The following is a 57,671-nucleotide window of genomic DNA, read 5'->3' on the forward strand; positions in this document are numbered from 1 at the left end:
GCCCTGACGCCCTGACGCCCTGACGCCCTGACGCCCTGACGCCCTGACGCCCTGACGCCTCAGCGAGGATCGTGCGGGTTGAGGTGGCGAGCCGAAACCCCTGGCCGCGTGCGAAAGCAGGTGGGGCCGAGGGTGCGGGGAGGTGAGGCAGGCCCGCGCGAGCCTGCGCGTGCGCGGGAGCGGCGTGCGCGGGAGCGGCCTGCGCGGGCGCGGGCGGCGTGGGGCTGGGCGGCGCGGGAGCGGCCTGCGCGGGGGTGGGCGGGGCCAGGCCCCGGGGTTAGGGGTGGAGGAGGGTGGTTAGGTGGGGGAGGATTTGGGGGGTGTGGCGGAGGGCGTCGTGGGCGTGGTCGGGGGTGAGCCAGGGGGTTAGGTGGGGGATCTGGGAGGCGGTGGTGAGGGACATGTCGCGGTCTACGTACATGTCGTGGGTGTAGATGGCGGCGGCTATCGGGACCTTGTTGTGGGAGAGGGCGGTGGGGTCGTAGAGCGGGGGCCAGTCGGCGTAGGTGGCGAGGGAGTGGGCGGCGGCGTGGAGAGGGGTCAGGGAGGAGTCTTCTTCAAAGAGGAAGGGGTAGATCATCTCGCCGGTGAAGCGGAAGGGGGCCGAGCCGTCGAACTCGGGGAACTCGGCGCGGACGCGTTCGGCCGCCCAGTTCGTCGCGGCGCCCTGGGCGTAGATCGCCTCGTGCAGGACGGCGTAGAGGGGGTGTTCAGCGAAGGAGATCTTGGCCTCGAGGCGGCGGAGGAACACCTCGGACAGCAGTGACGGCCCCGCGAACGCCTCCTCGAGGAGGTAGTGGAGGTCGTCGAACTCCGAGGACGCGCCGAAGCCGAGCCCGGCGGTCTGGAAGCGTCGGACGGTCAACCTGTCGCCCGACGGAAGCCGGACGTCCTCCTTGCGCAGGATCTCCGCGACCCGGTACGCGGTCTCCTCGTCCTCCGGATAGCGCGCGAAGAACTTCTCGTTATGGGCGAGGACCCGGGGATACGCGGCACGGTAGACGTCGTCGGCCGTCGCGGTCAGGGAGGGCAGGCCGCCCGTGATGTAGACCTCACTGAGCCCCTCCGGCGCGAACGAAAGGTACGTGACCGCACAGAACCCACCGAAGCTCTGCCCGAGGACGCCCCAAGGCAGCCCCCCGGTAAGCCGGACGCGCAGCAGCTCCGCGTCCTTGACGATCGAGTCCGCCCGGAAGTGCCGCAGCCGCGCCGCCGGGTCGGGGTGGTCGGCGAGGGTCTGCCGGGTGAGCGGGGTGCTGCGTCCGGTGCCGCGCTGGTCGAGCAGCACGACCCTGTGGTCCTTCGCGGCGTTCTCGACCCAGGCGGGCAGTCCGCGCGGCGCGCGGTGGCCGGGCCCGCCCTGGAGGTACAGGAGCCAGGGCAGCCCGTCGTGTTCGCGGTCCTCGGCGACGATCTCGCGGGCGAAGAGCGTGATCCGCTCGCCCCGGGGGTCCGCGTGGTCCAGCGGCGCCTCGAAGACGTGGTCCGTGAATACATGTCCGGAGTGTCGGTGGGTCACCCACCGGTCCTGCTCGCTCATCGCCCCTGAGTACCTGTCCCTTTTATGTATATTTTGCAGGTTAGTGGAGGAAGGGCAGGTCATGCAGCTCGAGCTCAGGCACCTGCGCACCCTGTGCGCGATCGCCGACGCCGGGAGCCTCAGCCGCGCCGCCGCTTCCGTGGGGGTCTCACAGCCCGCGCTGACGGCGCAGCTGCACCGGATCGAGGAGTCGCTGGGCGGGCAGCTCTTCCAGCGCGGCAGGTTCGGGGTACTGCCCACCCCTTTCGGGCAGTTCGTCCTGACGCGCGCCAGATCGGTGCTGCTGACCGTCGAGGAGCTGATCACCGGGGCGTCGTCGCCGGAGAACCGGGCGACCCTGCGCATCGGCGGCTACGCGACGCCGCTGCTGTCCGGGCTGGTGAACCGGCTGTTCGCCGAGCCCGACGCGTCGATCACCGTGCACACCGAGTACTCGCCGCGCCTGCTGCTCGACCTCCTGGCCGCCAAACGCCTCGACGCCGCCGCGATCGTCGACTACCCGGGGTACGAGCCGCCGACGCCGTCGTCGGTCGAGGTGCGCCCGATCGCGGTCGAGCCGATCCACGCCCTGGTCCCCGCCGCGCACCGGCTCGCGGACGCCGCCGAGATCGCCCTCGACGACCTCGCGGACGAGGACTGGGTCCTCACCCCCTCCGACGGCGTCGGCTGGCACGAGTACGTCTACACGGCCTGCGAGGAGCACGGGTTCACCCCGCGCGTCCGGCACATGATGACCGAGCAGCCCATGACGCGCTCGCTCGTCGCCGACCACGGCGCGGTCACCCTCTGCCAGGCGACGGCGCTGGAGACGCCCGGCGTGGCGATCAGGCCGCTCAAGGGCACCCCGCTGCGCCTCCGGCATGTCGTGGCCTGGCGGACCGACGGTCCGATAGCGCACCGTTCTGGCGAGTTCGTGGCGATGGCCGTCGCCGCGCACGAGGACGCCTCACGCCGGGTCTGAAGTCCCAGACGCCCCGGGACGGCGCTCACTGTCCGTCGGACGCCCGATAAGCGAAGCTTCTCCCTGGAAGGGGAGTGAACCGATCATGAACATCGGACAGGGCCTTGCCGTGCTGCTCTGCGCGGTCGTCGCCACCGGGTGCGCCGTGGCCGTCGAGCCCAGGGGCACCAAGACGGATCCGCCGCCCACGCGTCAGTCCACGAAGAGCCAGACGACGTCCGGCACGGCGGGGTCGCCGTCGCAGGCGGCCGAGCGCACCGTGGTGCTGCCGGACAAGGCGGGCGGCCTGAACCGGGTGCAGGGCCAGGGCCAGATATCGGACGTCCCAGTCGACCCAGGACAGATGGGGCAGGGGATGAACCTCGTCGTCGCCGAGTTCGTCACGCCCGGCGGGTCGGTGGACGAGGCGGTGCTGGTCGTCGCCGTCGACCACGTGCCCGAGGACACCTCGAAGCGGCGCGAGCACCTGTGGCGCGGCCTCATCGACCGCGTCGGCTACACCGAGGGCGTCAGCGCCGAGCCCTTCCCGCCCGGCCCCCTGGGCGGCTCCCTCGAGTGCTTCCTCGCCTCCCTGGCCGAAACCGGCCAGGTGATCTGCGGCTGGGCCGACGCCGGCACCGCGGGCGTGGCCCTCTTCCCCAACAGCGACCTCCCGACGGCCGCGCGCACGTTCGCCGCCATGCGCGCGGACATCGAGCGGTGATCAGGACACGGCTTGGTTGGCGTTGACGACCCCGGAGCCGAAGAAGCCGTTCGCGTTACGCGTGCCCTCGCACGTCTGCGTGGAGGTCTCCTTGGCCTCGCCGCCGAGGTCCCACGTGTAGGTGTAGGTGGCGGGGTCGGGGCAGGCGCGCGGTACGGCGGTGCCGAGGAGCCGCCGTTCGACCTCGTCGGGGTCGAGCGTGAGGCCGCCGTGCACCGGGTCCTCCTGCCCGTACCTGCTGACGATCAGGGCGGCGACGCCCGCGGCGTGCGGCGCGGCCATGGAGGTGCCCTGGAGGGAGGCGTAGTACGCGTCGCCTTCCTTCACCACATACGGGACGGCCGGGGTGCCGTCGGCGCGGATCGTGCCCCCGGCCCGTCCCACCTGCTCGGGGTAGGCAGCCCAGATGCCGATCTCGTCGTCCGGCCTGCCGTCGACGTTGTCGACCTTGTCGCCGCCGGGGGCCGCGACCTTGATGTAGCCGAGCCCGAAGCTCGAGTAGTACGCCTTGCGCCCGCTGACCCCGGTCGCCGACACCGGGATGACGTGCTGCCCCTCCGACGGCTGCGACACGCACGACGGCGGCACCTGGCGCTTGCGCGGCTGCTGGCCGGGCAGGGTCGCGAAGTTCGGGCTCGTCGTGTCGGTGATCACCTTGGTGTAGTCCGACTTGTCGTTGCCGGCCGCCGCGATGAGCGTCACGCCCTTGCCGTGCGCGTAACGCAACGCCCGGTTGACGGCCCGGATAACGGTCCGCTGCTGCGCGCGTTCCTCCGCCGACGCCGTCGGGTCGTTCGCGCAGTTCCACGCCCAAGGGTCGAGGTAGTACGACATGTTGACGACGTCGATCCCGTTGTCGGCCGCGTAGACGAGCGCGTCGAGGGTCGGTTTGAGGAAGAACTGTCCGGAGTCCTGCCCGGTCCGCAGGTTGACGATGGTGACGTTCGGGGCGACGCCGGTGATGCCGATCCCGTCGTCCGGGGCGGCGATCGTGGACGCGATGTGGGTTCCGTGTTCGTTCTCGTCGATGTCGGCGGGGTCGGTGCACGCCTTGTCGGGCTCGCTGGCGCAGGGCCCGTCGATCTCGACGCCGTTGGCGTCCTCGGGGATGTCGACCGTGAAGTTCCGGCTGAGCGTCCTGTCGAAGTTGGGCGCGATGTCCGGGTGCGACGCGTCGACGCCGGTGTCCATCACCCCGACGAGCACGCGTTTGTCGCCCTTCGTCACGGCATGTGCGGCTTCGGTCTGGATCTGCCGCATGTCCCACTGCCGTTCGGCGACGGGCTTGCCGGGCCCGGTCGAACCCGTCGCGGTGGGCGCGGGGGTGGCCGCCGCGCGGGCGGACAGGTCGCTCGCGTCGTTCCTCGGCAGCGCCGCGACCGGCCGGTTCGGCGCGACGCCCGCGAGCGCCTCGGCCCGCAGCACGGAAGTGACGAACCCGGTCTCAGCGGTACGAACCGTGGCATACCCGAGCGTCGTGTTCTCTTCAAGAACGATGCCTCCGGCCGCCCGTACGGCGGCCCGTGCTGTGCCCGGCGAGGTGTCCTCGGCGTACAGGACGAGGAACTCACGCTCCCCGGAGATCGCAGGTCCGGCCCCCGCGGGCTGGACGGTCAGGCAGGCGGTGACGGCGGCCACCGCGGTCGTGGCGGTGAGCACGCGCCGCATCGCACCTCCCGGGAAATCGAGCCTCTTCCCGAGACGCTACAGATCAACGTCTCCGCGGGGCTTCCCACGCGGGTATCGGACGGGTCAGCCGGTCCGCAGCTCCATCATCATCGCCTCAACAGCCAGCAAAGGGTTGACGTTGGAGGCGAGCCTTTCCCGGCACTCCATGATCGCGTCGAGTCTGCGCAGCGTGCCTTCCGGCCGCGTCCTACGGGCCTGTTCGGTGAGCTCGTGCGCGCGGTCGCCGTTGACGAGCGGTACGGACGCGCCGAACTGCACGGCGAGCACGTCGCGGTAGAAGGACGCGAGGTCGAGCAGGGCGCGGTCGAGCACGTCGCGTTTCAGCCGGGTGGCCCGCGACTTCTGCCGGTCCTCAAGCTCCTTCAGCGCCCCCGCCGTGCCGCGCGGCATCCGTCCCTTGGCCGACTCGCCGAGCGCCTGACGCATCGCGGACGTCTCGGACTCGTTCAGCTCCTCGGTGAGCGCCTTGGCCTCGGCCTCGGCGGTCTTCACCAGCGACTCGGCCGCCATCACCGCGGGGCCCACGGCGCTGAGCCTTGCGGGCACGGCGAGCACGTCGCCGCGACGGCCGCGCGCCGAGGGGTCGGCGGCGAGCTGCCGCGCGCGGGCGATGTCGCCCTGGGCTGCCTGTGCGCACAGCGCGGCCAGCTCGGGGTCGATCCCGTCGCGCTGGACGAGGAGCGCGGTGACCGCCTCGGCCGACGGGGTGCGCAGCGTCACAAGACGGCAGCGGGAACGGATCGTCATCACCAGGTCGTCGGGCGAGGGCGCGCACAGCAGCCACACGGTCTTGGGCGGGGGTTCCTCGATCGCCTTGAGCAGCGCGTTCGCGGCGGCCTCGGTGGCGCGGTCGGCGTCCTCAAAAAGGACGATCTGCCAGCGTCCGCCGCTCGGCCGCGCCGCCGCCCGCAGGACGAGCTCGCGGGTCTCGCGCACCGAGTACGACAGCCCCTGCGGCCTGACGACCTCAAGATCGGCGTGCGTCCCGGCGAGCACCTGGTGGCACGCCGCGCAATATCCGCAGCCCGCGGGGGTCTCGGTGCACTGGAGCGCCGCCGCGAACGCGGTCGCCGCGGCCTCGCGGCCCGAGCCGGGCGGGCCGGTGAACAGCCACGCGTGGGTCATGCCGCCCGAGCCGTCGCGCGCGGCCTCCACCGCCGATCTGAGCTGCGCGACGACCTCACCCTGGCCCACGAGATCGTCGAACACCGTCATGCCGCCAGGCTATTGCACCCGGTGCACCTCACAGGTCCCTGATCGCGGGGAAGGTCGAGGTGACGTCCTCGGCCGAGGCGGGCACGGGGTCGGGCAGGATCGAGCGGACCTTGTCCTGGATCAGCCGGGTGATCGCGTCCTGGTCCTGGGAGGCGTCCACGACCAGGTAGCGGTCGGGGTCGGCGTCGGCGAGGGCGCGGAAACCGCGCCTGACCCGATTGTGGAAGTCCTCGGGCTCGGACTCGATCCGGTCGGCGGGCGAGGCGAAGCGGTTCAGCCCGACCGACGGCGGCACGTCGAGCAGCACCGTCAGATCCGGGACGAGCCCGCCGGTCGCCCACGCGTTGACCTCGCGGATCTCCTCGACGGCCTGCTCCCGCCCGTAAGCCTGGTAGGCGAGGGACGAGTCCACGTACCTGTCGGTGATCACGACCGAGCCGTGCTCGAGCGCCGGCCTGATCACCGCGTCGACGTGCTGGGCCCGGTCGGCCGCGTACAGCAGGGACTCGGCGCGGTCGGACAGCGCGGTCGTCTCGCGGTCGAGCAGGATCGCGCGCAGCCGCATCCCGACCTTGGTCGCGCCCGGCTCGCGGGTGTTGACGACATCGAACCCGTTGTCGCGCAGCCAGATCGCCAGCAGCCGCGACTGGGTGGTCTTGCCCGCGCCCTCGCCGCCCTCGAAGGCGATGAACAGGCCGCGTTCCTTCTTCTTCACGCCCGGGACGGGCGGTACGTAGGCCACGCCCTGAAGCGCACCATAGAGGTCGGCCTTCAGGGGGATGCCGCGCCGGTCGTCGGTGAGGCGGAACGCGCCGAGCCCTGCGAGCAGCGTCACGACCGCGCCGATGAGCAGCACCTCCGCGGTCCCCTGGATGCGGTAAGACAGGTCGCCGAGGGCGAGGACGTGCTGGCCGAGCGCTCCCGACGCGGCGGGGGCGAGCACCGCGCTGATGGTGAGCACGACGCGCACAAGTGAGCGCAGGTAAGACGATGTCCTGTCGCGCAGGTCGTCGCGGACCTCCTGGCCGATGACGGCCTCCGCGGTCGCGCCCGCGACGCCCGCGCCGAACCCGACGACGCCGGACAGCACGAACACCGCGACGAGCTCCTGGATGAGCGCCGCGGGGACCAGCACAAGGGCGGTCGCCAGCACGGCGAGCCCGAACAGGCGGCGGCGGCTCAGGTCGCGCAGGATGCGCGGGCCGAGCAGCATCCCGGAGGCGAGCCCGAGGAAGACCGCCGCGAACAGCATCCCGTAACCGGCGTCGCCCGCGCCGAGCGCAGCGGCCGACGGACGCAGCACGCCGATCAGCAGGCCGCCCGCCAGGGACACCCCGAACAACCCGATGACGAGTCCCCGGACGAGCTCGCTGCCTCCGGCGTACTTCCAGCCGTCAAGGACACGTCCCGGAAGGGAGGGCACGGAGACGGGGTGCCTTGTCGGACCCGTCTTCAGGGTGAACACCACGACCGCGCCCACGAGGAAGACCCCTGCGGAGACGTACAGCGCGAGATCCGGGCCCGGTAGGAACAGCCCGGCCAGCAGCGACGTGACGGCGAACACCACGCCCGCCAAAGGCGCCGACCCGTACACCGTCCATACCGCGACGCTCTTGGCACGCGGATACAGCTTCGGAGGGACGAGCGCGGGCACCGTCGCGTCCTCGGCGGGCCTGCGCAGCAGCGAAGCCAACTCGGTGAGGAACGCCGCCGCGAACAGCCACTCAAGACGGCCGACCAGGGGGACCGACAGCAGCAGCCCGAACCTGACGACGTCCGCGCCGAGCATGACCGCGCGCCGGTCGAGCCGGTCGGCGAGCGCCCCCGCGACGGGGCCGAACACCAGGACCGGCAGCAGCTTCGCCGCCAGGACGCCGCCGACCGCGTACGCCTGCGCGGCGTAGGAGCCGGTGAGCGCGTGCGCCGCCGCGGTCAGCGCGAGGAGGCTCAGCCAGTCCCCCAGGCTGGACAGCGAGACCGCGATCCACAGCCGACGGAACGGCTTGATCGACAAGACGCCTGGTTTGTTCATGCCAGGCAGGGTATCTGCGCGGCTGTCCCTATGCCTGCGACTTGGCGCGCGAGGTCGTCGTCTTCGGCTTCGCGGCGGCCTTGGGCTTGGCGGCGGCGCTGGTCTTGGCCGCGGGCCGCTTGCGGGCCGGTTTCGGCCCCGCCGCCGCGACCTTCTCCCGCCGTTCCGCGAGCAGTTCCGCGGCGCGTTCGATGGTGATCGCCTCGACCTCGTCGCCCTTGCGCAGCGACGCGTTGGTCTCGCCGTCGGTGACATACGGGCCGAAGCGGCCTTCCTTCACCGTCACCGGCTTTCCGGACACCGGGTCGTTGCCGAGTTCGCGCAGCGGCGGCGCGGCGGCGCGGCGGCCACGCTGCTTCGGCTGCGCGTACAGCGCCTTGGCCTCCTCGATCGTCACCGTGAAGATCTGGTCCTCACTGGCGAGCGACCTGGAGTCGGTGCCCTTCTTCAGATACGGGCCGAAACGCCCGTTCTGCGCGGTGACCTGCTCGCCGTCTAGCTCGCCGACGACGCGCGGCAGCGACATCAGCTGGAGCGCCTGCTCGAGGGTGACCGTGTCGAGCGACATGTCCTTGAACAGGGAGCCCGTGCGCGGCTTGGGCGCGCCGGCCTTCTTGCGGCCCGACGCCGTCGTCGTCAGCTCCTCGGGCAGGATCTCCGTCACATACGGGCCGAACCTGCCGGACTTCGCGACGACCTCGAACCCCGTCTCCGGGTCGCGGCCGAGCGACCTGTCGCCGCTGGGCTGCGCGAACAGCTCGTCGGCCTTGGCCTTGTCGAGCTCGTCCGGCGCGAGGTCCTCGGGGATGTTGACGCGGACGCCGTCACGGTCGAGGTAGGGACCGTAACGCCCGACGCGGATCATCGTGCCCGGATCGTCCTTCACCGGGAAGGACGAGATCTCCTTGGCGTCGATGTCGCCCAGATCGCTGACCAGGTCCTTCAGGCCGTTCTCACCGTGGTAGAACCTGCGCAACCACGGCACCCGCTCGGCCTCGCCGCGCGCGATCGCGTCGAGCGACTCCTCCATCTGCGCGGTGAAGTCGTAGTCGACGAGGTTGCCGAAGTGCTTCTCCAGCAGCTGCACCACGGCGAACGCGAGGAACGCCGGGACCAGCGCGGTGCCCTTCTTGAACACGTACCCGCGGTCGAGGATCGTGCCGATGATCGAGGAATACGTCGACGGACGGCCGATCTCGCGGTCTTCCAGCTCCTTGATCAGGGACGCCTCGGTGTACCTCGCGGGCGCGCGCGTCGTGTGGCCCTCGGCGAGCAGGGCGCGCGGGTCGAGGACGTCGCCCTCGGCGAGGACGGGAAGGCGCGACTCCTGGTCGTCGGTGCCGGACTCGGGGTCGTCGGCGCCCTCGACGTACGCCTTGAGGAAGCCGTGGAACGTGATCGTGCGGCCGGACGCGCCGAACTCGGCGGCCTCGCCCGTCGCGGACTCGCCAAGGATGCGCACCGAGACCGACTGGCCCGCGGCGTCCTTCATCTGCGACGCGATCGTGCGCTTCCAGATCAGCTCGTACAGCCGGAACTGGTCGCCCGTCAGGCCCGTCTCGGCCGGGGTGGCGAAGGTCTCGCCCGCCGGGCGGATCGCCTCGTGCGCCTCCTGCGCGTTCTTCACCTTCGCGGTGTACACGCGCGGCTTGTCCGGCACGTACTGCGCGCCGTACAGGGCGCTCGCCTGGGAGCGCGCCGCGGCGATCGCCGTCTGCGACAGCGTGATGCTGTCGGTACGCATGTAGGTGATGTAGCCGTTCTCATACAGCCGCTGCGCGATCTGCATCGCGTACTTGGGCGAGAAGCCGAGCTTGCGGCTCGCCTCCTGCTGCATCGTCGTCGTGCGGAACGGCGCGTAAGGCTTGCGCGTGTACGGCTTCTGCTCGACCGACGTCACCTTGAACGGACGGCCCTCAAGGCGGGACGCCAGCGCGCGCGCGAACTCCTCGTCAAGCTGGCGCGCGTTGCCCTTCACCTTGCCGAGCGAAGTGAAGTCACGGCCCTGCGCGACGCGTGTGCCGTCAATGGACACGAGCTTGGCTGTGAAGTGGTTCGGCTCGTCTTCCTTACCGGTGCCGAGATCGGCGGAGATGTCCCAGTAGTCGGCCGGGACGAACGCGATCCGCTCGCGCTCACGCTCCACCACGAGCCGCGTCGCGACGGACTGGACACGGCCCGCCGAAAGCTTCGGCATGACCTTCTTCCACAGGACCGGGCTGACCTCGTAACCGTAGAGACGGTCAAGGATGCGGCGGGTCTCCTGCGCGTCCACGAGCTGGAGGTTCAGCTCACGGGTGTTGGCCGCGGCCGCCCTGATCGCGTCGGGCGTGATCTCGTTGAAGACCATCCGGTGCACCGGCACCTTCGGCTTCAGGACCTCGCGCAGATGCCACGCGATCGCCTCGCCCTCGCGGTCCTCGTCCGTGGCCAGGAACAGCTCGTCGGCCTCGCTGAGCAGCTTCTTCAGCTTCGCGACCTGCTGCTTCTTGTCGGCGTTCACGATGTAGACCGGCTCGAACTCGTGGTCGACGTTCACGCCGAGCCGCCCCCAGGGCTCGGTCTTGTACTTCGCCGGCACCTGGGCCGCGTCCGCGGGGAGATCGCGGATGTGACCGATGCTGGACTCGACCACGTAGCCATTGCCGAGGTAGCCCGCGATCTTCTTCGCCTTCGCGGGCGACTCGACGATCACCAGACGGGTGATTCCCGACCTGCTGCCGTTACTGGCTGGCACAGCTCTCCGACCTATCCGTGTCGCTTCAAACGCTTCGTTTCCGACTTGCCGTCGCACATGACGCCTTCACCCCGACGGTACCCCCGGCGGCGCCCCGTCCCTGCCGTGCGGGGTTCCCGCCCACCACGCGACGATAAACCCTCGACAGGATGACACGCCTCAACGTCATGAGAGACCAGGCTCTTCCCGAAGGGTTCATCTCGCCGCTTCCGTCTGGCATCCTTTGAGGGATGGTGGAGTACACCTATCTCATTCTGAATCTGCCGCGAGGGACCTCACGGGAGGCGGCCCGGCAGGTCATGACCGAGCACGCGGAATACGGCGGCTGGGAACTCCACACCGTACGCGTCCACCGCGACGGGCGGCGGCGGATCCAGCTGCGCAAGAAGATCATCCGGGCGCGCAGCACGCTGCACCAGCCGGCCTGAGCGTTCCGTTGGAGAAGGTCAAGAACCTTCCCGGGTTCGGTATGTGGGCTGCGGGCGACGCCTGTGGGTTCCGGCGTCTGTGGGGTCCGTCTCAGCGGGGCGGGTTCACCGGGACGAGATCGCGGGCGGTGCCGGGGATGGGCAGCGCGCCGCCGATCGGGGACATGACCCAGACCTGGCGGTCGCGCGGGTCCGTCGGCGGGGTGGGCGAGGGCGGGGTCCAGCCGCTGTGCCTGCCGTAGAGCGGCGGGCGGGCGGGGGTCTTCCAGGGTTCGTGGATGGACTGCGGGGTGGCCGTCTGCGGGGTGGTCGAGCGCTGGGTGCTCGCCTGCGGGGTCCTTGACGGCGGGGTCGGGGTGGGCTTGTCGGGTTCTGCGGTGTGATTTGTCCTGTTTGTTGGGGTCTTCTGGCAGGTGGCGGTGGCGGTGCCGAGAACGGCTATCGCGTTTCCACAGATTGAGATGCCCTGTTCTGGGGGTGTTTGCGAGCAGGTCGCGACGGCTGTGCCGAGGATCGCTATCGCGTTGCCGCAGATGCTCACGGGGGCGGGGGTCGTGGGGCAGGTGGCGGATGCGGTGCCCAGGAGGGCTATCGCGTTGCCGCAGACCAGGGCTGTGGGTTTCTGGATGGGTTCGGGGTGGGGAGTCGGGTCCGGGGTGGGGATCGGGGTGGGTAGGCAGTGGGCGGCGCGGCAGTCGGAGTGCGGTGGCGCGATGGGGGGCTGCGGCTCGGCCTGCTCTTCGACGGACTCGCCGTGGGCGGACTCGGGTGCGGGATCTTCGTGCGTGTGGTCGTCAAATGCCGACCTGCGGACCACGCAGAAGCCGTCGCAGGGCTCGGGCGCGTTGGGCGCCGCCGCGTCCGGGGGCGAATCCTCGGCGCCGCCCTGGCCCGTACCCGGGTCCGGGGCGGCGGCCGAGGCTCCGGGGGACCCGTCCCGCCCGGGGGACTGGGCGAAGACGGCCGACGGGTGCTGGAGGACGCCGATGATCAGCGCGCTGACGGCCAGCAGGGCACGGCTGACGCGCCGGTTCCGCGTACGCATGGGGCTCCCGTTGTTTCGCGGACCGGACGGTCGCGGAGGTCGCAGAGGGGTTCGGCGCGGCCCGCGCGCCGGGCCGCCCCCGCCGTCCGGACACGCGGGCGCACGCCCGCAGGGAAGGGAAAGCCCTCTCCCCTACGGACGGTAACGCTAGCACCACACACTGCCCAACGAGAGCCATGGAAAACACAAAGGTTATGCGTTGTCCAGGAAACGGTCGAGAACACGGACGCCGAACTGCAGCCCGTCGACGGGAACGCGCTCGTCGATCCCGTGGAACATACCGGAAAAGTCCAGATCTGCCGGGAGTTTCAGGGGGGCGAATCCATAGCAGCGCATTCCGAGCGTCGCGAACGACTTGGCGTCGGTGCCCGCGCTCAGGCAGTACGGCACGGGGATCGCCCCCGGGTCCGCCCACGTCAGCGCCTCCTCCATCGCCCCGACGAGATCGCCCTCATATTCCGTTTCGACGGCGATGTCGTAATGCACGAATTCGCGCTCGACCTTGTCGCCGAGCAGCGCGTCGACGGTCTCGAAGAACTCCTTCTCATAACCGGGAAGGAACCTTCCGTCGATCTGCGCCTCGGCGTGCTGCGGAATGACGTTCGTCTTGTACCCCGCGTCGAGCCGCGTCGGGTTGAGCGTGCTGCGCAGCGTCGCGCCGATCATCCGCGCCAGCGACCCCAGGTGCGGCAGCGACGCCTCGGGGTCCTTCGGGTCGAACTCCACCCCGTACGCCTCGCACGCCGCCTCGAGGAACCGGCGCACCGTCGGCGTCAGCTGGAGGGGGAACTGGTGCTGCCCGATCCGCGCGACGGCCTTGGCCAGCTCCGTCACGGCGTTGTCGTCGTGGATCATCGACCCGTGCCCTGCCGTCCCGACGGCCTTCAGCCGCATCCAGGCAAGGCCCTTCTCGGCCGTCTCGATCAGGTACAGCCGCCGATCCCCCGGCACCGAAAGGCTGAACCCGCCGACCTCACCGACCGCCTCGGTGCAGCCCTCGAACAGCTGCGGGTGGTTGTCGACCAGATAGTGCGCCCCGTACTTCCCCCCGGCCTCCTCATCGGCCAGGAACGCGAGCACGATGTCCCGCTTGGGCCGCCGGCCCGTCCGCGCCCTGTCCAGCACCGACGCGAGGATCATCGCGTCCATGTCCTTCATGTCGACGGCCCCGCGCCCCCACACGCACCCGTCGGCGATCTCCCCGGAGAACGGGTGATGCGTCCAGTCCGACGCCTGAGCCGGCACCACATCCAGATGCCCATGAAGCAGCAGCGCGTCCCGACTCGGCTCAGTCCCCTCGATCCGCGCCACAACACTCGTCCGCCTCGCGGCCGACTCCAGCACCGTCGTCTTGATCCCCACCCCCTCGAGCTTCTCCGCGACGTACTCCGCCGCCTTCCGCTCCCCCGGCCCGTCCACATCCCCCGTGTTCGACGTGTCGATCCGAATAAGCTCCCGGCAAATCTCCACAACCTCGTCATCCATCCCCAACCCCTCTCTCCCGGCGTTCCCTCCCCCCATCCTCCCAGCCCACCCCCACCCCCGCCTCCCCCAAACGCACCCCCCACCCACCCCCTCCCCCCGGCCCTCTCCCCAAGATCAAGCACCGCGAAGATCCGAATCGCGCCCACCCCGCCCCAGTGGTACAGTTCTATCCGCCGCCGCGCTTCACCAGCGCGGAGACACTCGTCCGGGTGGCGGAATGGCAGACGCGCTAGCTTGAGGTGCTAGTGCCCTTTACGGGGCGTGGGGGTTCAAGTCCCCCCTCGGACACCAACTTTCCATATACGTGGAGGCTAGGAACCAACCTGGCCTCTACAATGTGTTTCCAGGGCCGGATAAGTCACCTTCATCCCCAGATCCCATTAGCGATCCGCTTCGCCCTCGGGATGGTCGCCCAGCACTGGGCAAGTTTCCAGTCACAAACGGCACGCCACTCACCGTCATCCGTTCCCGGAGTTTCCCAGCAGATCGTTGCTCGCAACCCTCAGCGCTCCGGCTACGTCCGGCACCCGCAACGGCCCAAACAACGCGAACAGCCCGTCCTCCGTCCCGCTTCTTGTGTTCTGGGACCGGTCGGATCCGGTCCCATGCCCTGTCTCAGGTGGACAGAGGCCGCCTGAGGACCTCAATTCGTCCCACCACCTGACGGTCGTCGCACATGACACCGACGCGGCAACCGAACGCATCGTGAACTACCTCGCGGGCTCCTACTCCGCGCCGGTCAGCATCCTGTTCTTCCGCTACTTCGAAGACGACGGGCGCCGCTGCCTCGCGCGAAGCTGGCTGGTCAGCGAGACCAAGGCCGCCCGGCCCGCCGCCAAGCGACACGGCACGCGGGAAGAATGGAACGGGCAGGACTGGTACGTCTCCTTCGGCGAGGAGTCCGAGCCTCTGAACGGCAGCTACCGCCATGCGAACGGGGCACCGGAGTACGCGGTCCCCGTCAGATGGACCCGCGCCCTTCCTCGGGAGAAGGCGATCCGCGCCCCTGGACTCTTCGCCAACCAGAACAGCGCCTGCAGGCTCAGGAACTCCTTCACTATCGAGACCCTCACCAAAGAATTCGAACTCGACGCCTGAAACGCTCGGCGGCGTACCAGTCGCGACCGGTCATCCAAGTGAGCACGAGGACGGGGCGGTCCTGGGCGAGTTGGGCGGCGGGTGCGGTGTTGCGGGTCAGAGGTTGATGACGATGGCTTTGGTCTCGGTGTAGGCGTCGATGACGTCGGTTCCGTGTTCCCGGCCGATGCCGGACTGCTTGAATCCGCCGAAGGGCAGCGGCCCGCTGCTCATCTGGTTGACGGTGTTGACCCATACGGTTCCGGCCTGGAGGCGGTCGGCCATGGTGTGGGCGCGGCTGAGGTCCGTGGTGAACACCGTGGCGGCCAGGCCGTAGACGGTGTCGTTGGCGATGCGCACCGCCTCCTCGACGTCCTGGAACGGCAGCAGTACGGCGACAGGACCGAAGATCTCTTCCTGGGCGATGCGCGATGTGTTGTCCAGGCCGGTGACCAGCGTGGGCCCGACGAACAGGTCGTCGGACTCCTCGTGGGTGTCACCGATGATGTTCCCGCCGGACTGACGGGCGAGGTCGATGTAGCCGGTGACCTTCGCGTAGTGGCCGCGGGACGCCAGGGGGCCCATGAGCACCTCAGCGTCGAAGGGATCACCCATGGGGATTGTGGCCATCTTCTCGCGGAGCAGGCGGGTGAACTCCTCGCGTACGGACTCCTGCACCAGGACGCGTGTGCCGGCCACGCACCCCTGACCGCTGCCTGCGCAGAAGCCCATCGCGGCGGCCGTCGCGGCCGCGTCAAGATCGGCGTCTTCGAAGACGATGAACGGCGACTTGCCGCCCAGCTCAAGGGTGACGCGCTTGAGGTCACGGGCAGAGGTTTCCAGGACGTGCTTGCCCACGGTGGTCGACCCGGTGAAGCTGATCTTGTTGACGTCCGAGTGGGTGATCAGGGCCTCGCCGGTGCTGTGACCGGGGCCGGTAACGACGTTGAGGACGCCGTCGGGCAGGTCGGTGTGCTCGGAGACGAGCTCCGCCATGCGCAGCAGACTGAGCGAAGTCTGCTCCGAGGGCTTCGCGACGACGGTGTTCCCGGTGGCCAGCGCAGGGGCGATCTTGTAGCCCATCTGCAGGAGGGGACCGTTCCAACCGGCGATCGCGACGACCACGCCCAGCGGAGAACGCTTGGTGTACTGCAACTGCCCGGGAGCAGAGGGCGCTGTGGCGCCGTAGATCCGGGTCGGCCAGCCCGCGTAGTGGCGGTAGACCTCGACGGTGTGGTCGACCATCCAGCGCGTCAGCGCCAATGGCCCGCCCATCTCCAGGGAGTCCAAGATCGCGAGCTCGTCGGCGTTCGCCTCGATGACCTCAGCAATTTGGTAGAGCACGCGGCTGCGCTCTTCGGGGCCGATGGCCCCCCATCCCGGATCTTCGAAGGCGCGGCGTGCCGCCGCCACGGCCGCGTCAACGTCGTCCTGCCCGGCGACGGCGACCGTGGTGAGGTCGGTACCGGTCATCGGATCGACGGTGGCCATGGTCCCGCCGTCGGCGGCGGGCCGTTCGCTGCCGTCGATGAAAAGGCCGTGCGGACGAGTCGCGAACGCGGGGGAAGGCCGGGCAGGGGCGGAAGGGCTGTTCATAGCGAAGGAACCTCTTTCGGTGATGAGACCGCGTCGTACGCGGTGTGCCCGTCACGGGCTGAAGCAGAACGTCTACGCATGAGGCCGCCGCATCCACACCCAACAGTGTCCGCTTTATCCATAGGCAGGCTATATCCATCTGACAGTCACTGCCAACTTGGTGTTAACTGCCTAGTTGGCGGCTCCTGCTTGTGCCGGTAATCCGTGAACGCCTGCTCGCCCACGGCAGCGGGGCAAGCCACGTCGACCACTCCATGGCGTGGGTTAGGGATCGAAGACGGTGAGGAGCCACACCACCACGGAGAGCACGATGAGCCCGTCAATCCAACGCGCCGCCGCGCTGCCCTTCCGGCTGCCGGCCGGACAGCCCACCTCGGGCGCCAGGCGACCCCGCGTCGGATGCCCCCGATGACACGGGCCACCTGTACGAATCCTCGGGCGGGCCGGATTCGGCGCAGCCGCGCGCTACTAGGTCGTTGGCGAGCCTGACCGTGACGGGCTTGGGCACGGGCAACCGTCGCTGAGCCGCGGCTGGATCATCGGCGGGTCTGCGCCTGGACGAGCGCGCCGAGGTGCTGCGGCTTCAGCCCCGCCTCGGCGACGACCGCCTCGTGGGCGCCGACCCACGCCATGAGGAACCCCATCCGCCGTCGCAGATCCTTGGGCGGGACGAACCGGACCGGGAACGGTGTGGTGCCGGGTTTGGGCGATGGTGGTGGTGATCGTTGGGGAATATGATCACGGGGAGGCTGGAGGTTGGAGGGGTTTTGGGTGGGGTGGGGGTGCTTTTGGGGACGGATCCGGGGTGGGTGGGGGGGTATCGGCTTGAGGGGCGGGTTGGGGTTGGGGGGCAGGGGACTGTTTATCTGGGGCGGGATGGGGGTGGGCGGAGGGTCGCGGTCAAGGTGCTGCATGGGCATCTGGTCGTGCAGGAGGTGGCTCGGGCGCGGTTTCTGGACGAGGTGGAGCTTGCGAAGCGGGTCGCGCCGTTCTGTTCGGCGCAGGTGATCGAGACCGGGGTGCTGGAGGGGCGGCCTTATATCGTCAGCGAGTTCGTTGACGGGCCGTCGCTTCAGGCGTCGGTGCGTGAGTCGGGGGTGCGGGGCGGGGCCGCGCTTGAGCGGCTGGCGCTCAACACGGTGACGGCGCTCGCGGCGATCCACAACGCGGGGGTGGTCCACCGCGACTTCAAGCCGGGGAACGTGATACTCGGGCCTGATGGTCCGGTGGTGATCGACTTCGGGATCGCCCGGGCCCTGGACGTCAGTCAGTCGCTGACCGGGAGCCAGACCGTCGGCACGCCGGGGTACACGGCGCCCGAGAGCTTCCGGGGCGACGGGGCTGGGCCGCCCGCCGACCTGTTCGCGTGGGGCGCGACCATCGCCTACGCCGCCACGGGGAGGCCGGCGTTCGGCGGCGCGACGATCTCCGCCGTCATGTACTCGGTCCTGCACGGCGAACCAGATCTTGACGGGCTTGACGGGCGGCTCGAAGCGATCGTTCTGTCCTGTCTGGACAAGGATCCCGCGAAACGTCCTACCGCCGTCGAGGTCGGGGACCTGCTGCGTGCGCTTCCCGCGCCCGCCTGGCTCACCGGCGATCCCGTCGCGGGATCCGGGGTCGACGAGGCCGCGCCGAGCGGCGGACGCGACGACGACTCCTCCCCGCCCGGACATGGCGAGCAGAGCGCTGCTTCTGCGGGCGAGCACCGCGGCCAGAGCGCCGACGCGCTCCCGCCCGCACGCCGCGCCCAGAATGCCGACACGTTCCCGCCCGCACGCCGCGCCCAGAATGCCGACACGTTCCCGCCCGCACACCGTGCTCAGGACGACGCCGCGTCTCTGGACGGACGACGTGCCCGGATCTCCGACGCGTCCCAGCATGGACGCGGTGCCCGGATTGCCGCGTCTTTGGGCGGACGGCGGCGCGGTGTCGGGATCGCCGCTGCGGCCGTTGCGGTGCTGGCACTTGTCGGAGCCGGTTACTTCGCCTTCCCTTCGCTTCGGGCGCAGGGGCCGGTCGAGCCGCAGCGCGGTCCTCTCGGCGCGGCCCTCAACGCGTCGAGCCCGGCGTCCGGGGTCGAGGAGGCCCTCGGGACGCCCTCGCCCACAAGAACCCCGCGCAAGTCCAAGGCCCCGGACGCCTCCCCACCCGCGAACCCCGCCCCCGAACCCGGCGGAACCACCGCATCACCATCCGCCAGCCCCGAAACACCACGACCTACCCCGAAGCCCCCACCTCCATCGAGCCCGAAGACCGTGGGCAGCGTCACCACACAGGACATGGCCCGGTATTGCTCCTCCCTCGGCTACCCCCTCTACTTCTTCTTCAACGACTCCCTCACCTGCCAGGGCAACGGCTCCAAGGAGACCACCCTCACCGCCGTCTGCCGCTGGCGCTACCCCACCGAACCCAACGTCAAGGCAACCGGCACCACCTGCATCTCCTACCCGTGATCCCCCTCCCAGTAGTCGCGTGCCCCTCGCGGGCCGTCCCTGACGCGCCGACGGGAAAGTGCGGACCGCCGCACCGATACCGGGTCAGCTTGACTCGGTAGGAGCAAAGCGCCAGAAGCGCCGCTGTCGGCGGTGCGAACTCACGGACGCCTGTGGGCCTCAAGGAGGCTTCGTGTGGTGGGCGGGGTGGACGTCGCCTTGGGGTGGGCGGGTCGGGGGTGGTAGAGGTGGGGGGTGCTTGGGTTCGGTAGGCGGGAGTTCCAGTTGGTGCTGTTGCGGCGGATGGCGGATTACCAGGCGGAGGTGGTGGAGGAGGCGGTGCGGGCGTTGGGGGCTTCGCGGACGGAGATGCGGGAGGTCAACGCGCGGTGGCAGCGGATGGCGCGGTCGAGGGCGGTTCCTCGGGGGCGTGGGCGGTTCGTTGCTGTTCTGGGGCCTCCTGACGTTGTTCGTGGGCGGCGGCTGGGTGATGTCGAGTACGAGGTCGCGCAGTGGGCGCTTGCGTTGTGGCCCGAGTTGCGGTTCGAGGTGGTGACGGCGGCGGGCGGGGTCGTGCTCCAGGAGTGGCTTGTGCGGGCGGACGGGGTGGAGGTGCCCGCGTTGGAGTCGGTCGCCGACCTGACGCCCTGGGCATGCGTCGTCGGCGACCTTGAACTCCGGTTCGGACCGCTCACCTATCGCGAGGGCGAGGGGCCGAGCCGCTGGCACGCCGGCTTCACCGCCCCGGACGGGCGGCGTTACGTCGCGCACTTCGTCTGGGGGCTGCTCCAGACCGTCACCGAGGTCTAGGACGTCCGGCGCAAGTCGCCACCGGAAGCCCGCCGACACCGGCAGTCGGCCAGCACACCTAGGCCCATCAGCGACGGCCGAGGCGGGGCTTCGGCGCGAGCGCGGGTGTGCTCTTCAGCCGGGCTGGGGGTGCAGAAGGGCCCTGAGCCGGGGGACGGCTTCAGCGAGAGGCAGGGTCTCGGTGGCGGAGCTGGCTCGGGGCGTGAGCTCCACGGTTCCCTCGGCGAGGCCGCGTTTGCCCACGGTGAGGCGGTAGGGGATGCCGACGAGTTCGGCGTCCTTGAACTTGACGCCGGGGCGTTCCGCGCGGTCATCGATGAGGGTCTCGACGCCGGCGGAGGTGAGGTCCGCGTAGAGGTCTTCCGCAGCCTTGGCGGTGTCGGGGTCGTCGGACTGGGCGACGGTGACGACGACCTCGAACGGCGCGACGGACACCGGCCACACGATGCCGCGCTCGTCGTGGTGGCACTCGATGATCGACGCCATCGCGCGCTCCACGCCGATCCCGTAGCTGCCCATGATGACGGGGGTGCGTCTGCCCTTGTCGTCCAGGACTTCGATGCCGAGGGCGTCGGCGTACTTGTAGCCGAGCTTGAAGATGTGGCCGACCTCGATCGCCTTGCGCACCTCGAGTGGGGTGCCGCAGCGGGCGCAGGGTTCGCCCTCCGCGACCTCGCGCAGGTCGGCCCACGCGGTGACGGCGATGTCCCGCGCGACGTCGACGCCGCGCAGGTGGACGTCGTCGGTGTTCGCGCCGGTGAACATGGCGCGGCGGCCGCGCAGGGCCTCGTCGGCCAGGACGCGCGGGCCGGTGACGCCGACCGCGCCCAGGCTGCCGGGCAGCGCGCCGAGCGCCTCGCGGATCTCGTCGGCGCGGGCGGGGCGCAGCGCGGTGGCCCCGGTGGCGTCGATGAGCTTCTGTTCGCTCAGGGGATGGTCGCCGCGCAGCAGGACGAGGGTGAGCGCGTCGTCGAGGACGTAGACGAGGGTCTTGATCTGGCGGTCGGCGGGCGCGCCGAAGCCGCGGGCGAGGTCCTCGATCGTGCGCACGCCGGGGGTGCCGAACCGTTCGGGACGCTCGGGGCCCGGCGCGTCGACGGCGTCGGCGTCGGCGAGCCGGGATACCGCCTTCTCGATGTTTGCCGCGTACCCGCAGGACGGGCAGTGCACGACGAGGTCCTCGCCGACCTCGGCCGGGCACATGAACTCCGTCGAAGCCGACCCGCCCATAGCGCCCGAGGACGCCTCGACGGGTATGGCCGGGATGCCGAGCCGCTGGAAGATCCGGACGTACGCGTCGTGGTGGCGGTCGAACGCGGCGTCGAGTCCTTCGGCGGCGAGGTCGAAGCTGTAGGAGTCCTTCATGGTGAACTCGCGCGTGCGCATCAGCCCGCCCTTGGCGCGCGGCTCGTCGCGGAACTTGGTCTGGAACTGGTACCAGATCTGCGGGAGTTGCCGGTAGGAGTGCAGTTCGGCGGCGAGCGTGCCGAAAATCTCCTCGTGGGTCATGCCGAGGGCGAGATCCGAGCCTTTGCGGTCTTTGAGGCGGAACATCTCCTCACCCATGACGTCCCACCGCCCGCTGCGCTCCCACACCTCACGCGGGTGCAGCGCGGGCAGCGCGAACTCCTGCGCGCCGATCCGGTTCATCTCCGCGCGGATGATCCCGACGATCTTCGCGCGCACCCGGACCGCGAGCGGCAGCAGCGAGTAGTGCCCGGCCATGAGCTGCCGCACATATCCCGCGCGCAGCAGCAGCCGATGACTCGGCGCGTCCGCGTCCGCCGGATCCGTCCGCAATGTCGGAATATGCATCTGAGACCAGCGCATGGCCTTCCACCCCATTTCCCTTTCACCGCCGCCCCCGGCACCCGCCGACGACGTTTTCCCGCATCCTAACCGCCCGCGACGCCCCCAAAAAAAGTTATCCACAGCCCGAAAATTCCCTCCCCCCGCAGGCCACAGCCACATAAGACAAGTACTTGCCTACGATGGCGCGGGTGATCCTGCCTGGAGTCGCGGCCTATGACGAGAACGCCGCAGAACTCGTCGCCGAATACGAGCGGCTGCGATTCGCCGACGTCCACGCCGGGTGGCTCGATCTGCTCCCCGCGGCCCCCGCGCGGGTGCTCGACGTCGGCGCGGGCAGCGGCCGGGACGCCGCCGCGCTGTCCCGGCTCGGCCACCGCGTCACGGCGGTGGAGCCGTCCGACGGGCTGCGCACGCTAGCGCGACGTCGCCACGCCGACGTGCCCGTCGTCTGGCTGGACGACGCCCTTCCCGCGCTCCCTTCGCTGGGAGATGCCCGGTTCGACCTTGTGCTGCTCTCCGCGGTCTGGATGCACCTCGCCCCGGACGAGCGCTCCGCGGCCATGCGCCGCGTCGCGGAGCTCCTCGCTCCTTCGGGGACCGCGGTCCTGACGCTGCGCCTCGGCCCGCCGCCGCCAGGACGCCGCATGTTCGAGGTCGACCCGGACGGCACCGCGGCGCTCGGCGCGCGTGAGGGCCTCCGCGTCGTCCGGCGCGTCGACTCCCCCGACCTGCTGGAACGTCCGGGAGTCGGCTGGACCGCCGTCGCTTTCGGCAAACCCCAAACAATCCCGACATAACCACAACGTCAGAATCTGTCGGCACCCACCACTAATGTCCGAAGAATCCGACCCCTGCCGCCACAGGAGACGACGTTGACCGCGGACTTCTTCCGGCACGAGCCCACCGCCAGGTCGTCATGGCGGCTCGCCGTCCTCATGGGCGCCAACGCGCGGACCTACAAGTTCGCTTTGGGCTCGGCCCTGCTCGGCTTCGCCGCCGAGGGCCGCGACGACGTACCGCTCGACGTCCTCGCCTCCGCCTACGCGATGGGGATCGTCGACCACCTCGACGCGGCCCCGCAGGCGCCGCGCGGTTCGGTCGGCGCGCCGACCGACTTCCTCAACGTGGCGACGCGCGAGGCCGCGGCGTCCAAGGCGGCGGGCTCCCCCACCGAGGAGCTGTTGCGCGCCACGGTGGCGACGATTCCCGGCATGGTGATGCGCAAGTTCCACAACCTGCGCGGCGAGAACGGCGTCCCGCACCGGTTCTACGAGCTGGACAGGGGCTCGCGCATGGTCCGGCTGCTGCCCGCGCTGCGCGAGATCGCTTCCGGCGAGGAGCTTCCCGGGCTGCGCCGCGAGTTGGACGCGCGCTGGAACATCGTGGAATTCTCCTTCTCCGCCGAGATCGGACGGAGCCTGACGCACGAGGGGTTCGCGCTCGACTCCCAGGCGATGCTCCTCACCGACCGCAGGAGGCGGCGGGCCGTCACGGGCGTAGTGCCCGCCGTCACGGGGTTCCAGTACGGGCGGTGTCTGATCTGCTGGCAGCCCCTGGACGACGGCACGCCCGTCGCCGTGGACCACGTGCTCCCGTTCTCCCTCATGTCCCGGTTCTCGCCCTGGCCGGGGCCCGACCTTGACGCGGTGTGGAATCTCGCGCCCACGCACGCCCCGTGCAACTCGGGCAAGAGCGACCGGATGCCCACCGCCGAGGAGTTGGGACGGCTCACCGCGCGCAACACGGCGATCATGGACTCTCCGCACCCTTTGAGCAGGACCCTTGACGGCGTCCTGAAGAACCACAAGGTGCGGACCTGGTACGAGTTCCTGCGCGAGGTGACAGAGATCGTCCGGTAGCGGCCGTTAGCAGGTGGGGCGGTAGGGGAGGGTGGGGAGGTGGGTGCGCCATTCGGTGGGGGTTAGGGCGGGGGTTTGGGTGCAGAGGGCGGTGTGGAGGAGGGCGGGGGAGATGAGGTGGGTGCGGAGGCGGCCTTCGGGGTCGGTGGTGAGGAGGTGGGTGGCGTCGGGGGTGAAGGCCAGGGAGGTGGCTTGGCTGATGGTGGCGTAGGCGGGTGGGACGTAGTAGCCGGGTAGGGGGATGCCGAGGGGGCGTTTGCGGGCGGGGTCGTAGAGGCGGATGCGGGCGGTGCCGTCGGAGACGGCGAGGAGTCCGTTCGGGGAGAAGGCCATGGTGGCGGGGCCCGTGCCGATGGCGGCGCTGTCGCCGGGAGTGAGGGTCTCGGCGTTCCAGAAGCGGACGGTGTCCTCCTCGGCGGAGGCGACGACGCCGTCACGGCTCATGGCGCGTGCGGAGTACAGGTCGGAGGGCTCGACGAGGCGTTCGCCGGTCGCGGTCTCCACGACGCCCTGGTCCCCCGCCGACACGACGGTCTTGCCGTCCGGGGAGAACAGCACCTTGGGGTCGCCGGTGAGGTTGAACCCCGAGCCGAGGAACTTCTCCGTCGGGACGCCCCTGGAGGTCGCGCGGAGCGTCCCGGTGGGCACGTCCCAGAGGTCGAGGACGGTGGGGCCGTCGTCGTAGGTGAGGGTGGCGAGGGTGCGGCCGTCCGGGGAGAAGGCGAGCGGCTGTTCCCTGACGAACCGGCGGCCTGTCGCGATCGTGCGCAGCTTCTGACCGGTGCGCGCGTCCCACAGGTCGAGGCGGCCGTCGCGGCGCGCGTCGGCGAGCAGGCCGCCGTCGTGGGACAGGGCGTAGACGGGGCCGTCCAGCGCGCCGATCGGGAGCGAGAGCCGCTTCTGGCGCGTCTGGGGGTCGTACACGTCGAGCGTCTCGTATGCCTGGACGACGACGGTCCGCCCGTCCCCGCTGAGCAGGGCCTCGGTCCCGTACTCGAGGTCGGAGAGCCGGACGGGCTCCTGGACGGCGTGCAGCGACATGACGTTCACGCGCATGCGTGCGTCGACGCAGCGCAGGGTCGTGCCGTCGGGCCCGAAGACGCGTGAGCGGCAGCCGTCGGACGGGTAACGCAGCGCCGGGGTGTCGGACTTCAGGTCGAGGTCCCATACGGAGTCCCCGATAGACAGGTACCTGCTATCGGGGCTGAAGGCGATGAACCCGGACGCCTTCATCTTGGGGATCGTCCGGGTGTCTATCTTGTTCTCTTCCCAGCGGATGATCCTCAGCGTCTTGTCCTCCTGCGCGACGGCGAGGATCTTGCCGTCCGGGCTTGCGACGACATCGCTGACGGACTCCTTGCCGAGGTCCATACGCGGCAGCTTGACGCGTTCGCCTGTGACGGCGTTCCATGCCTCCACTGACGTGCCCCTGGCCCCGACGAGGTTGCCCGCGCGGGTGAAGGACGCGACGTTGAAGTGGTACGGCCGGTCGAGCACCGTCTTGCCCGTAACGGTGTCCCGGACGAGGGTGCGATCGCGCTGGACGGACAGCATCCGGGTGCCGTCCTCGTTGAGCTCGACGTACGGCTCGGGCACCTTGAACGTCGTCGGACGGGATCGCCCTGTGGCCACGTCATAGAACTCCACAAGGCCGTCGTCGTGAAGGACGGACACGACCTTGCCGTCCCCGCTCAGCGACACGCTCTCCCTGTCGTGGCCGATCGGCTGCCCTTGGACAGGGAACGAGACGGTGACCTTCCGCGCGTCTATGTCGAGGATCTCGACGCCGTTCTGCGACGCGTAAGCCAGCAGCCTGCCATCGGAGCTGTAGGACGTGCCCCGAAGTGTGTCGAAGCCGGGTGGCGCGAAGGAATCCCGCTCCCACTGGTGGTACAGGGTGATGAGGGCGCTGTGGGCCTCGAACGAGTCGGGGGCCAGCGCCCCGGCCGCGATGGCGAGCTTCCGCGCCGTCACCGGGTCCACCCTGCGCATCGAGATGGCGGCGTTGGCGAGCTGGGTGCCGACCGCCTCGTCCCGCTGGAGGGAGACCGTGATGTTGCGTTCCGCAAGGTCGCGGCCCTGGATGACGGCCACTGCGGCCGTCCCGGTGGAGATCAGGAGCAGGACGCCGAGGGCCGCGCTCAGAAGGCCCCGGTTGCGGGCGCGGCGGCGCGCACCCGTGACGGAGCCGTCAAGGTAGGCCCGTTCCAGCAGCGAAAGGGTGAGGTGGCGGCGGCCCGCGACGGTGCCGGTGACGGCCTCGTCCAAGGCCGCGCCCTGAAGCAGGTCTCCCGGCCTGCGGCCGTGCTGGTCCCACCGCAGGGCCGCGTCGGCGAGCCCCTGGTGGGCGGCCAGGGCGGGGCCTTCTTCCGCGGTCCAGACGCGCAGCCGTGGCCAGGCGCGTACGAGGGCGGGGGTGGCGAGCCCGTAGAGGTCGCCGTCTTGGACGACAAGACCCGCTGACGTCATTGCGGCCAAGGCCCGGTCGAGGGCGGCCGGGGACGTCTCGACGTCCTGGAACGCGGCGCGCGGGAGGGCGCGGAACGTCTCGGGGACGCCGCCGACCATCCGCAGCAGGACGCGCGGGACGGCCGCACGCGCCTCGGGGTCGAGCGCGCTGTACATGTGCTCGGCCTGGTCGCCGAGGCTCGGCGCGGGAGCCGGGGCGGGCAGTGAGGCCGCGGCCTTCTGCCCGGCTTCGAGCGCGCCCCCTTCCCTTGTGCCTTCGCCGATGAGTCCGTCGAGGAGTCTGCGCGCGCTGGGCCGTCTCTCCGGGTCCCGGTCAAGGGCGCTGTCCACGAGCGGGCGCAAGGCTGGCGGCAGAGGGGTGAGGTCAGGTTCCGCGTTGAGGACGCCGTGGATGATCGACGGAATGCTGTCGCCCGCTACGAGAGGCTGTCCTGTGGCCGCGTAGAGGATGATGGCTCCCCACGCCCACACGTCCACGGCCTCTGTGGCCCGCTCTCCGCGGAACAGCTCCGGGGCCATCCAACGCGGGGTGCCTTTGAGCCCGGTGGCGCTGCGGGACATCTCCTCGGTACGGGCGATGCCGAAGTCGATGACACGGGGGCCGTCAGGTCCGAGGAGCACGTTGGCGGGCTTGAGGTCGCGGTGGACGACACCCGCCGCGTGGATCGCAGTGAGGGCGGTGGCCATGCCGACGCCGAGGCGGCGCAGGGCGTCGGGCGTGAACGGGCCGTCGTTCTCCACCCGGCTCTGGAGGTCGGGTCCCGGGACGAACTCGCTGACGAGGTACGGCGGCGTGTTGTCGAGGTCGGCTTCGACCACACGGGCGGTGCAGAAGGACGCGACCTTCTCCAGCGCCGCCACCTCTTTGCGCAGGTGGACCCGGTCCGCGCCGCTCATGGCCGACGCGTGCAACGCCTTGACGGCCACTCGGACGCCGTCGGCGTCGTAGCCGACGTACACGACGCCCTGTCCCCCTTCGCCGAGCCTCCCGGCGAGCCAGTAGGGTCCGAGCCGCCTTGGGTCGGCGGGGAGCAGGGGTGCGACCACAGCGGGCCTCTTCTCTGACGGCGGGGGGACCGATCTCAGATGAACAGCAATGTCTTTCTAGCGCGCCCCACCCGCGGTGACGCCGAGGACGCGTGCCTGCAAGGCGGCCATGGACTCGTGCATCTCACGCCGGTGTGCGACCGCCACAGGTCCCGCCGCGTAGATCTCCACAAGGCAGACCCGCGCGTACGGCAGCTCCTCCTCCAGCATCCGGAAGTACGCGTCGAGGGCGTGTTCGGTGCGGGCGAGCGCGTCGCCGCCGTCGCCGAACTCCGCGACGGCGTCGGCGATCCGGGTCCGCAGGATCTCGTTGGCGCGGTCGAGCGCGGCCAGGAAGCAGTCGGCCTTGGAGGAGAACAGACGGTAGAACGTCAGGCGCGACACGCCCGAGCGCCTGAGCACGTCCTCGACGGACGTCGCCGCGTAGCCCTTCTCGGCCATCGCCTCGGCCATCGCGCGGCACAGCCGCTCGCGCTGGAGCCGCGCCACCTCCTGCGCGGGCAGCGCGTTGCGGCCCCTGGGCAGCCCTCGCGTCGGCATCCCGCCAGCGTAGGACAGGAGGTGCCCCGGCGGGCGTGCCCGCCGGAGCGGGGCGCTCAGGACGCGGGAGCGGTGAACGTGCAGGGCAGCCGCTTGATGCCGTTGATGAAGCCGGACTGGAGCCGGTCGGGCTCGCCGGACGCGCGCAGGTCGGGCAGCCGGGTGAACAGCTCGCGGTACATCAGCGTGATCTCGCGGCGGGCGAGGTTCGCGCCGAGGCAGTAGTGCGGGCCGGGGCCGCCGAACGCGATGTGCGGGTTGGGCGAGCGGGTGATGTCGAAGGACTCGGGGTCGGTGAAGACCGTTTCGTCCCGGTTCGCCGACGGGTAGTAGAGCGTCACCCGGTCTCCGGCGCGGAACGTGTGGCCGTTCAGCTCGTAGTCACGGGTGAGGTTGCGGCGCATGAAGATCACCGGGCTGGCGTAGCGGATGATCTCGTCGACCGCGCCCGCGATGTGCCCGTCGAAGTCCTCGAGCAGGAGAGCGCGCTGGTCGGGGTGGTCGGTGAGCAGCTTGAGGCCGTGCGCGATGGCGTTGCGCGTCGTCTCGTTGCCCGCGACGACGAGGAGCAGGAAGAACGCGCCGAACTCCTGCGGGCTGAGCTTCTCGCCGTCGACGTTGGCGTTGACCAGGGCTGACGTGAGGTCGCCGGTCGGGTTCTTCACCCGCTCGCGGCCGAGGCGCGCGGCGAGCCTGTGCAGCCGCCATCCGGCCAGCGACATGGTGCCGAGCGTGCGCAGCATCCCGAGGGTGCTCATCTTCCCCGCGCCCGAGCTGTAGTCGACCTCCGCGCCGATGTACTCGGGGTCGGTGTACCCGACGGTGATGTTCGTCCACTTGACGACCTGCGCGTGGTATTTCTGCGGAATGCCGAGCATGTCGCAGATGACCTCGACGGGCAGGCGCACCGCGACCTTCGCGACGAAGTCGCCGGGGCCCGACGCGATGAGCTCGTCGACGATCCGCTTCGCGCGCCCGGCGATGTCGTCCTCGGCCTTGGACAGCATCCGGGGGCTGAAGGCGCGGGAGACGACGCGGCGGATCTTGGCGTGCCGCGGGTCGTCCATGTCGATCATGGACTTGAAGTAACGTTCCACGATCCGGGGCAGATCGGTCGGGCTCGTGGCGGTCGGCTCGCTGCTGAAGACCTCGGGGTTGCGGCTCGCCTCGGCGACGTCGGCGTGCCTGACGAGCGCGTATGAGCCGGGGCTCTGCCCGACGATCGGCATGCGCGGCAGGGTGAACAGGCGCGGCTCAGGCGTGGCCCGCAGCACCCGGAATGCCTCGGCGCGCTCGTCGAGCGGCCGCCTCCAGAACCTCAGATCGGCGAGGTTGATGTCCTCGAGAGCTAGTTTGCCCGCAGCGTTGTCCGTGGTCACCGAGACCGCCCTCCTCGACGTGCGCACCCGCTGTGCGATTTCTGGTGATGGGGCACACCAGAAATTCTGGTGCTAACGATGACCAGAATTTCGGGGGCCGTCAAGGGGTGCGGCAGAATCAGACCGTGACGTCCCAGCACCGCACCCGCCCCTACCGGGGGGTCCCCGCCGAGGAACGCCGCGCGCAGCGCCGCGCGGCGCTGATGGAGGCCGGGCTCGAACTGCTCGGCACCCGCGGCTGGGCGGCCACGACAGTGCGCGGCGTCTGCTCCCTGGCCGGCCTCAACGACCGGTACTTCTACGAGAACTTCGCCGACCGCGACACGCTGCTGCTCGCAATCGTCGACGAGCAGGCCGCGCTCGGCACCGCGCGCATCCTCGAGGCCGCCGAGGACGTGACCGCGCACCTGCCCGAGCTGGCCAGGGCGTCGGTGACGGCCACGGTCGACTTCCTCACCTCCGACCCGCGCCTGGCGCACGTCCTCGGCCACGAGTTCCCCGCGAACCCGCTGCTCCAGCAGCGGCGCGGCGAGATCATCGAGAACCTCGCGACACTGTTCGCGAAACGGACCCGGTACCTGCTGGGCGAAACGCCTCTTTCGGACACCGATCTCGCGCTGACGTCGTTCACCCTGACGTCAGGTCTGTGGGACCTCATAGCGGCCTGGCTGCGCGGCGACGTGCCCATCGACCGCGATCACCTCATCGATTACACCGTCGCGCTTCTGCTCACCGTGACGGACCTCGCGGCACCCCTTCACAAGCGGCTCACCTAAGGGCGACGGCCCGTCCTACGAGGTAGGACGTGGCAACGCCTGCGGCGGCCAGGAGGATGGTCAGCAGGGCGGCGATCCTCAGCCCGTCGAGGGCGCCGGACGCCCACACCACCAAGGGCAGGGGCGCGAGCAGGGCCGACAGGACCGCGACGCCGCCGCAGGACAAGACACGTCGGCCGTCCGGGAAGGTGGAGGCCGCCACGAGCAGCAGGACGACGCCGATGATGAGCATGACGATGGAAAGCGGACCCGCCAGGAGGACGAGCAGATCCATCGAGTTCAGGGTGAGGCCGAGGGCCGCGCCCAGGACGGTGAGCGGTACCCCCCAGTAGAGGGCGCGGCCCGAGAGGAGTCCCGCTCCGAGGGCCAAGGCGAAGACCAGCAGGCCGGTGTAGACGGCACGGGTGCCGTACGCCCCTACGTCGGTCGCGTCGGGAACCCGCCATTCGGCCATGGGAGCGACCCGCCCATCGACGATCTTGGGAAACCCCGCCCTGTGCCACTCGCCTTGGGCGTTCCGCAGGGTGAGGCCGTCGCCGCCGTTGGCGACAAGGACGACGTGTCCGCCCGCGACCTCCTGTACGGCGAGGCCGATGCTCTCGATCCGGGGGTCGAGTCCTCTGTTGAAGGACTGGCGACGCAGGAAGTCGGTCCTGCCTTCGGAGACTTCCCAGGCGGTCCGCCAGGTGCGTCCGTCGTCGGTCTCCTGTACCGCGAGCCTTCCGGGGACCACGCGGTAGCAGTGGGTCGGCTGGGAGGGGAGGCACGCGCTGGGCTGGCCGTATGGCACCTCCGGAACGGGCGGAAGCGGGGTCGCGGGAGGCGAGGGTGGGGTGGGCGTGGCGTAGGTGGGCGTCGGGGACGGCGTCGTCGGGACGGGCTCGGGGTCGATCCGCTCCCACGTCAGGCCGCCGTCACGGGAAGCGAAGTCGTAGCCTTCGCTGAAGAACAGGCGGCCGTCCTCCACCCAGACGTCACGCACCGAGCGCTCGGCCGGAGCGGACGTCGCGGCTGTCGCGAGCACCGCCAAGGGGACCACCACGAGCACCCTCACGAACCGCACCCAGCGCGCGCCGGGGCCGCTCCCCCGGGTGCGGACATGGACGGCCCAGCTCACCGCGAGCGCGGGCAGCGCCAGGAGGTCGCCGGGGTCGGCGAGGATCACCGACGGGCCCGAGACCGCGCTCCACACCGCCGAGGCTCCCGCCGCGCCCACAGACGTCGTCTTCACCAGGGCGAAGCCAACTCCTGTAGCGAGGACGGACAAGGCCGCGGCCCGCTCCCCCGCCCATCCGAGCGCCGCCAGGGCCACCGCGAGGAGCGCGGGCGCGAACACCAGCCCGGCGAAGTCACTGAGCTTGCCCGTGAGCAGGCCGGTAAAGGCGGGCTTCAGCAGGTGGTCGTTGACGGCGAGCACGACCACCGCGAGCAGCGTCACTGGATGTCCGAGCCAAGCGAGCGCCGCCCCTTGCGGCGTCGTCCGTCCGGTCGAGGGCATCCTCGCGCGCATGGGGGGCATGCCCGTCCACACTACGCGCGGGCACTACGGCCCGATAGGGCTCGCCCGGAGGGAAGATCGCGCGGGGCTCAGGCGGTCTCGCAGCCGGTGGGCAGGCACTCGGACGCCTTCACCGGAGGAGCCGAAGGCCATCTGACGGGCCCGGGGCCGTGGGCGGCGAGGACGTCCTCCGGGTTGTTCAACGCGCAGGACGCGAGGCTGAGGCAGCCGCAGCCGATGCAGTCGTCGAGGGTGTCGCGCAGGGCCACGAGGGCGGCTATCCGGGCGTCAAGGCGCTCGCGCCACCCCGCCGAGAGCGCGGACCAGTCTTCCGGGGTGGGGGTGCGGCCGGAAGGCAGGGAGTCGAGGGCCTCGCGGATCTCCGACAGGGAGACCCCGAGCCGTTGGGAGGTGCGGATGAAGGCGAGCCGCCGAAGGGTGGTGCGGTGGTAACGCCGCTGGTTGCCCGCGGTCCGCTCGGCGGTGATCAGGCCCTCCCGCTCGTAGAAGTGCAGCGCGGAGACCGGGACTCCGCTTCGCCGTGAGGCTTCTCCCACGGTCAGCGTGCCCCGCTCGCGTTCGCCCACGTCGCCTCCCCTTCGCCCAGCTTGACCTCAACCGAGGTTCAAGTTCTACCTTCACCGCATGAGTTCCTTCAAACGGTCCGGTTCCCTCCGAGAAACGGCTAAGCCGACAAAACAGGCGGGCGTCCTCCGGGGCAAGTTCCTCTGGGTGACGATCGGGTCGTGCGCGCTCGTGTTCCTCGCCGCGTTCGAGAGCGTCGCGGTGACCGCCGTCATGCCCGCGGTGAGCGCCGAACTCGACGGGGCGCGCTGGTACTCGCTCGCGTTCGCCGGGCCGCTCGCGACCGGCGTGATCGGGATGGTCACGGCGGGCCTGTGGGCCGACCGGAGCGGCCCGACCGTCCCGCTGTACACCTCGGTCGCACTGTTCTGCGCGGGCCTGGTCGGCTGCGGGCTCGCGCCCTCGATGGAGGTGCTCGTCGCCGGGAGGCTGCTCCAGGGGCTGGGCGGCGGGGCGATCACCGTCGCGCTGTATGTGGTGGTCGGTCGGCTTTACCCGGAGAACCTGCAGCCGAAGCTGTTCGCCGGATTCGCTGCGGTCTGGATCTTCCCCGCGCTGGTCGGGCCCGCGATCGCGGGGGGCGTCATCGACCTGTTCGGCTGGGAGTGGGTGTTCCTCGGCGTCGTCGGGCTCGTCGCGGTGGCGATGCTCATGGTCGTGCCCGCGCTGCGCGGATCAGGCCCTCAGACGGCCCAGAAGGCGTCGGCGCATGGTTTCGGGCTCCTGGGGTGGGCGACGCTCGCCGCGGCCGGCGTGCTCGCGCTGAACCTCTTCGGCGGGCTTCCCCGGGTCGGCGCGGTGATCTCCGCGGTCGCGATCGCGGTGGCGCTCGTCGCGGTCCGGCCGCTGCTGCCGCGCGGCACCCTCGTCGCGCGCGGCGGCCTCCCTGCCGTCATCCTCACCCGCGGGCTCGTCTCGGCCGCGTTCTTCGGCGGTGACGTCTACCTGCCGTACCTGCTCACCGAGAGGTACGGCTTCGCTCCCGCGCTCGCCGGCCTGAGCCTGACCGTCGGCGGCCTCACCTGGGCGGGCGCGTCGGCCGTCCAGGGCAGGCTGGGCGAGCGGATGACCCACCAGGCAGGGGTGCGGATCGGATCGGCGCTCGTCTTCGGGTCGCTGGCGGCGGTCCTTGCCGCCGAGGCGCTGACGCTGCCCGCCGCCGCCGCGATCGCTGCCTGGGGCGTCGGCGGCGCGGGAATGGGCCTGATGTACCCCCGGCTGAGCACCCTGACGCTCAGCCTCTCCTCGCCCGCCGAGCGCGGCTTCAACTCCTCGGCACTTGCCATCGCCGACTCCCTGGGCGGCGCCCTCGCGCTCGCGCTCGGCGGGCTTCTCTTCTCGGCCGCCTACGGCGGCTTCACCGGGGTGTTCGCGCTCAGCGCCGCGGTCGGCCTCGCCGCCGTCCTGATCGCGCCGAGGACGAACGCCCCCGCCGAACACCCGGCATCCGACAACCGAAACATGGAGGTGGCAGCGTGAAAGCGATCGTGCAGCGGGAGTTCGGACCCGCCGACGTCCTTGTCCTGGAAGAGACCGAACGGCCGGAGCCCGGTCCAGGGCAGGTGCTGGTGAAGGTGCGCGCGGCGGGCGTCCACGCCGTCGACGCCTCCATCCGCGAAGGCCAGGGGCCGCCTACGCTCCCGCCCCCTCGGCTGCCCATGACGCCGGGACGCGAGGTCTCCGGGACGGTCGAGGCGGTCGGCCCGGACGTCGCGGGGAAGTGGACGGGCAAGCGGATCGTGGCCCACGTCGGGTTCCTCAGCGGAGGGTACGCCGAATACGCGCTCGCGCCTGCGGCGTCCCTGCACGAGCTGCCCGATGGGGTGTCGTACGCCTCGGCGGTGGCCGCGATAGGCACCGGACGTACCGCGCAGCTCGCCCGTGCGAAGGTCTCCTCCGGGCCGGAAGACACCGTCATCGTGACGGGCGCGTCAGGCGGGCTCGGTAACCAGCTTGCTTACCTGGCGCTCGCGGCGGGTTCCCGTGCCGTCGCCCTGTACGGCGGAGACGCGAAGAGGGAGGCCGTCGCCGAGATCTCCGCGAAGGACGGGAGCCGTCCTGTGCTCGTCGACACGTCGGCCGAGGACTGGGTGGAAAGGCTCCGCGAAGCCGTCGGGGAGAAGGGCGCGACGGTCGTCTACGACGGTGTTGGCGGGCCCGTAGCGCGCGCGTGCTTCGAGGCATTGGGACGGGGCGGAAGCCACCTCGTGTACGGGTGGTCCAGCGGCACCCCGATAGAGGCGACCGCCCAGGAGATCATCGAGCGCGGCGTTACGCTCGGCAGCCCCCTCGGCGCGCCCATCGCGGAGATGCGCGCACTGGAGACCCTCGCGTTGGAGGCCGTGGAGCGCGGCGACGTCTTCCCGGCCGTGACGGAGTTCCCGTTGGCCGACGCCGCCGCCGCGCACCTGGCGATCGAGACCAGGACGTCACGCGGCAAGGTCGTGCTCGTCCCGGGCTGACGCCCCCGGCCTACCAGCCTCGCGAAGGGCGTCCGGGCGACCCCGTACGCCGGCGGAAGGTTCCCCAGGAGAGCTCCTCGGCCTCCTGGGGAAGGGTCATGTCCTCTACCGGCGTCGGGACCGCCCCAGCGGCCTCGTCCGGCGTCCGTTCCTGTGCCACCGCGCGCTCCTCAGCTTCCGATGGGCCTGTGACCAGCAAGGACGTACCCGCGTCCTGCCGTACTCGCCCATCGGACCCCGAAAAGCGGCGGCGCGCCAGACCCCGCGCCGGGCCGCATCGCGCCACCGCGCCGCGCTTCGAGGCGGGGTCAGCCGGAGGGCGTCAGTTGAAGCAGTGCTGCTTCTTGTGCACGAGGCCCATCTCGTAGACCTTCTTGTCGGGGCCGAACAGGAACCAGTACTGGGCCTTCTTGTTGCCCGGAGCCGGCGTGTAGGCGACGTTCGGGCCCTGCTTAAGCTTCGGGTAAGCCTTCTTGGCGGCCTTCCACGTGGAGCCGATGCCGATGTTCTTGGGGGTCTTCATGGACTTCGCCGCGAAGATGGCGATGACGCCGTACTTGCTGGACAGGTAACCGCTCGCGGCTTTCGGCTTCTTGAACGCGAAGGTGGTGCAGCCCGCGCCCGAGCTGCCCGTGATCTTGATCATGCCGGTCTTGAGGGCCTTCGACTTGCTCTGCCCGATCTTGAGCTTGCCGTAGCCGAAGGAGGTCAGCTTCGGCGCGGCGGCCGAGGCGGGCGGCGCGGGAACGACGAGGAGCAGGTAGGACGCCACGAGCGCGGCGAGTGCTCTACGCACGACGAGTGCCTTTCTGGGAGGTGGTCAGGGCCGGAGCACCTGCCCGAAGGACGACCCGGTCAAGCCGAACGTCTTCGGAGTGAGCCGCGTCGGACGGCTCGCGGTGATCACACCCTTGACGTTGCGCAGCATATAGACGCGGCCCTTGCCCTCAGCAGGTGATCCGATCAACAGCTCCGGCTTACGGTCACCGGACACGTCGGCAAGGGAGACCGCAGAGCCGAAGCCCGGCCATTCCTGCGCTCCACCGCCGACGCCTTTGCGGGTGTACAACTTCGCGCCCTTCGTGGTGAGCCCCTTCTTCGCCCCGTACAGGACCCGTATCTGGCCGTTGAGGCGGGAGCCCACGACGACGTCGTCACGGCCGTCCCGGTTGACGTCGCCCACGGTGAAAGAACTGTCCGAACCCCACGCCCCGCCGGGTACGCCCGGAGAAGAGCCCTTCAGGACCTGCGGCTTGGCGAAGCCGCCCGGGACGCCCAGGCTGACGCGCAAGGCTCCCCTGACCCTTGTGAGCAGGTCGGTGCGGCCGTCCCCGTTGATGTCGGCGGCGAGCGTCAAGCGGTTCTGGGCGAGGTCGGTCAGGGCGACGGGCTCGGCCATCCCGTCGGGGCCTCCCGCGTACAGCAGGGGAACCCAGCGGAGGTTGGTGATGACGACGTCGTCGACTCCGTCGCCCGTGAAGTCGGCGACCTCGGGCTGGACGGACTGGTGGGAAACCTTCGTGAGCACGGGCGGCGTGCCGGGGGGCGCGCCGGAGAAGACGCCGAAGCGGTTGCCCGCGAAGAACAGGAGGTCGGGGCGGCCATCCGCGTCGACGTCTCCGGCGTCCACCTCGAAGACGTTGGTGGTTCCCGTCGAGAGGAAGTCCGCGTCCTTGCGCAGACCCTTCGCGGAGCCGTGGTGGACGTGGATGCCGCCGTCGTCCGGGTCGGCGATGGCGAGGTCGGCGTAGCCGTCGGCGTCGAAGTCCGCGGAGGCGAGGTCGATGCTTGAGCGTCCGTACAGGACCTGCTTGCGGCCCGCCTTGGCGTACCGGATCGCGACGACCCCTTGCCGGCCGCCCTTCTTCTTCAGCTGCGGGCCCGGGATGACGACGTCGGGACGGCGGTCGCCGTCGAAGTCGTAGGGCGCGGCAGGGGACGCCGCGTAAGCCGGGCCGGGAAGCGCGACGAGTAGGGACGAGGCGGCTACCAAGGCAAGTGACAAGGGAATGGGACGCACGGACGCCGCCCTTCGAGCCGACCGGTACAGGGGTACGACCCGTTGGACGCCGGCTCGCGAGCGGAAGTTCGCGACGGACCGGACCGCGCCGTGCGCCCCCGGATCCGGGGGCGCACAGAAAATCTGCCGTCGGCAGAGATGGCTTTCCGCGCCTTTCCCCACTGCCTATCTTCGAGAACGGGGGCCGCGAAACCCGGACTCCCGGAAAGGGGAAAGAAAATGCGCGACGCCGTGGAAGGGATCGTCGGCGGGATCGACGACCAGCTCACCGCACGCCTGCTCTACCAGCGCATCGTGGTGCTCGGGGCCGAGGTGGAAGACAGGATAGCCAATAGGATCTGCGCCCAGCTCTTGCTGCTCTCGGCCGAGGATCCGCGCCGCGACATCAGCCTGTACATCAATTCCCCGGGCGGTTCGGTCAGCGCGGGACTCGCCATTTACGACACCATGCGCCTCATTCCGAACGACGTCAGCACGCTGGCGCTCGGCCTCGCCGGAAGCATGGGCCAGTTCCTGCTCAGCTCGGGGACCCCGGGCAAGCGCTACTGCCTGCCGCACGCCCAGATCCTCATGCACCAGGGCTCGGCGGGCTTCGGCGGGACCGCCGCCGACGTCGAGATCTACGCGGGCCAGCTCGAGCGCATCGGCACCCTGCTCACCAGGCTCACCGCCGAGCAGACCGGCAGGCCCTTCGAGACCGTCGAGCTCGACAGCAGACGCGACCGCTGGTTCGACGCCGAGGAGGCCCGCGCGTACGGCCTCGTCGACCACGTGGTCGAGCGGATGGACGACATCCGTCCCGCACCCCTCGCGCACCGGACGGGGCTGTGACGATGAGCCAGTACACGATCCCGACCGTCGTCGAACGCACCCCGCGCGGCGAACGCGCCTTCGACATCTACTCCCGGCTGCTGTCCGACCGGATCGTCTTCTTGGGCACCGAGATAGACGACGGGGTCGCCAACGTGGTGATGGCCCAGCTCCTGCACCTCGAGTCGGAGAGCCCCGACACCGAGATCGGGCTCTACATCAACTCCCCCGGCGGCTCGTTCAGCGCGCTTACGGCCATCTACGACACGATGCAGTTCATCCGTCCCGACGTCGCCACCTTCTGCATGGGACATGCCTCGTCAGCGGCGGCCGTACTGCTCGCCGCAGGCACGCCGGGCAAGCGCGCTGTGCTGAAGCACGCCAAGGTGATGCTGCACCAGCCGTCGTCGCAGTCGCGCGGCACCCTTCCCGACCTGGCCATCCAGGCGCGTGAGGTCGCGCGGGTGCGGGCCGAGATGGACGAGATCCTCGCGCGGCACACCGGGCATCCGGCGTCGAAGATCCGCGAGGACACCGACCGGAGCGTCACCTTCGACGCGTCCGAAGCCGTCGCCTACGGCCTTGCCGACGTCGTCATCTCCAGCCGTGCGGAGCTGCCGGTTTGAGCGCGCTTGGGCGGCCGACGTACATGTCGGCCGCCCTTGCGGGGCTCAGGCGGCGAGGCAGAACACGTCGCCGCGTCCGGCCGGGCGGGCCGCCGCGGGACGGAGCAGGACGGGGGTGGCGCGGCGGGCGCTCAGATCGCGTCCGACGTCGGTGAGGACGTCGCCGAGGTCGACGGCGAGGGCGTCGCAGACGGACGCCAGGACCTCCGAGGACGCCTCCTTGCGCCCGCGTTCCACCTCCGACAGGTACGGCATGGAGATGCGGGCGTGACGGGCGACGTCGGCGAGGGTGCGGCCCTGCTCGCGGCGCAGGCGGCGCAGCTCATCACCGAGCAGCTCGCGCAGCAGCGGGGGCCGGACGGGCTTCACGTCCCGAATGTCACTTTCGGTGGGGTTCCTCACCGGTTCCAGCATCGTGCTCCTCCGTGCCGTCGGCGGCTCGCGGCGCGAACCGGCTTCCCGTCCTTCCTAGACCCGGGACGGGGGTGCCGGAAGCCCTTTTCGCATTCGGCGAAGCGGCGGACGATTGTCGGAAGTGGGTTCTTTGTCGGTGTTTGGGGTCAGTGGGCGTTCGCCGTGGCGGATCTCGCGACGGGCGTCGAAAACGCCTGTGGCGTCGGGGCTGACGAGGTTGTCCACAGGGTGTGACGACGTGTTTTGACGATTCGTGCTTGAGTTGTGACATGAGCGCGAACGAGCTGAAGACCATCGAACTGAACAACGGCGTCGTCATGCCCCGGCTCGGATTCGGGGTGTGGCAGGTCGGCGACGACGAGGCGGTCACGGCGGTCGGCCTTGCGTTGGAGGCCGGGTACCGCAGCATCGACACCGCGTCGGCCTATGGCAACGAGCGCGGGGTCGGGCGTGCCGTGCGCGAGTCCGGCCTGCCGCGCGAGGAGATCTTCGTGACGACCAAGCTGTGGAACGCCGACCACGGCTACGACCAGGCGCTCAAGGCGTTCGACACGAGCCTTGACAAACTCGGCGCCGAGTACGTCGACCTGTACCTCATCCACTGGCCCATGCCCGCGCGCGACGACTACGTCGAGACCTGGCGCGCCCTGGAACGGATCGCCGGGGAGGGCCGGGCCAGGGCCGTCGGCGTCTCCAACTTCGCCGTCCCGCACCTGAAGCGCCTCGCCGCCGAGACCGGCGTGGTCCCCGCCGTCAACCAGATCGAACTCCACCCCTACCTCACCCAGACCGAACTGCGCGCCTACCACGCCGAACACGGCATCGCCACCGAGGCATGGAGCCCCCTGGGCCAGGGCCGCGGCCTCCTCAACGACCCGGCCCTCGCCCGCATCGCCGCCGCCCACGACCGCTCCCCCGCCCAGATCGTCCTCCGCTGGCACCTCCAAAGCGGCAACATCGCCATCCCCAAATCCGTAACCCCATCCCGAATCACCGAAAACCACAACATCTCCGACTTCACCCTCACCCCGCAGGAAATGACCGCCATCGACTCCCTCAACTCCAACACCCGCTACGGCCCCGACCCCCTGACCTTCTCCAACTGACCCCGCCACAGCACCCTCACCCGAACGGAGCCACCCAAATGCCCACCACCCACCCCATCCCCGCCCACCTACCCCGCCCCCCGACCCGAGAAAAAGCCCACCCACGCCCTACCCACCCACCCAACACCCGCCCCACCGGAGCCCCGGCCTCCCACGCCCCCGGCCGCCCGGCCTATTACCCGGCGTGATCCCGGTCCCCGCGTGCGGGCTCACGCGGGCCTACCCCCGTGCGATCCCCGGTCCTCCGAGATCACGTCCTGCGGCGCTCTGGCCTCACACCGCCCCGACCCCGCACTGCCCCGACCCTCCTCCGACCCTGTCCTCACAGAACTCCGGTGGCGCACGGCCTCGGTAGCGAGAAACCCGAGACCCCGGTCGCGCGACCCTGCTCCCCCTGGGTCCCGGTCACACGCGACCTTGACCCGGCGCAGCCCTGGTCCCGCGCTGCCCAGCTCCTACGGGCCTGCTCCCGCGCGGCTCCTATAGCCCGATCCCGCGGCTCCTATGGCCTGATCCCGCGCGGCCTCGGACCCGGGCCCGGGTTTCGCCCGGCCTCGTCCTGGCGCAGCCCTGATCCCGCGCTGCCTCAGTCTTGTGGGTCAGGTCCCGAGCGGCCTCGGCCAACGCCGCCTGGTTCCGTGCGGACCTGATCCCGCACCCGATCCCGCACGGCGTCGGGGCACCCTGGTCCTGCGGCCTGAATCCGCGCGGCGTTGAGACGGCTCCGATCGCGGGGCTTGGTCCCGCACGGCGTCAGGATGCCCTGGTCCGGCGGCCTGAATCCGCGTTGAGGGGGCTCTCGTCGCGGGGCTTGGTCTCGCGCGGCGTCGGGGTGCCCTGATCCCGTGGACTGAATTCGTGCGGGGCTGAGGCGGTGCGGTCCTGGTCTGCGTGGCCGCGCGGCGCTGATCCGGTGGGCCTGGTTTCGCGCGGCCCTGATCTCAGGTGGCGTTGCAGCAGCGGGGTCCTGCGGTGCGGCGCTCTGACGGTGCGCGAGACCTCGGGTGCGCGGGGGACCGGCGGTGCGCGGGGGACCGGCGGTGCGCGGGGGACCGGCGGTGCGCGGGGGACCGGCGGTGCGCGGGGGACCGGCGGTGCGCGGGGTCCGCAGGTGCGCGACGCCCAGGGCGCTCGGGGTCCCGAGGTGTGCGGGGTCCGGCGGTGTGCGACACCCAGGGGCGCTCGGGGTCCGGAGGTGTGCGGGCCTTGGCGGTGTGCGACGCCCAGGGTGCTTGGGGCCTGGCGGTTTGCGGGCCCGGGCGGTGCGAGGTCCGGAGGCGCGGGCCCCGGCAGTGTGCCACGCCTGGGGCGCTCGGGCCTGGCGGTGTGCGGGGTTCCAGAGGTGCGTGACGCGCGGAGGTGCGTGACGCGCGGAGGTACGCGGGGGGACTGGGGGTGCGCGACGCCCGGGGTGCTCGGGGCTTGGCGGTGTGCGGGGTTCCAGAGGTGGGTGACGTGCGAGGGTGCGCGGGGACTGGGGGTGCGCGGGGTTCGGGGTGCTTGGTTTGGAGGTTGCGGGGACTAGGGGTTTGGGCTTGGGAGTTTGATTTGGGGTGGAGGTCTGGGTTTGAGCCTGAAGGGGCTCTTTGTTGAGCAAGGGAAAGAGGGGTGTTTTGTGGGGCTTGGGGGTTGGTTCTTGGGGGTGGGGTGTGTGGGTGGGGTAGGGGGGTTGGGTGCTTGGTGGGGGGTGGGTGGAGGGCGTTGGGCTGTAGGTGGGGTGAGGGGGCCTAGGGCGGGGTGGGTGGGTGGGAGTGGGGGCTTTGGGGTGGTGAGGGTTTGTGGGGGGTGGAAGTGGTGGGGTGGGGGTGGGGGTGGGGGTGGGTGGGGAAGTGGGGTGGGGTGGGGGGTTGGAGGGAGGGTGTGATGGGGTCTGGGGGGGTGAGGGCCGATGGGAGAGGTGGAGGTGGTTGGGGTGGAGGGGTTGGCGGAGGGGGTGTTGGGGGAGGTTGTTGCTTTGTTGCGGGGGGCGGGGTGTGTGTTCGCTGAGGATGAGGCTGCGATTTTGGTCGGGGCGGCGGGGTCGGTGGGTGAGTTGCGGGAGATGGTGGCGCGGCGGGTGCGGGGGGTGCCGTTGGAGCATGTGGTGGGGTGGGCGGAGTTTGCGGGGGTGCGGGTGGGGGTCGCGCCCGGGGTTTTTGTTCCGCGGCGGCGTACTGAGTTTCTTGTGGGGGAGGCTGTGGGGTTGTTGGTGGAGGGTGCCGTTGTGGTTGATCTGTGTTGTGGGTCGGGGGCGCTTGGGGCCGCGGTGAAGGCGGCGCGTGAGGATGTTGAGTTGCATGCGGCTGATGTTGATCCGGCGGCTGTGGCGTGTGCGCGGGGGAATGTGCGGGGGGCGGTGTATGAGGGGGATCTTTTTGAGGCCCTGCCGGGGCGGTTGCGGGGGCGCGTTGATGTGTTGTTGGCGAATGTGCCTTATGTGCCGTCGGGGGAGATCGCGCTGTTGCCGTCGGAAGCGCGTGAGCATGAGGCGCGCGCGGCGCTCGACGGGGGTCCCGACGGGCTTGACGTGCTGCGCAGGGTCGCGGCCGAGGCTCCCGCTTGGCTCGCGCCGGGTGGGAGCGTTCTTGTGGAGACGAGTGAGCGGCAGGTGGAGGCCGCGGTCGCCGCCTTCGCGGGAAGCGGGCTGAGCGTGCGGGTCGCCACCGACGACGAGTACGACGCGACGGTCGTCGTCGCGTCCCTCCCCTAGCGCGCTAAGGAGCCGACGCCTTCTGCGCAGCCTCGGCGCGCGCTCGTCCTCGCCGCGCCTCCTAGCGCGCTAAGACGCCGACGTAACGCGCGGCGTGCCAGACGAAGAGTGCAGGAGCCGCCTCTCCTAGCGCGCTGGGACGTTGACGGGGTGGGCGGTGGGGTAGACGAGGAGTGCAGGAGCCGCTTCTCCTAGCGCGCTGGGATATTGATGGGTTGGGCGGTGGGGTAGACCGGGGTGTGCGGTGGGGGCCGTGGGCTGGGATTCGGGGCTATATGGTGCGATGCGGAGTACCTGGTCCGATCTTGGAGTGAACGATTTTCGCTGTGCGTCCGGCCGCCTGCCTCATGCTCGCGCTGCTCCTGCTGGGCGGGTGCTCCGACGAGACGCGGCCGCCGGACGACGGGCCGCCGCCGCTCGGGTCGGTGTCGGTCATCACGAAGGACTCCGAGATCAGGCTTCCGCTCGATTACTTCTCGCCGCATCCGCGGGATGCCGACGACATCGTCAGGGCCGAGGAGTATCGGGCTCGCGAGTGCATGCGGGGTTTTGGGCTTACCTATCCGATTCGTCCGCAGAAGCAGGCGTCCTATCCGGGGGTCGTACATCCCGGACTTTTCGGGCTTATTGATCCGGGTCTCGTCAAGCACGGGTACGGGCCCGTGCTCGCGCCCGACGGGTGGGACGAGCCCACGACGCCCGTGCAGTCGCGCCCGCCGAGCGCAGTCGAGGACGCCGTCTGGACGGGGAAGCTCACCGAGTACGAGGGCGACAAGGTCCCGCAAGGAGGGTGCCTTGCCGAAGGGCGTAGGAAGCTTGGCGGTACGGCCGACTTGTACTGGCCGAAGAACGAGCTTCAGGCCGAGGCCGTGAAGCTCGCTGAGAAGGATCCCCGCACAGCCGACGTCACGCGCTCGTGGTCGGCGTGCATGAAGGACGCGGGTTACGCCTACGCCTCGCCCGGGGACGCCGCCTCCGACGCCCGCTGGCTCGTCCCCGGGCCGCCCAGCCCTGCCGAGGTGTCCGCCGCGGCCGCCGACGTCGGCTGCAAGACCCAGGTCAACTACGCGGGCATGCGCACCGCGATCCTCACGGCCTACGAGCGCCGCCTGGTCCGCCTCCACAAAGCCCGCCTCACCACCCACAAACTCGAACTCACCAAACGCCTCCGCCACGCGGAGGAACTGATCTCCCGAGTAGACGTAGACGCGCTCTGATTGCCCCGCCTCCGGCGTGGCTGCGATCGGGCTGTGCTCGATTGCCCCGCCTTCGGCGTTGCGGCGATCGGGCGCCTCGAGTCGCCGTCTTCCCTCCGCCCCGCTCGCCTTGCGGCTCGCAGGGCTCCGGTCCAGACGGCGACGCGCCCGATCGCTCCCGGGGCGTTCCGACATCGGGGTGTTGCCATCGGGCGGGCCGTGTCGGGCGGGTGAGTTGGCCCTGGCCGGGCAGGACGATCGCGACCAAGTGGGGCGGTTCAGACGGCGACGCGCCCGATCGCCCTCGGGGTGTTCCGACATCGGGGTGCTGCCGTCGGGCGGGCCGTGTCGGCCGGGTGGGTTGGTTCAGACGGCCCGATTGCTCCGGGGTGTTCCGGCATGTGGGCCGGGGTGCCGTCGGGGCCTGGGGCGGGGCGGGGGCGGGCAGGGCGGTCGTGGCCGGGTGGGACGGTTCAGACGGCCCGATCGCGGCGAGGTGTTCCGGCATATGGGTCAGGGTGCCGTCGGGGCCTGGGGCGGGGCGGGGCCGGGTGGGGCGGTTCAGACGGCGACGCGCCCGATCGCTCCCGGGGTGTTCGGGCATCGGGGTGCTGCCGTCCAGCGGGCTGTGTCGGCCGGGTGAGTTGGCCCTGGTCGGGCAGGACGGTCGTGATCGGGTGGGGCGGTTCAGACGGCCCGATTGCTCCGGGGTGTTCCGGCATGTGGGTCAGGGTCCGTCGGGGCTTGGGGCGGGGCCGGGCAGGACGGTCGTGGCCGGGTGGGGCGGTTCAGACGGCCCGATCGCTCCGGGGTGTTCCAGCGTATGGGTCGGGGGCCTGGGCCGGGGCGGGGCCGGGCGGGAGGACGGTTGGGTGGGGTGGGGGGAATTGGGTGGGGGTTGTGGAAACTTCAAGGTGGGTGCGGCCGTCCCAAACAGTGGTGTCGGGAACGGAGTAGCCGGAGTGGGCGGGAGAAGGTGGGGCGATGTTCGACGGAGTGCGGTATCTGGGGCGAGGGATCGGGTGGGTGGCGCGGAGGCCCGCTCAGTGGGTGTTCGGGCTGATCCCGGCGTTGATCACGCTTGTCCTGTTCGGCTGGCTGCTCGTGTGGTTCGGCTTCCAGGCCGACGACGTCGCCGCGTGGCTGACGCCGTTCGCGGACGGCTGGGCCGAGGGCCTGCGGAACGCGGTAAGGATCATCGCGGCGGTCGCCCTGTTCGCCGGAGGCGCGTTCGTGGCGCTGCTGATGTTCACCGCCGTCACCCTCATCATCGGCGAGCCCTTCTACGAGGAGCTGTCCCTGCGCGTCGAGCGGTCGTTCGGCGGGGAGGTGCCCGAGTCCGACGAGCCGTTCCTCAAGGGCCTGGTCCGCAGCGTCCGTGACGCGATCGTGCTCGGCGTCGCCGCGCTCTGCTTCGGCGTCACGTTCTTCGCCCTCGGCTTCATCCCGGTCCTTGGCCAGACGGTCGTGCCGGTCGTCGCGATCGTCGTCTCCGGCTACTTCCTCGCGGGCGAGCTGACCGGCATCGCCATGGACCGCAGGGGCCTGAAGCGCAAGGAGCGCTTCGCCGTCCTGCGTTCGGTGCGCGCCCGCACGCTGGGCTTCGGCACCGCGACCGCCGTCCTGTTCCTCATCCCGCTCGGCGCCGTCGTCTTCATGCCGGGCGCGGTGGCGGGAGCGACCCTACTGGCCCGCGACGTATGCGATGACGACACATCAACCGGCGTCAAGGTTGCATGAACAGTGGATGTTTCTTCGGAACTTTTCGCCATATTTTTGTGATCTCCGGTAGCGTGCATCGCGCAGGACGGTCGACTCCGAGGTGAGGGATGCAGGACGGACGACGCGACAACGCGATCAAGAAGGCGCTCCGGCGCAGGGGAGCACACCTGCTGGAGGCCGTGAGGCCGCCCGGCGTGGCGCTCAAGCGGAAGGCGCCGCTGCCGAACCGGTCCGCCTCGCGACTCGTCGATTCGCCCGTCTTCCTTCTTTCGTCGGTACGGTCGGGGTCGACCCTCCTGCGTGTGCTGCTGAACAGCCACTCGCGCGTCCGTGCCCCGCACGAGCTGCATCTGCGCACGCTCAAGGTGGAGCCGAGCCGCGAGTTCTCCGAGGACGTGATGGGCGCGCTCGGCCTGACCCGCGTCGAGCTCGAGCATCTGCTGTGGGACCGGATCCTGCACCACGAGCTGCTGTCCACCGGCAAGGACGTCATCGTCGACAAGACGCCGGGCAACGCGCTCATCTGGCAGCGGATCTGCGCGGCGTGGCCGAACGCCCGCTACATCTTCCTGCAACGCCATCCGGCGGCGGTCGTGGAGTCGGTCCTGAACCGCCGTAAGAACGCCGATCGTGACGAGGTCGTCAAGGAGGTCCTCGCGTACGTCTCCGGTGTGGAGGCCGCGCGCATGCTCCTTGACGGCGTCACCGTCAAGTACGAGGACCTGACGGCCGATCCGGCCAAGGAGACCCAGCGCATCTGCGCCTACCTCGACGTGCCGTGGGAGGAGTCGATGCTCGACTACGGCGCGAAGGACCACGGCCCGATCAAGCCGGTCTTCGGCGACTGGAGCAAGAACATCAAGTCCGGCAAGGTGCAGGCGGCGCGGCCGCTGCCGAGCGCGGAAGAGGTCCCGGAGGAGTTGCGGGAGATCACGCGCGCTTGGGGCTACCTGTCTTGAGCCCCGCGCAGCCGAGCCGCCTTCAGTGACGTGTGCAGCAGCAGCCTGTCCGCGCCTGAGTCGAGGTCGAGCCCGGTGAGCGTGGTGACCCTGCCGAGCCGGTAGTAGAGCGTCTGCCGGTGGATCGTGAGGGCGGCGGCGGTGCGCTGGGCGTTGCCGGCCTCGTCAAGGTAGGTCTCGACCGTCTCGCGCAGCGCCGCGTGGGCGGGGTCGAGCAGCGGCGCGACGGCCGGGTCGGGCTCGGGCAGCGCGGTCAGCATCCGATAGGGCCCCAGATCCGCCCAGGCCGCGACGGGCCCGGCGACGGTCCTGGCGACCCGGTGCGCGAACCTCGCCTCCTCAAGCGCCTCCCGCGCGAGCGCGAGCCCCCGCCGCGCCCCGCTCACCCCGACGACGACGCCGAGCCGCCCGGCCGCCTCCCGCGCCTCGGACGCCCGCACGACGAGCACGTCACCCGTCCCCAGCACCCCGGCGGGTATCTGCGCCCCCGGCGCGAACAGCACCGCGTACGAGGTCCCGGCCAGCGGATGCCCGGCGAGCAGCGCCGCAGCGGCCGTCCGCTCCTCAAGCGCCGCCGACAACAGCCCCTCAAGCGCCCGCGACGGGCTCGCCGCAAGCTTCGCCCCCGCCTCGGTCGCCAGCTCCATCGCCTCGGGAAGCCGGGGATCAGCAAGCCCTATCGCACCCTCGTCAAGCAGCCATACATACCCATAAGTGACCCCCCGATGCCTGGCTGGAAGGCAGAGCCGCGCCTTGGTTCCCTCGACGGGGTCGGCGGGCGTCCGCAGTGGAGCCGTGGCCCGCGCGATCCCGAACGACTCGAACCAGGCCCGCACCCGCGCGTCCGACCCGCGCCGCAGGATCGACCCCAGCCTGACGGGGTCGAGATCACCGTGCTGCGCCGCGAACGCCACGAGGCGGAAGTCCCTGTCCTCAAGGGTCGCGGGCGCGCCGAGCAGGTCGGAGACGGCGTCGGTCAGCTCCTGGAAATCCCTCTCGTACACATGTCCAAAGTACTCGTGACCGTTGTCGATGGCCGCCGCGCGTGGCCCTGCCTAGGGTCGGGAACATCCGCGACAAGCCCGCGAACAGAAGGTGTTCCCATGCTCGGTCCGATTCTGCTCTCCGCAGCCCGCAGTGAGACGTTGCGCCGGGTGGTCTCGGCGAGCCCGCTGACCCGTCCCGTCGTCGACAGGTTCGTCGCGGGTGAGGAGCTCCCCGACGCGCTCGCCGCGGTCCGCTCGAACGCCGCCGAGGGCATCGACGTGACCTTGGACTTCCTCGGCGAGGACATCACGACCGAGGCCGAGGCGCACGCGAACCGGGACGCCTACCTGCGCCTGCTCGAGGCGCTCGGCGGGCAGGGCCTCGCCGCCAGGGCCGATGTGTCGGTGAAGCTCTCGGCGTTCGGCCAGTCGCTGCGCGAGGACCTCGCCCTCGAGGGCGCGCGTCGCGTCGCGGAGGCGGCCCGTGCCGTCGGCGGCACGCTGACGCTCGACATGGAGGACCACACCACCGTCGACTCGACCCTCGGCATCCTCGGCGAGCTGCGCAAGGACTACCCGGAGACGGGCGCGGTCCTCCAGTCGTACCTCTTCCGCACCGAGGACGACGCCAAGGCGCTCGCCCATGCGGGCTCCCGCGTCAGGCTGGTGAAGGGCGCGTACAAGGAGCCCGCGGAGGTCGCGTTCCAGAAGAAGCCCGAGGTCGACCGGAACTACGTGCGGCTGCTGAAGATCCTCATGGCCGGCGACGGCTACCCGATGATCGGCAGCCACGACCCGCGCATGATCGAGATCGCCAAGGCGCTCGCCGAGCGCAACGCAAGGCCCGCCTCGTCGTATGAGTTCCAGATGCTCTACGGCATCCGCACCGAGGCACAGCGCCAGCTCGTGGCCGAGGGCCACCGTGTGCGCGCTTACGTGCCCTATGGAGGCGACTGGTACGGGTACTTCATGCGGCGGCTCGCCGAGCGGCCCGCCAACCTCGTGTTCTTCCTGCGCTCCTTCACCACGCGTTCCTGACGTCACGGGCATCCCACACTCAGGGCGATAAGTCAGTCACCCAACGCGATAGAGCCCTACCCGGGCATAAAGCCGGGGAGTCGGGCGTGTTACTTAACTAGTAAGACGTTTGCTCGACCCCCCGGCTGGAGCCCCCTTGACAAGCACCGTCCCTGACGCGCCCGCTACCGACCGACAACCCGAGGCGCGGAGGGAAAGGTCAGTCTGGGTCGTCCTCATCGCCCTCGCCCTCGCCGGATCCGTCGTCTCGATCCAGCAGACCCTGGTCATCCCCCTGCTGCCGACGATCTCGGCGACGTACGGGGTCGCCATCACCGACGTCACCTGGCTGTTCACCGCGTCGCTGCTCGCCGGGGCCGTCGCCACGCCGCTGCTGTCGCGGTTCGGCGACATGTACGGCAAGAAGCCGATGATGCTGCTGACCCTCGTCCTGCTGTGCGCCGGGTCGGTGATCTGCGCCCTTTCCACCGATCTCGGCTGGCTCATCGTCGGCCGCGCCGTGCAGGGCGTCAGCGCGGCGATGATCCCCCTGGCGATCGGCACGATCCGCGACACCTTCCCGCCGCGCCGCGTCATCGGCGCGATCGGCATCGTCAGCGCCACGCTCGGCGTCGGCGGGGCCGTCGGCATGCTGCTCACCGGCCTCATCTCCGGCCACACCGACGACCACCACCCGGTGTTCTGGATCGCGGCGGCCGCTGCCGTCCTGGCGTTCGTCCTCGTCGCGGCGGTGGTGCCGAACGGCGGCGTGCGGCACGGCGGACGGCCTGACGTCGCCGGCGCGCTCCTGCTCGCCGTGGTCCTGGTCAGCCTGCTGCTGGCGATCAGCCAGGGCAACGCGTGGGGTTGGACGTCGCCCGGCGTGCTCGGCCTGTTCGCCGCCGCGCTCGTGCTCGGCGCGCTGTGGGTGGTGCTGGAGTTGAAGGTCGCCGAGCCGCTGGTGCGGATGAGCATCCTCATCGGCCGCAAGTCGCTTTCGGCGAACGTCGCCTCGGTGTTCCTCGGCTTCTCCATGTACGGGTCGTTCACGCTGATCGCGGCGCTCATCCAGGCCGACCCCGACAAGGTCGGCTACGGCCTCGGTGGAACGGTCCTCACCGTCGGGATCGTGTCGCTGCCGAACACCGTCGCCATGGTCGGGGCCTCGTTCCTGTGCGGCCGCCTGGCCAACCGGATAGGCGCGGCCTACACGCTCGCGCTCGGCTCGGCCCTTGCCGGGGTGTCTTACCTGTACCTGGCGCTGTGGCACTCGACGGTGCCCGACTTCCTCGTCTTCAACTTCATCCAGGGACTCGGCTTCGGCATCGCGTACGCGTGCATCGGGACCCTCGCCGTCCAGCACGTCCCGATGGACCAGAGCGGCATCGCCAGCGGGATCAACGTGCTCGTCCGCACCGCCGGAGGCAGCGTCTCCGCCGCGGTCGGGGCGGCCATCCTCACCGGCGGCGGCCTCGTGCCGACCATCGGGGACTACGTGCTGTGCCTGTACATCGTGCTCGTCGGATCGGTGGGGGCGGCGATCGTCGCCGTCGTCCACGGACTGCGGCACCGCGACTGACCCTGCCGGGGCGATGCCTGCCGGGCTGATGCCGTCCGACCTGCCCCGCTCCGGCGCGTTCTTCGCGCGCCGGAGCGGGGCATCGCGCCCTTTAGCGGGCGGCCTTCACGGCGGAGACGAGAGCGCCGAAGGCGGGCCGGGCGAACGCCAGCGCGGGGGCCTGGGGGTTCTTGCTGTCCCGCACCCCGACAGCCGTGCTGCGGGCGGCCTTGCCGACCTCCACGCAGGCGCCGTTCTGGGCGCTGTAGCTGCTCTTCCGCCAGGCGACGCGAGAGTTGTCCGACATCTTTGGATTGTTCCTTCACGGGTTCGGTCCGCGCATGCCGCCGCCCTGGTCGATGACCTGTCGGATGACTTCCACCGATGATTCCGGGGACAGCGCCGTCGCGCGGAGATGATCGTAGATCTCCGTGTATTCCCGGAGATCCGCGGCTTCTTCGAGATAGATCGAGCCGCGCCGAAACTGAAGGTACACGATGGAGGGATCGCGCCGGGCGGGAAAGCTCAATATATGAAAACTTCCGTCGACGGCCGCGTGCGCGCCTGCCGAGAAAGGCAGGATCTGCAATGTCACATTGCGCGGCTCGCACAGTTCGATCAGCCGCTCGAGCTGGTCTTTCATCACCGCGTGGCCGCCGACGGCCCTGCGCACGGCCGTCTCGTTGAGGATGATCCACAATCGCGGGGCATCCGGACCGGTCAGTCTTTCTTGGCGCTTTGTCCGTACTTCGACGCGGCGGTCCTTCTCCTGCTCGCTTTCTCCCGGAAGAAGTGGATCGACGCGCAGCAGCGCCCGGAAATAATCCTCGGTCTGTGCGAGTCCGGTGATCAGTTCATGTTCATAGATGAGAATTTCCGAAGCCTCTTCTTCCAATCCGACATAAGTCTCGAACCAGGTCGGAATAGAGGAATGCGGTTTCTGCCACCAGCCGCGCAGCCTGCTTTCGCGCGCGAGGGTCATCAACTGCTCGGCGTCCTTGTCGGCGAGCCCGTAGAACAGGCACAGGGCCCGCACGTCGTTGACCTTCGGCGCGTGCGTGGCGTTCTCGATCCGGTAGACGGTCGTGCGCGGCACGTTCGAGCCCTTGGCGACCTCGTCGAGGTTCACCTGGTGCTCCGCGCGGAGTTTGCGCATCACCGCCGCGAGACGCCGCCTGCGTACCGTCGGACTTGTCCGTCCCATCACCATGTGGACACTCCCGCGTACGTCGTCCCGGGCCCGGGGGAGGCCCAGTTTGGAATATTCCAGCGAAGCGCTTTACATGACGCCCCGTCGCGTCCCACACTCAGAGCGTAGCGACACACAAGCGTTGTGGGAGCGGATCTCAGGGGGTTCCGGCGATGGACCGGCCGAAGTCGAGAGCACGACAATGCTGACGGCCACGCGCATCTCGATGCCGGGCGTGCCCGAACAGGCACGCGTGGCGCGCAGATGGCTGGCCGGATGGCTGGGGGAAGAGCACCCGGCGCACTACGCCGCCGTCCAGCTGCTGTCTGAGGCGTTCGGGAACAGCGTGCTGTACGCCGTCCCGGGCGGCCAGATCGAACTGGGCGCGGAGCTGGGCGACCAGCAGGTGCTCGTTGAGGTGGTCGACGCCGGAGGGGGCGGCGACCCCGTCCCCGGGCAGGACCCGGCGGGCGACGCCGAGAGCGGACGCGGGCTGTTCATCCTCGACGCGCTCGCCAAGGAATGGGGCTGGGAGCGGCTGCCGGACACCCGGCTCCGCTTCTGGTTCACCGTGGGCTTCTAACAGCCCACGAGGCCCGTGCGGCCCGGCGCGGGGGCGCGGGCTGTGCTGAATTGCCCGGCCGCCCGCTGGGGTGCGGGCGGAGGCCGTGGTTCCCGGTGGGGAGTGGTCGGGCGTTATCGGGGGGTGGTGGCCGGGACCGGTCCACGGGGAGGGGTTTCCGTGGGGTCCCGGCCGCTACAGCAGTCCGTCGCGCCAGGTGGGGTGGACGGGGGTCCAGCCGAGCGACTTGGCCTTGGCGTTGGAGACCGGACGGCCCTGGGCGGCCGCGTGGCGGTGCGCCCGGGGCTCCGGAGCGCCTAGTTCGGCGGCGTAGGCGGGGAGCCAGTCGTCGGCGGTGGCTGGCTCGTCGTCGACGACGTTGACCGCGCCGGCCTCCCAGTCGAGGGCGGCGAGCGCGGCGTCGGCGGCGTCCTCGACGTGGACGAACGACGTCCACACCGGGCCGCGCGACAGGTCGCCGATCTTGACCTTCGCGGCGATGTCGCCGTCGGCGGCGTACCAGGTGCCGGGGCCGTAGAACGCGCCATAACGCAGCACGACGCCGCGCGGCATCTCCGCGACCGCCTCCTCGAGCGCGGTGACGCTCTTGAAGGGCGGCAGCGACGGGTCGAAGTCGTCGGACTCGACCGCGGGCCGCTCGCCGCGCACGTACAGCCAGGCGATGCTCTGCGCGACCATCGCCTCGACGCCCGCCGCCTTGGCCGCGTCCACGAGGTTGCGGGTGCCGTTGATGCGCAGCAGCCCGTTGGCCTCGAAGTCGTTGCCGGAAAGGTCGGTGAGCTGGTGCACGATCACGTCGGGCCGCTCGGCCTTGACCGCCTTCTTGAGCTTGCGCGCGTCGAGCACGTCGACGATCACGGGGTGCGCGCCCATCTCCTCTATGAGCCTGCCGCCCTCGCGTCGGCGCGATGTGCCGGACACGTCGTGCCCGGCGGCGACGAGCTTCGGCACCAGGGCACGCCCGATGGCGCCGGTCGCTCCGGCAAGAAAGATCTTCATTTCGGGGGGACCTCCAGGAGTCTCACTTCTGCGTGGTCACCTGCGGACCAAGCCCAAGCTATCCGGTCTTGACGCTGTCTGGCGACCGTCGGCCGCCGGGTTTGCGCACTCGGTGTAGTCCCATGGTGACCACAAGGCTCAGCAGCCCCAGGCCGGTGAACACCGCGAGCGTCATGGGAAGGGCGTCCTCGCCGAAGACCGCGGCCCCCAGAGCCGCGTATCCGAAGGTCGACGGGACCGCGCCGATCGACGTGCCGACGAGGAAGTGGCGGTAGCGCGCGGCGGAGGTGCCGAACGCGTAGGAGACAAGGCCGAAATTCGCGATCGGCAGGAACCGGACGGTCAGGACGCCGATGACGCCGTTACGGCCGAGCCATCCGTCGAGTTTCGCGAGCCTCGCCGCGATCCTGCCGCGCCAGCCGTCGGGGCGTGCGGCCAGGACCCCGTCGACGAACTCGCGGCCGAGCAGCCTGCCGACGACGAACGCACAGCTCGCGCCGAGCAACGCCCCGCCGAGCACGTAGGCCATGCCGGGCCCGACCCCGAACAGCAGCCCGCCGACGAACGCCAGCGCCGTGCGCGGGAACATCACCATGATCAGCAACGAAGTCCCGAGCACCGCGAGAACGGGCCCGAGCGCACCCGCCCCGTCCACGGCCTCAGCGATCCCGTCCCGCCCCGGCAACGCGACCGCCGACAACCCCGCAGCAACGATCACCCCAGCGACAAGCAGCGCGAACCGCACCCCCGGCCGCCGCAGCCCCGCCAAGTCCCCACCCACACCGGACCCAGCGCCGCCCTCCTCTACTCCGCAGTCCCTTCGGGACTGCGGAGAGTCACCGGGCACGGCCACACCCCCGGCCGCGGTGATCCCAGAAACACCAGCGCCGGATGCGGCAGCGCTCTTGTCTTCCTCGCAGTCCCTTCGGGACTGCGAGGTGGAAGCGGGCTCGGCGGCGCCTTCCTCTTCCCCGCAGAAGCGCGGCCCGGGACGGCGCGGCGCCGCCTGGACCGCCGCGCGCCTGGGCACGCCAATGCCGGGCGCGGCGGCGCTCCCCTCTTCCCCGCGGTCCCGAAGGGACTGCGGGGTGGCACTGGGTGTTGGGGTTGGCGGGGTGTTCATGGTCTTAGCAGCGTATCCGGGGCGTGCGACACTGCATCGGTGACCTCGGTGACCCGTGCTGATCTGATGGCCCGTTATGGGGTTGGGCGTAGCACGTTGGAGAAGTGGTTTAGGGAGCGCGCGGACAATGGGCATCCCGAGCCGGATGGGGCGGTGGGGCGGACGCTCACCTGGGACTCCGACGCGTGGGACGCCTGGTACGCGGCGCGGGAGGCGGCTCCGGGCGTCCCGGAGGGGTTGCTTTCGCGGGATGGGCTTGCCGCGGCGTATGGGGTGTCGCGGCACGCGCTGAAGGAGCTGTGGGCGGCCCGGGAGGACAACGGGCACCCTGAACCCGCCCTGACGCACGGCAAGGCCCTCTACTGGGACGCCGCCGCGTGGGACGCCTGGTACCGCGCGCTGCCTTCCGGGGACGAGGGGGAACCTTCTGAACTCGTCACCCTCGCCGAGGCGGGACGGCTGCTCGGCTTGTCGTCCGGTTCGGTGACGGTGTACGCGAGCCGTCCTCCGAAGGGGTGGCCCGAGCCCGTCGAGGAGGTCGCCTTGGGCGGGGGACGTGTGCGCCGCCTCTACCGGCGTGCTGACGTGCTCGCCTACCGGGCTTCCCGAACCCGCTGACCCGCTCGGAACACGGCCGGAGCAACCCCGCGCTGACCTTAGGGTGGGAAGGCTGGCTACCGTTCGGGAGGAGAGCAGTGTCCACCGTCAAGGCGAAGATCGACGAGGTCTCGGCCGAGGCCGCGCGGCGGCGCACCTTCGCCGTGATCAGCCACCCGGACGCCGGCAAGTCGACGCTCACCGAGGCCCTCGCCGTCCAGGCGGCGGCGATCTCGACGGCGGGCGCGGTGCACGGCAAGGGCGACCGCGCGGGCGTCACCTCCGACTGGATGGAGATGGAGCGCAGCCGAGGGATCTCGATCACCTCGTCGGTGCTGCGGTTCGACTACCGCGACGCGCTGCTGAACCTGCTCGACACCCCCGGTCACGCCGACTTCTCCGAGGACACCTACCGTGTCCTGTCGGCCGTCGACGGCGCGGTCATGCTGCTCGACTCGGCCAAGGGCCTCGAGGCGCAGACGCTGAAGCTGTTCGACGTGTGCAAGCACGGAAACGTGCCGATCGTGACGTTCGTCAACAAGTGGGACAGGCCGGGCCGTGAGCCGCTGGAACTCCTTGACGAGATCGAGCAGCGCATCGGCCTGCACGCCGCGCCGCTGAACTGGCCGGTCGGCATCGCGGGCGACTTCCGCGGCCTGATCAGCAGGGCCGACGGGTCCTTCACGAAGTTCGTCCCCGGGGTCGGCGGCGCGAAGGCCGAGGCCGTCCGGATGAGCGCCGAGGAGGCCGCGGCCGAGCTCGGCGACGTGTGGGAGACCGCGATGGAGGAGCTGACGCTTCTCACCGAGATCGGCGCGGAACTCGACGAAGAGGCATATACCGGGGGAATCTCCACGCCCGTGCTGTTCGGCGCGGCGCTCCCCCAGTTCGGCGTGAGCGCGCTGCTCGACGCCCTCACCACGTACGCGCCGCCGCCGTCACCCCGCAAGGCCGTCGACGGCGACCGCCGTCCGCTGGACGGGCCGTTCTCCGGGCAGGTCTTCAAGGTCCAGGCCGGAATGGACAAGGCGCACCGCGATTCGCTGGCGTTCATCCGGGTCTGTTCCGGCAGGTTCGAGCGCGGCATGACGCTGACGATGGGCTCGACCGGGCGCGGCCTCGTCACCAAGCACGCCCAGACGGTGTTCGGCCGCGACCGCACGACCGTCGACACCGCCTACCCGGGCGACGTCATCGGCCTGCCGAACACGCACGGCCTGACCGTCGGGGAGTCCCTGTACGACGGGCCGAAGGTCGAGTACCCGCCGATCCCCGCGTTCGCGCCGGAGCACTTCATGGTGTGCCGGGCCAAGGACGTCGGCAAGTACAAGCAGTTCCGGCGCGGCATCGAGCAGCTCGACAGCGAGGGCGCGGTCCAGGTCCTGCGCTCGGACGTGCGCGGCGAGCAGGCCCCCGTCCTCGCGGCCGTCGGCCCGCTGCAGTTCGAGGTCGTCGCCCACCGCATGGAACACGAGTTCAACTCCCCCGTGAACCTCACCACCATGGACTTCTCCGAGTGCCGCCTGACGGACCCGGAGTCCGCCGAGCACCTCGCGAAGATGCGCGGCGTCGAGGTCTTCACCCGCTCGCTCACCGGCGACCTGGTGGTCCTCTTCGCCGACAAGTGGCGCCTTCGCGCCATCGAGCGCGAGTACCCCGACCTCACCATCAACCAGATGCTCGCCGCAGGCCAGTACTGACCTACGCTCCGGCCTGGCCGGTGCCGCCCGGCGACACGCGGTGGCCGGGCGGGGTGCCGGTCTGGGAGATCTCAGACGTACGAGGTGGTCTCGGACAGGTCGGCCGTCGCGTTCAGGTCGGCGCTGACCGTGGCCAGTTTGGCGCGGATCGCGGTGACCGCGTCCGGGCCGAGGGGTAGGCGCAGGGGCGGGGTCGGGGACGCCAGAGTCGTGAGGACCGCTTCCGCCAGCTTCGCCGGATCTCCCATCTGCGTTTCGTGCGAGGCGGGGAGGGTTTTGCGGAGAAGGCCCACGGTGTCGGCATAAGCGGGCAGTTCGGGGGCTGTTCGGATGGCCGACGGCTCGGCGAACCTCGTGCGGAACTCACCGGGTTCGACCACGAGGACGCGGATGCCGTGCGAAGCCACCTCGGCGGCCAGGGCCTCGCTGGCCAGTTCCAGGGCGGCTTTGGCGGCGCAGTAAGCACCCACTCCGGCGAAAGCCGCGAAGCCTCCCATGCTGGAGATCTGGATGATTGTGCCGCCTTGTCGGGCGCGCATTCCGGGCAGAACCAGTCTGGTCAGGCGCATCGGGCCGAGGTACATGACCTCTAGGGCTTCGCGGAGGTCGTCCTCGGGGGTCTCCTCGATTGCGCCGATGAGGGCGAAGCCCGCGTTGTTCACCAGGATGTCGATGGGGCCTGCCGTCGCTACTGCCGCTTCGGCTGCGGCGGGGTCGCGGACGTCCAGGGCGACTACGGTCACTCCCGGGTGGTCGGCCGCGAACTCCGTGAGGGTGTCGGGTCTGCGGACTGCCGCGACGACCTCGTCGCCGGCGGCGAGGGCCGCGCGGGTCAGGGCGAGGCCGAGGCCGCTGTTGGCCCCGGTGATCAGCCAGCGCTTGGTCATGGTGGTCCTCCCTCGGTCGGCCCGGTCCGTCGCCGGGCGGTATCCACGATCGCGGCGGAGCGCGGGCGCGGGTATGGCCCGAAGGTGGAAGGTCGGGGAAGATCGGAGCATGAGCGCCGACGCCTTCGGGGGGCGGGTTCGCGCCGCCCGTCCGCTGCCCGCGCACGAGACCCTCACGCCCGAGGACTACCGGCGGCTCGTCGGGGTCCTTGAAGCCGTCGACAGGGCCGCCGACCTCACCGAGTTCCGGGAAAGGCTGCTACGGGCCGTCCAGACGTGGTTCGGGTTCGCGGGCGTGACCGTGCTGCACGGGCCCGACCTCGCGGCCGCGACCGAGCAGGGCTGCGGCGTCCAGGCGGGGTACACGCGCGCCTTCCTCGACGAGTACGCCGAGCGTTGGGCCGCCGTCGACCCGATGCGAACGCCGCACGCCGCCGCGCTGCTCGCCGAGACCGGCGTGGTCACGCTCGCCGAACTCGCCGACGGGCCCGGCTACCTCGACGCGTTCCTCCGGCCGCACGGCATCACCGACAAGGCCGCGATGCTGATCGACGCGGGCGCGCGCGGGATCGTGCTGGTGAGCTTCGCCGTCCAGCGCGCGGGCCTGGTCTCCGAGCGCGACGTCGCCGTGCTGCGCGCGCTGCGCCGCCACCTCGCGCCACAGGCCGTCGAGCTGCTGACCCGTGACGCCGAACGCCGCGCCGCCGCGTCGCGGTGGCGGCTCACCCCGCGCGAATGGGAGGTCGCGGAACTCGCCGCCCAGGGGCTGACGAACCGGGAGATCGCGCGGCGGCTGTTCGTCGGCGCGGACACGGTGAAGAAGCACCTCACCCGGGTCCTCGCCGAGACCGGGAGCCCGAGCCGCACCCACCTCGCGCTGAAGTGGCCCACCCGGCCCACCCAGTGACGGCCCGGCCCCGTCCTGCCGGTCGGCTCGCAAGCGCGAGCGGCAGGGCGCGGCCGGGTCAGGGGCGGCGGAAGGGGATCGTGGTGGACAGGAGCAGCAGGCCGGGGACGACGAGGGCGAGGCCGTTGAGGCGCGACTGGGCGTCGAGCGCGCCGAACCCGAACATGAACAGCAGGCCGATGAGGGTGAGCAGGGAGCCGGTCACCGCCGCGAAGATACGGCCCGCGGCCTCGCGCACGGACGGGACCGCCGTCTCGAGCGGAGCCAGATCGCCCTGGTAGGGCGCGACGGGCATGACCTGCGGACGCGGCCCTTGAAGAACCTTCACCCCGTGGACGTGGTCGCTGCGTTCCAGGTCGTCGACGAAGTCGCGCAGGGGCGCGTCGGCCCAGTCCGCGAGGTA

General features: G+C 70.6%; 48 protein-coding genes and 1 tRNA gene (1 of these 49 running past the window's edge). 25 read left to right on the top strand and 24 right to left on the bottom strand.

What is annotated here, in order from left to right; genetic code table 11:
- Window positions 1–277: 277 nt before the first annotated feature.
- Complete coding sequence (locus R9X44_RS21870; RefSeq protein WP_319816105.1) at window positions 278–1,540, bottom strand: alpha/beta fold hydrolase; 1,263 nt, start codon at window positions 1,538–1,540, stop codon at window positions 278–280.
- A 61-nt stretch (window positions 1,541–1,601) separates the two neighbouring features.
- On the opposite strand from R9X44_RS21870, the gene R9X44_RS21875 reads away from it, so the two are divergent.
- The gene (locus tag R9X44_RS21875) at window positions 1,602–2,501 is read left to right on the top strand and encodes a LysR family transcriptional regulator (protein WP_319816106.1); all 900 of its coding nucleotides are present in this window, start codon (window positions 1,602–1,604) and stop codon (window positions 2,499–2,501) included.
- 85 nt (window positions 2,502–2,586) lie between these two features.
- Window positions 2,587–3,204, top strand: coding sequence for a hypothetical protein (locus R9X44_RS21880; protein WP_319816107.1), 618 nt, complete (start codon window positions 2,587–2,589; stop codon window positions 3,202–3,204).
- Here the strand turns inward: R9X44_RS21880 and R9X44_RS21885 are convergent, their stop codons facing one another.
- The 4 genes from R9X44_RS21885 to topA all read right to left on the bottom strand — a co-directional run bounded on the left by R9X44_RS21885 (window position 3,205) and on the right by topA (window position 10,877).
- Window positions 3,205–4,872, bottom strand: coding sequence for a S8 family peptidase (locus R9X44_RS21885; RefSeq protein WP_319816108.1), 1,668 nt, complete (start codon window positions 4,870–4,872; stop codon window positions 3,205–3,207).
- 84 nt (window positions 4,873–4,956) lie between these two features.
- The gene (locus tag R9X44_RS21890) at window positions 4,957–6,108 is read right to left on the bottom strand and encodes a DNA polymerase III subunit delta' (RefSeq protein WP_319816109.1); all 1,152 of its coding nucleotides are present in this window, start codon (window positions 6,106–6,108) and stop codon (window positions 4,957–4,959) included.
- Between the two features lie 28 nt (window positions 6,109–6,136).
- Entirely contained in the window at window positions 6,137–8,140 is a 2,004-nt protein-coding gene (gene tmk, locus R9X44_RS21895) for a dTMP kinase (protein WP_319816110.1), read from the bottom strand.
- 28 nt (window positions 8,141–8,168) lie between these two features.
- Entirely contained in the window at window positions 8,169–10,877 is a 2,709-nt protein-coding gene (gene topA / locus R9X44_RS21900; RefSeq protein ID WP_319816111.1) for a type I DNA topoisomerase, read from the bottom strand.
- Window positions 10,878–11,107: 230 nt separating this feature from the next.
- Here topA and R9X44_RS21905 point away from each other — a divergent pair, with 230 nt between their 5' ends.
- Entirely contained in the window at window positions 11,108–11,305 is a 198-nt protein-coding gene (locus R9X44_RS21905) for a DUF5703 family protein (RefSeq protein ID WP_319816112.1), read from the top strand.
- 91 nt (window positions 11,306–11,396) lie between these two features.
- Here the strand turns inward: R9X44_RS21905 and R9X44_RS21910 are convergent, their stop codons facing one another.
- Entirely contained in the window at window positions 11,397–12,350 is a 954-nt protein-coding gene (locus R9X44_RS21910; RefSeq protein ID WP_319816113.1) for a hypothetical protein, read from the bottom strand.
- Between the two features lie 192 nt (window positions 12,351–12,542).
- Window positions 12,543–13,835: a M20/M25/M40 family metallo-hydrolase gene (locus R9X44_RS21915; RefSeq protein WP_319816114.1), complete on the bottom strand. Its 1,293-nt coding sequence runs from the start codon at window positions 13,833–13,835 to the stop codon at window positions 12,543–12,545.
- Window positions 13,836–14,038: 203 nt separating this feature from the next.
- Here R9X44_RS21915 and R9X44_RS21920 point away from each other — a divergent pair.
- Window positions 14,039–14,126: transfer RNA gene (locus R9X44_RS21920), tRNA-Leu, on the top strand.
- A 414-nt stretch (window positions 14,127–14,540) separates the two neighbouring features.
- A complete protein-coding gene (locus tag R9X44_RS21925; protein WP_319816115.1) occupies window positions 14,541–14,933 on the top strand; it encodes a hypothetical protein in 393 nt (130 codons plus the stop codon).
- 96 nt (window positions 14,934–15,029) lie between these two features.
- Here the strand turns inward: R9X44_RS21925 and R9X44_RS21930 are convergent, their stop codons facing one another.
- The gene (locus R9X44_RS21930) at window positions 15,030–16,508 is read right to left on the bottom strand and encodes an aldehyde dehydrogenase family protein (protein WP_319816116.1); all 1,479 of its coding nucleotides are present in this window, start codon (window positions 16,506–16,508) and stop codon (window positions 15,030–15,032) included.
- A gap of 734 nt (window positions 16,509–17,242) precedes the next feature.
- Here R9X44_RS21930 and R9X44_RS21935 point away from each other — a divergent pair.
- Both R9X44_RS21935 and R9X44_RS21940 read left to right on the top strand, forming a co-directional pair.
- The gene (locus R9X44_RS21935; protein WP_319816117.1) at window positions 17,243–18,964 is read left to right on the top strand and encodes a serine/threonine-protein kinase; all 1,722 of its coding nucleotides are present in this window, start codon (window positions 17,243–17,245) and stop codon (window positions 18,962–18,964) included.
- Between the two features lie 282 nt (window positions 18,965–19,246).
- Complete coding sequence (locus R9X44_RS21940; protein WP_319816118.1) at window positions 19,247–19,753, top strand: hypothetical protein; 507 nt, start codon at window positions 19,247–19,249, stop codon at window positions 19,751–19,753.
- Between the two features lie 114 nt (window positions 19,754–19,867).
- Here R9X44_RS21940 and R9X44_RS21945 read toward each other — a convergent pair whose 3' ends face one another.
- Window positions 19,868–21,598, bottom strand: coding sequence for a proline--tRNA ligase (locus R9X44_RS21945; RefSeq protein WP_319816119.1), 1,731 nt, complete (start codon window positions 21,596–21,598; stop codon window positions 19,868–19,870).
- A gap of 155 nt (window positions 21,599–21,753) precedes the next feature.
- Between R9X44_RS21945 and R9X44_RS21950 the strand changes: the two genes are divergently transcribed.
- Window positions 21,754–22,362, top strand: a complete 609-nt coding sequence (locus R9X44_RS21950; RefSeq protein ID WP_319816120.1) for a class I SAM-dependent methyltransferase — start codon at window positions 21,754–21,756, stop codon at window positions 22,360–22,362.
- Between the two features lie 75 nt (window positions 22,363–22,437).
- A complete protein-coding gene (locus R9X44_RS21955; protein WP_319816121.1) occupies window positions 22,438–23,424 on the top strand; it encodes an HNH endonuclease domain-containing protein in 987 nt (328 codons plus the stop codon).
- A 6-nt stretch (window positions 23,425–23,430) separates the two neighbouring features.
- Here the strand turns inward: R9X44_RS21955 and R9X44_RS21960 are convergent, their stop codons facing one another.
- From R9X44_RS21960 to R9X44_RS21970, 3 genes are read right to left on the bottom strand one after another with little or no spacing between them, the layout of a single operon-like run.
- The gene (locus tag R9X44_RS21960; RefSeq protein ID WP_319816122.1) at window positions 23,431–26,940 is read right to left on the bottom strand and encodes a serine/threonine-protein kinase; all 3,510 of its coding nucleotides are present in this window, start codon (window positions 26,938–26,940) and stop codon (window positions 23,431–23,433) included.
- 57 nt (window positions 26,941–26,997) lie between these two features.
- Window positions 26,998–27,480 (bottom strand): helix-turn-helix domain-containing protein, encoded by a 483-nt coding sequence (locus R9X44_RS21965; RefSeq protein ID WP_319816123.1) that lies wholly within the window; start codon window positions 27,478–27,480, stop codon window positions 26,998–27,000.
- Window positions 27,481–27,536: 56 nt separating this feature from the next.
- Entirely contained in the window at window positions 27,537–28,859 is a 1,323-nt protein-coding gene (locus R9X44_RS21970) for a cytochrome P450 (RefSeq protein WP_319816124.1), read from the bottom strand.
- 125 nt (window positions 28,860–28,984) lie between these two features.
- On the opposite strand from R9X44_RS21970, the gene R9X44_RS21975 reads away from it, so the two are divergent.
- On the top strand, window positions 28,985–29,635 hold the full coding sequence (locus R9X44_RS21975) for a TetR/AcrR family transcriptional regulator (protein WP_319816125.1): 651 nt from the start codon (window positions 28,985–28,987) through the stop codon (window positions 29,633–29,635).
- Here R9X44_RS21975 and R9X44_RS21980 read toward each other — a convergent pair.
- Both R9X44_RS21980 and soxR read right to left on the bottom strand, forming a co-directional pair.
- Window positions 29,628–31,154, bottom strand: a complete 1,527-nt coding sequence (locus R9X44_RS21980) for a hypothetical protein (RefSeq protein ID WP_319816126.1) — start codon at window positions 31,152–31,154, stop codon at window positions 29,628–29,630. The two genes, R9X44_RS21975 and R9X44_RS21980, sit on opposite strands and share 8 nt — an antisense overlap.
- A gap of 68 nt (window positions 31,155–31,222) precedes the next feature.
- Window positions 31,223–31,720 carry a redox-sensitive transcriptional activator SoxR gene (soxR, locus tag R9X44_RS21985; protein ID WP_319816127.1) on the bottom strand — a complete coding sequence of 166 codons (498 nt, stop codon included), beginning with the start codon at window positions 31,718–31,720 and terminating at the stop codon, window positions 31,223–31,225.
- A gap of 58 nt (window positions 31,721–31,778) precedes the next feature.
- On the opposite strand from soxR, the gene R9X44_RS21990 reads away from it, so the two are divergent.
- Window positions 31,779–33,197: an MFS transporter gene (locus tag R9X44_RS21990; RefSeq protein WP_319816128.1), complete on the top strand. Its 1,419-nt coding sequence runs from the start codon at window positions 31,779–31,781 to the stop codon at window positions 33,195–33,197.
- Window positions 33,194–34,180 (top strand): alcohol dehydrogenase catalytic domain-containing protein, encoded by a 987-nt coding sequence (locus R9X44_RS21995; RefSeq protein WP_319816129.1) that lies wholly within the window; start codon window positions 33,194–33,196, stop codon window positions 34,178–34,180. The genes R9X44_RS21990 and R9X44_RS21995 overlap by 4 nt, the downstream gene beginning before the upstream one ends.
- Before the next feature lie 322 nt (window positions 34,181–34,502).
- On the opposite strand, the gene R9X44_RS22000 is transcribed toward R9X44_RS21995, so the two are convergent.
- Window positions 34,503–34,976, bottom strand: coding sequence for a hypothetical protein (locus R9X44_RS22000; protein ID WP_319816130.1), 474 nt, complete (start codon window positions 34,974–34,976; stop codon window positions 34,503–34,505).
- 24 nt (window positions 34,977–35,000) lie between these two features.
- Window positions 35,001–36,200 (bottom strand): FG-GAP and VCBS repeat-containing protein, encoded by a 1,200-nt coding sequence (locus tag R9X44_RS22005; protein WP_319816131.1) that lies wholly within the window; start codon window positions 36,198–36,200, stop codon window positions 35,001–35,003.
- 219 nt (window positions 36,201–36,419) lie between these two features.
- On the opposite strand from R9X44_RS22005, the gene R9X44_RS22010 reads away from it, so the two are divergent.
- Together R9X44_RS22010 and R9X44_RS22015 are read left to right on the top strand one after the other, a co-directional pair.
- Window positions 36,420–37,031, top strand: coding sequence for an ATP-dependent Clp protease proteolytic subunit (locus R9X44_RS22010; protein WP_319816132.1), 612 nt, complete (start codon window positions 36,420–36,422; stop codon window positions 37,029–37,031).
- Between the two features lie 2 nt (window positions 37,032–37,033).
- On the top strand, window positions 37,034–37,636 hold the full coding sequence (locus R9X44_RS22015) for an ATP-dependent Clp protease proteolytic subunit (RefSeq protein ID WP_319816133.1): 603 nt from the start codon (window positions 37,034–37,036) through the stop codon (window positions 37,634–37,636).
- 45 nt (window positions 37,637–37,681) lie between these two features.
- Here the strand turns inward: R9X44_RS22015 and R9X44_RS22020 are convergent, their stop codons facing one another.
- On the bottom strand, window positions 37,682–38,005 hold the full coding sequence (locus tag R9X44_RS22020) for a helix-turn-helix transcriptional regulator (RefSeq protein ID WP_319816134.1): 324 nt from the start codon (window positions 38,003–38,005) through the stop codon (window positions 37,682–37,684).
- Window positions 38,006–38,334: 329 nt separating this feature from the next.
- Here R9X44_RS22020 and R9X44_RS22025 point away from each other — a divergent pair, with 329 nt between their 5' ends.
- From R9X44_RS22025 to R9X44_RS22045, 5 genes are all read left to right on the top strand, one after another.
- Window positions 38,335–39,156 carry an aldo/keto reductase gene (locus R9X44_RS22025; protein ID WP_319816390.1) on the top strand — a complete coding sequence of 274 codons (822 nt, stop codon included), beginning with the start codon at window positions 38,335–38,337 and terminating at the stop codon, window positions 39,154–39,156.
- A gap of 1,888 nt (window positions 39,157–41,044) precedes the next feature.
- Window positions 41,045–41,845: a putative protein N(5)-glutamine methyltransferase gene (locus R9X44_RS22030; RefSeq protein WP_319816135.1), complete on the top strand. Its 801-nt coding sequence runs from the start codon at window positions 41,045–41,047 to the stop codon at window positions 41,843–41,845.
- A 326-nt stretch (window positions 41,846–42,171) separates the two neighbouring features.
- Window positions 42,172–43,062 (top strand): hypothetical protein, encoded by an 891-nt coding sequence (locus R9X44_RS22035; protein ID WP_319816136.1) that lies wholly within the window; start codon window positions 42,172–42,174, stop codon window positions 43,060–43,062.
- 963 nt (window positions 43,063–44,025) lie between these two features.
- Window positions 44,026–44,781, top strand: a complete 756-nt coding sequence (locus tag R9X44_RS22040; RefSeq protein WP_319816137.1) for an EI24 domain-containing protein — start codon at window positions 44,026–44,028, stop codon at window positions 44,779–44,781.
- Window positions 44,782–44,870: 89 nt separating this feature from the next.
- Entirely contained in the window at window positions 44,871–45,722 is an 852-nt protein-coding gene (locus R9X44_RS22045; protein WP_319816138.1) for a sulfotransferase, read from the top strand.
- Here R9X44_RS22045 and R9X44_RS22050 read toward each other — a convergent pair.
- Window positions 45,710–46,726 (bottom strand): helix-turn-helix domain-containing protein, encoded by a 1,017-nt coding sequence (locus R9X44_RS22050; RefSeq protein WP_319816139.1) that lies wholly within the window; start codon window positions 46,724–46,726, stop codon window positions 45,710–45,712. The two genes, R9X44_RS22045 and R9X44_RS22050, sit on opposite strands and share 13 nt — an antisense overlap.
- A gap of 99 nt (window positions 46,727–46,825) precedes the next feature.
- On the opposite strand from R9X44_RS22050, the gene R9X44_RS22055 reads away from it, so the two are divergent.
- Both R9X44_RS22055 and R9X44_RS22060 read left to right on the top strand, forming a co-directional pair.
- Entirely contained in the window at window positions 46,826–47,746 is a 921-nt protein-coding gene (locus tag R9X44_RS22055; RefSeq protein ID WP_319816140.1) for a proline dehydrogenase family protein, read from the top strand.
- A gap of 136 nt (window positions 47,747–47,882) precedes the next feature.
- Window positions 47,883–49,304, top strand: coding sequence for an MFS transporter (locus R9X44_RS22060; protein WP_319816141.1), 1,422 nt, complete (start codon window positions 47,883–47,885; stop codon window positions 49,302–49,304).
- A 91-nt stretch (window positions 49,305–49,395) separates the two neighbouring features.
- Here R9X44_RS22060 and R9X44_RS22065 read toward each other — a convergent pair whose 3' ends face one another.
- Together R9X44_RS22065 and R9X44_RS22070 are read right to left on the bottom strand one after the other, a co-directional pair.
- Window positions 49,396–49,590 carry a DUF397 domain-containing protein gene (locus R9X44_RS22065; protein WP_319816142.1) on the bottom strand — a complete coding sequence of 65 codons (195 nt, stop codon included), beginning with the start codon at window positions 49,588–49,590 and terminating at the stop codon, window positions 49,396–49,398.
- Between the two features lie 15 nt (window positions 49,591–49,605).
- Complete coding sequence (locus R9X44_RS22070; RefSeq protein WP_319816143.1) at window positions 49,606–50,493, bottom strand: helix-turn-helix transcriptional regulator; 888 nt, start codon at window positions 50,491–50,493, stop codon at window positions 49,606–49,608.
- A gap of 181 nt (window positions 50,494–50,674) precedes the next feature.
- On the opposite strand from R9X44_RS22070, the gene R9X44_RS22075 reads away from it, so the two are divergent.
- Window positions 50,675–51,055, top strand: coding sequence for an ATP-binding protein (locus tag R9X44_RS22075; RefSeq protein ID WP_319816144.1), 381 nt, complete (start codon window positions 50,675–50,677; stop codon window positions 51,053–51,055).
- Window positions 51,056–51,229: 174 nt separating this feature from the next.
- Here the strand turns inward: R9X44_RS22075 and R9X44_RS22080 are convergent, their stop codons facing one another.
- Both R9X44_RS22080 and R9X44_RS22085 read right to left on the bottom strand, forming a co-directional pair.
- On the bottom strand, window positions 51,230–52,054 hold the full coding sequence (locus R9X44_RS22080) for an NAD(P)-dependent oxidoreductase (protein WP_319816145.1): 825 nt from the start codon (window positions 52,052–52,054) through the stop codon (window positions 51,230–51,232).
- A gap of 58 nt (window positions 52,055–52,112) precedes the next feature.
- The gene (locus R9X44_RS22085) at window positions 52,113–52,823 is read right to left on the bottom strand and encodes a TVP38/TMEM64 family protein (RefSeq protein ID WP_319816146.1); all 711 of its coding nucleotides are present in this window, start codon (window positions 52,821–52,823) and stop codon (window positions 52,113–52,115) included.
- A 507-nt stretch (window positions 52,824–53,330) separates the two neighbouring features.
- On the opposite strand from R9X44_RS22085, the gene R9X44_RS22090 reads away from it, so the two are divergent.
- Together R9X44_RS22090 and R9X44_RS22095 are read left to right on the top strand one after the other, a co-directional pair.
- Window positions 53,331–53,795 (top strand): hypothetical protein, encoded by a 465-nt coding sequence (locus R9X44_RS22090; RefSeq protein WP_319816147.1) that lies wholly within the window; start codon window positions 53,331–53,333, stop codon window positions 53,793–53,795.
- Window positions 53,796–53,872: 77 nt separating this feature from the next.
- Window positions 53,873–55,474 carry a peptide chain release factor 3 gene (locus R9X44_RS22095; RefSeq protein ID WP_319816148.1) on the top strand — a complete coding sequence of 534 codons (1,602 nt, stop codon included), beginning with the start codon at window positions 53,873–53,875 and terminating at the stop codon, window positions 55,472–55,474.
- Between the two features lie 71 nt (window positions 55,475–55,545).
- Here the strand turns inward: R9X44_RS22095 and R9X44_RS22100 are convergent, their stop codons facing one another.
- Entirely contained in the window at window positions 55,546–56,361 is an 816-nt protein-coding gene (locus R9X44_RS22100; RefSeq protein ID WP_319816149.1) for an SDR family NAD(P)-dependent oxidoreductase, read from the bottom strand.
- 109 nt (window positions 56,362–56,470) lie between these two features.
- On the opposite strand from R9X44_RS22100, the gene R9X44_RS22105 reads away from it, so the two are divergent.
- Window positions 56,471–57,268 (top strand): helix-turn-helix transcriptional regulator, encoded by a 798-nt coding sequence (locus R9X44_RS22105; protein WP_319816150.1) that lies wholly within the window; start codon window positions 56,471–56,473, stop codon window positions 57,266–57,268.
- A 58-nt stretch (window positions 57,269–57,326) separates the two neighbouring features.
- On the opposite strand, the gene R9X44_RS22110 is transcribed toward R9X44_RS22105, so the two are convergent.
- Window positions 57,327–57,671: the 3' portion of a hypothetical protein gene (locus tag R9X44_RS22110; RefSeq protein WP_319816151.1), read on the bottom strand. Its footprint extends 51 nt past the window's final position; only the last 345 of its 396 coding nucleotides appear in the window; its start codon lies beyond the right edge, outside the window — the gene reads right to left on this strand; it ends in the stop codon at window positions 57,327–57,329.

Origin of the sequence: Actinocorallia sp. A-T 12471, assembly GCF_033875155.1 — a bacterium.
Taxonomy (GTDB): Bacteria; Actinomycetota; Actinomycetes; order Streptosporangiales; family Streptosporangiaceae; genus Actinocorallia.

Bases quoted from the DNA above. Each gene is read 5' to 3' on its own strand.
- R9X44_RS21870 (WP_319816105.1), bottom strand. From the start codon at position 1,540: ATGAGCGAGCAGGACCGGTGGGTGACCCACCGACACTCCGGACATGTA.
- R9X44_RS21875 (WP_319816106.1), top strand. From the start codon at position 1,602: ATGCAGCTCGAGCTCAGGCACCTGCGCACCCTGTGCGCGATCGCCGAC.
- R9X44_RS21880 (WP_319816107.1), top strand. From the start codon at position 2,587: ATGAACATCGGACAGGGCCTTGCCGTGCTGCTCTGCGCGGTCGTCGCC.
- R9X44_RS21885 (WP_319816108.1), bottom strand. From the start codon at position 4,872: ATGCGGCGCGTGCTCACCGCCACGACCGCGGTGGCCGCCGTCACCGCC.
- R9X44_RS21890 (WP_319816109.1), bottom strand. From the start codon at position 6,108: ATGACGGTGTTCGACGATCTCGTGGGCCAGGGTGAGGTCGTCGCGCAG.
- tmk (WP_319816110.1), bottom strand. From the start codon at position 8,140: ATGAACAAACCAGGCGTCTTGTCGATCAAGCCGTTCCGTCGGCTGTGG.
- R9X44_RS21905 (WP_319816112.1), top strand. From the start codon at position 11,108: ATGGTGGAGTACACCTATCTCATTCTGAATCTGCCGCGAGGGACCTCA.
- R9X44_RS21910 (WP_319816113.1), bottom strand. From the start codon at position 12,350: ATGCGTACGCGGAACCGGCGCGTCAGCCGTGCCCTGCTGGCCGTCAGC.
- R9X44_RS21915 (WP_319816114.1), bottom strand. From the start codon at position 13,835: ATGGATGACGAGGTTGTGGAGATTTGCCGGGAGCTTATTCGGATCGAC.
- R9X44_RS21930 (WP_319816116.1), bottom strand. From the start codon at position 16,508: ATGAACAGCCCTTCCGCCCCTGCCCGGCCTTCCCCCGCGTTCGCGACT.
- R9X44_RS21935 (WP_319816117.1), top strand. From the start codon at position 17,243: ATGATCACGGGGAGGCTGGAGGTTGGAGGGGTTTTGGGTGGGGTGGGG.
- R9X44_RS21940 (WP_319816118.1), top strand. From the start codon at position 19,247: ATGGCGGATTACCAGGCGGAGGTGGTGGAGGAGGCGGTGCGGGCGTTG.
- R9X44_RS21945 (WP_319816119.1), bottom strand. From the start codon at position 21,598: ATGGGGTGGAAGGCCATGCGCTGGTCTCAGATGCATATTCCGACATTG.
- R9X44_RS21965 (WP_319816123.1), bottom strand. From the start codon at position 27,480: ATGCCGACGCGAGGGCTGCCCAGGGGCCGCAACGCGCTGCCCGCGCAG.
- R9X44_RS21980 (WP_319816126.1), bottom strand. From the start codon at position 31,154: ATGCCCCCCATGCGCGCGAGGATGCCCTCGACCGGACGGACGACGCCG.
- R9X44_RS21990 (WP_319816128.1), top strand. From the start codon at position 31,779: ATGAGTTCCTTCAAACGGTCCGGTTCCCTCCGAGAAACGGCTAAGCCG.
- R9X44_RS22010 (WP_319816132.1), top strand. From the start codon at position 36,420: ATGCGCGACGCCGTGGAAGGGATCGTCGGCGGGATCGACGACCAGCTC.
- R9X44_RS22015 (WP_319816133.1), top strand. From the start codon at position 37,034: ATGAGCCAGTACACGATCCCGACCGTCGTCGAACGCACCCCGCGCGGC.
- R9X44_RS22030 (WP_319816135.1), top strand. From the start codon at position 41,045: ATGGGAGAGGTGGAGGTGGTTGGGGTGGAGGGGTTGGCGGAGGGGGTG.
- R9X44_RS22040 (WP_319816137.1), top strand. From the start codon at position 44,026: ATGTTCGACGGAGTGCGGTATCTGGGGCGAGGGATCGGGTGGGTGGCG.
- R9X44_RS22045 (WP_319816138.1), top strand. From the start codon at position 44,871: ATGCAGGACGGACGACGCGACAACGCGATCAAGAAGGCGCTCCGGCGC.
- R9X44_RS22055 (WP_319816140.1), top strand. From the start codon at position 46,826: ATGCTCGGTCCGATTCTGCTCTCCGCAGCCCGCAGTGAGACGTTGCGC.
- R9X44_RS22065 (WP_319816142.1), bottom strand. From the start codon at position 49,590: ATGTCGGACAACTCTCGCGTCGCCTGGCGGAAGAGCAGCTACAGCGCC.
- R9X44_RS22070 (WP_319816143.1), bottom strand. From the start codon at position 50,493: ATGGTGATGGGACGGACAAGTCCGACGGTACGCAGGCGGCGTCTCGCG.
- R9X44_RS22075 (WP_319816144.1), top strand. From the start codon at position 50,675: ATGCTGACGGCCACGCGCATCTCGATGCCGGGCGTGCCCGAACAGGCA.
- R9X44_RS22080 (WP_319816145.1), bottom strand. From the start codon at position 52,054: ATGAAGATCTTTCTTGCCGGAGCGACCGGCGCCATCGGGCGTGCCCTG.
- R9X44_RS22100 (WP_319816149.1), bottom strand. From the start codon at position 56,361: ATGACCAAGCGCTGGCTGATCACCGGGGCCAACAGCGGCCTCGGCCTC.
- R9X44_RS22105 (WP_319816150.1), top strand. From the start codon at position 56,471: ATGAGCGCCGACGCCTTCGGGGGGCGGGTTCGCGCCGCCCGTCCGCTG.